Origin of the sequence: Chitinimonas sp. JJ19, from assembly GCF_036961565.1 — a bacterium.
Taxonomy (GTDB): Bacteria; Pseudomonadota; Gammaproteobacteria; order Burkholderiales; family Chitinimonadaceae; genus Chitinimonas.
In genome coordinates this window covers 57,672-114,760 of record NZ_JBAMDD010000012.1, presented here as the reverse complement: position 1 = coordinate 114,760, position 57,089 = coordinate 57,672, and the positions used below count along the sequence as shown (strand labels likewise).

Below are 57,089 nucleotides of genomic sequence, written 5' to 3'. Positions count from 1 at the left end.
GATCTGCTCGCTGGGCGCATCGTCAGGCAGGGTATTGCCGGCCTTGTCGTAATAGCGCGGTACCGGCACCTCAGTGGCGGTCAGCCCCTCCAGCGTATAGGGCCGCTTGAGGTAGTGGTAATGCAGCAGCGGCTCGTAGGTCTGGTAGGTCCAGGGGGTTTCGTTCAGGTTATAGGAGCTGACCGGGTCCAGAAACTTGGGCCGCTCCTGGAACGAGCTGAACATCACATCGCCGGTCAGGTCGGCCTGGCTATGCGGCTGGTTGGCCACTTCGCAGCCCCCCAACAGCAGCAGCGCGGGGGTCGCCACCAGCAGCAGCGAGCGCCGCAGCGCGCGTAGCGACAAGGAATAAGGCTGGAGTACAGGCATGGCACGACCCGCAGACAAAGGCGCCCCCAAGGGAGCGAAGGCCGCGATCATGCCATGCCGGCTTGCCTGACTGCCAAGCGCAGCCAGGCCACTGTGGTCTTTTCGCCAGTGCAAGAAAGTCACCCCGCGCGACAGTGCCGGGGCGACTTCAAGGCGCAATCAGGCCAGTACCAGCACCGCGTCGGCCTCGACCTGGCCACCCTTGGGCAGTGCCGCGGCCTGGATGGCGGCGCGGGCGGGGTAAGGGGCATCAAAATACTGGCCCATGATCTCGTTGAGCTTGCCGAAATTGGCCAGGTCAGTCACGAACACGCCCAGCTTGACGATGTCCTTGAGGTCGCCGCCGGCCGCCTGGGCCACCGCACGCAGGTTCTTGAACATCAGGTGGGCCTGCGCCTCAAAGCCCTCGGCCAGCTCGCCGGTCACCGGGTCGAGGCCCAACTGGCCCGACAGGTAAACAGTGTTGCCCACCTTCACAGCCTGCGAATAAGTACCGACAGCCTTGGGTGCGTGGTCGCTATGGACGATTTCTTTGCTCATGGTGTATTCCTTGGGTAAACGACGCGACGGGGAACCGGCGGGCAGCATGAACAACGCGGCCTCGTGCGACATAGTTGAATATATTGGGGAGGAAGCTGGAAGCCCTGCTCACACCCTCCTTCCAGCACGCGCCGGGACGAGGGCGGAACTAGCCCACAAGGTGAGGTGCATTGCCGCTCAGCGCCACCACCAAGGCTGCCATCTTGCCTTGCTACGGCAGACTTTCCAAGCCATACCGCTTGCGTAGCGCCCTATCCTCGGCACTACCACGAAAAGCCCTGAAGGCCGCGTCAAAGCGAGCCACCCATTCCGGGGTAACGGTCTTGCGCGAGAACATCACATAAAAGCGGATAGGCTGGTTCATCACATCGGCGGTGACCAATTGCTCACGCCAACCTTGCTTGGCGGCCAGGTGCAGCCCCACCTGCCGCTCCTCGATCACATAGTCCACCTGGCCGGCCAGTAACCGACGGAAATTGCTGAACTGATCGTAGGACACCACCGACTTGCCCTGGCTACCCAGAAATGCCTCGATCTCCGGCGAATAGCTCCAGCCATGCACCAAGCCGGCCCGCAAACCCTTGAAATCCTCTTTCTTCTGCAGTCGCAAGCCATCGCTGCGGCGGCTGAAAGCCGTCCAGCGGGTCTCGGTAAAAGGCTCGGCCGAAAAGTGTACATAGGCCTCCCGGTTGTCCACCTTGCCGCCATTGACCGCCACATCGGCCTCCCCCGCCTCCAGCATGGCCAGCAAGCGCTTCCAGGGCACGGCCCGGTCGGGGTGAACCAGCACCACCTCCATCTGCCGCAGCACGGCCTCCAACCTGGCCACGCTGTAGCCATCGGCCTTGCCCTTGTCCGCGTACTCATACGGCGGCCAGTCATCCGTCACCAGCCGCAGTTTCAGCGGCTCGGCCGCCAGTGGCAGGCAGGCAAGCAGGATCAGCAAGGCACGCAGCAGCACGGCAGGCTCCTGTCTCCCGGCTCAACGGTCGGGCAAAAAGGCTTCCATCAATCGATTCAGGTGGCGCCTACCCAGCTCGCTGGGCGCCAGCCGGGTAGGGTCGGCATCCAGCAAACCCTGCTCATGCACCCGCGCCAGGGTGCGCGCAATACCTGCCAGCGGCAGGCCGGTACGTTCACTATAGAGGGTAGCTGCCACGCCTTCGCTCAAACGCAAGGCATTGAGCATGAATTCGAACGGCAGGTCCTGGTGGTCCACCAGCTCTTCGGTCTGCACCGCATTGCCCGCCGCCACCGCCTTCAGATAAGCCGCCGGCTGCTTATAGCGCGCCTGGCGCAGGATGCGGTCATGGAAGCTGAGCTTGCCATGGGCGCCTGCCCCTATGCCCAGGTAATCGCCGAACTGCCAGTAATTAACGTTATGCCGCGCCCGGTGGCCGGGCAGCGCATAGGCACTGGTCTCATAGTGATCAAACCCCGCGCTCGCCAACCGCGCGGCGATCACATCGTGCATCTCGGCAGCCGTATCGTCATCCGGCAGGCTGGGCGGATAGCGGTAGAAATAGGTATTGGGCTCCAGCGTCAGGTGGTAGCAGCTCAGGTGGGTGGGCGAGAACGACAAGGCCGTTTCCACATCTGCCAGCGCCTGCGCCACGGTCTGGCCAGGCAGGGCAAACATCAGGTCCAGATTGAAGGTGTCAAAGGTCTCGCGCGCCAGCGCCGCTGCCCGCCTGGCCTCATCGCCATCGTGTATGCGGCCTATGGCGGTCAGATGGGTCGGATCAAAACTCTGTATGCCGATGGAGAGGCGATTGATCCCTGCCGCCCGGTAGCCCTTGAACTTGTCTGCCTCCACCGTACCGGGGTTGGCCTCCAGCGTGATCTCGGCATCAGGCAGCAGCTTGGTGCGCGCCCGTATGCCGGCCAGCAGGTTGTCCATGGCTTCGGCCGAAAACAGGCTGGGCGTGCCCCCGCCCATGAAGATGGTGTGTATGGGCCGCCCCCAGATCAGTGGCAGGCTGTGCTCCAGGTCGGTCAGCAGTGCCGCTATATAGCCCGCCTCGTCCATCCCCCCCTTGGCTTCATGCGAATTGAAGTCGCAATACGGGCACTTGCGCACACACCAGGGGAAGTGGATATACAACGACAGCGGCGGTAAAGCCTGCAAGGCCCAGCCCGCAGCCGGGGCCGCCACGGCGGCCGCCGGGCCAGGATGGGGGTGGATAGGGATGATCATGACTTGCGGTAGGGGTTGACCAGCGCATCCACCATGCGGTGCAGGGCCTCGCGCATCTGCGCTTCCGAGACCTCCATCAACAGGCCATCCTCGAACGCGTCCTGGGTCATCTGCTGTATCTCGCCCAGGTTTTCTTCCATTACCTTGACCTTCTCGAAGCAGCTCACCACCGCCCCATCATCCTTCAGCCACTTGGGCCATGGGCTCGTCATAGTGCGTCCTTTGCCAGCTTGTCCAGCAAGGCAGCCAGGGCCTGGCCGCGATGGCTGATGGGGTTCTTCTCTTCCGGCGTCAGCTCAGCCACGGTCTTGCCCAGTGCCGGCACCCAGAAATGCGGATCGTAGCCAAAGCCCCCCTCGCCGCGCGGTTCAGCCAGCAGTTCGCCATCAAACCGGCCTTCGGCAATCAGGGGTCGGGGGTCATCCACCGTGCGTACCAGCACCAGCACCGCATAGTAAAAAGCCCGGCGGTCGGCCTGGCCGGCCATATCGGCCACCAGCTTCTGGTTGTTGCGCGCATCCGATTTTGGCTCGCCGCCATAGCGGGCCGAATACACCCCAGGCGCACCGCCCAGGGCCGGCACGCAGATGCCGGAATCATCGGCCAGCGCCGGCAAGCCGGTGGCCGCCGCCGCATGGCGCGCCTTGGCCAGGGCATTTTCGACAAAGGTGGCGTGCGGCTCTTCGGCTTCGCCCACCCCCAGCTGTCCCTGCGGTATTACCTCGATGGCCAGAGCCCCCAGCAAGCGCTGGAACTCCTTCAATTTTCCGGCATTGTTGCTGGCGAGTACGAGCTTCTTCATGCGCAACCTGCTTGCAGTACGGTATTAAAGGGATTCAATGGCCAGTCGCCAGCAAGGCACGCAAAGCCTTGGCGAACTGCGCTGGCTGCGGCAAGCACAGCCAGATGGTGCGGCCATCACGGGTTTGCAGCTTTACGCCCTGATTCAGGTCGGGCGTGAAATTGCCGCCATGGCGCTCTTCCGAGCCTTCCCTGCGCACTGGCCGGGTCGGCTTGTCCGGCAGGGCCGCCACTTCCACCGCCGCAATATCAGCCAGCGCCAGACGTTGTACCGGCCCGTGGTTCAACTGCCCCCAACGCCAGCACAGCGCCTCGCCCTCACACCAGGTCTTGTAGGCCAGGTAGGGCAGCAGCAGCCAGGTCAGCACCAGCGCCAGCAGCACGTAGCCCAGCTGCACCGGGCTGGCCACGCCCATGCTGCGCAGCACCCACAGCCCCAGGGTCAGCAGCACCAGGGCCAGCAAGGCCGGCGGCCAGATCGACCATTGCTGCAAGGCCTTGTCCTGTTTCTTTGTCTTGTCCATGTAACCGTCTTCTCAGTATTTCTTCTTCAATGTCATGCGCTGGCCATCGTTCTGCATATGAAACTGCCCCAGCACACTCATACCTATCAACGCCACTTCCGGGTAGGCGCCATCGGTCACCACCGCGTCCACATTGTAGAGCTGCACCCCCTCGATACGCAGGCTGGGCACCTTGGTACGCCAGCCGTTCTGCACGCCCTGGGCCGTGCGCAGCATGATGGGCTGGTTACGCTCGAAGCGCAGCCCCATGGCCTTGGCCTGGTTGCCCGATAGCGACAACAAGGAAGCTCCGGTATCGATCAGCCCCCTGACGCCACCGCCACCCAGGCTGATCTGGGCCATGAAGTGGCCACCGCCGACATCGAACACGGTAAAGCTATTGGTCTGGGCCTGCTCCGCCTGGCTGCCGCCGGCATAGAACTCCTGGCCCAGGCGCACATTCTGGCGCTTGCCCTCCACTTCCAGCACCGCGCTGTCCTCGCCCACCGATATCAGCTTGATACCCTCGCGCTGCTGCCCCACGCTCAGGGTCAAGGGCTTGCCGCCCAAAGACAGCGACACCTTGTTGCCCATGGTAGCTAGCAGCACCGGCGATGCCGCCCAGCTGGTGCCTACCAGACACAAGGCCAGTACCAGCGGTAACAGGGTCTTCCGTAACATGCGCTGCTCCATCGCTAAGCCACCACCGGTTCCACTTCCGCCAGGGCCGCCTCAATCAACTCCGGCCCAGCCCCATTCAATACCTTGCTGTCACTGAGCATGCGCCGCCAGTTACGCGCACCGGGCCGCCCCTGGAACAAGCCCAGCACATGCCGCACGATATGCTTGGGCTGGCTGCGCCCAGCCGCCATGCGCTCGGCAATATAGGGCATCAGGGCACGGGCCACCTCGGCCCGGCTCGCCACCGCCCGCTCATCGCCGTAATAGCGGGCATCCACCTCGGCAAACTGATAGGGGTCGTGGTAAGCCATGCGGCCTATCATCACCCCATCCACATGCTGCAGCTGCTCATCCACCGCCTGCCAGTTGTCCAGGCCGCCGTTGATGATGATCTCCAACTGCGGAAAATCCCGCTTGAGCCTGTGCACATAGTCATACTTCAAGGGCGGCACCTCACGGTTCTCCTTGGGGCTCAGGCCCTTCAGTATGGCGTTGCGGGCATGCGCGATGAACACCTCACAGCCGGCCTCCGCCACCGTCCCGACAAAGTCGCGCAGATACTCGTAGTGCTCCACTTCGTTGATGCCGATACGGTGCTTGACCGTCACCGGAATACTCACCGCATCCCGCATGGCCTTGACGCAATCGGCCACCAGCTGCGGCTCCTCCATCAAGCAGGCACCAAACGCCCCAGACTGCACCCGCTCGCTGGGGCAGCCCACATTGATATTGACCTCGTCATAGCCCCACTGCTGAGCCAACCGGGCACAGGCCGCCAGATCAGCCGGCTCCGAGCCCCCCAACTGCAAGGCCACCGGGTGCTCCGCCTCGCTGAAATCCAGAAACCGCGCCTTGTCCCCATGCAAGATGGCGCCCGTGGTCACCATCTCGGTATAGAGAAAGGTGTGGCGGGTGATCTGGCGCAAGAAAAATCGATAATGCCGATCCGTCCAGTCGAGCATAGGGGCCAGACAGATGCGCCTGGCAGGGATAGGCGCCGCAACAGCGGGGGATATTACGTTAAGCATGAAGTTCAACTATCTGATTTCTATGAAAGTACTGCCCCCGTAGCCGTGAGCGCAAGCCGGCGAATGTGCTGCGCAGGCTTGCTACCCACGGAGGGCTTGGCGGCCTCCAGCCGGGCTCAACCAGCCAAGGCCGCTTTCTGGGCGGTAATCAGTTGCGCAATACCAGCGTCCGCCAGATTCACCAGCGCATTCATTTCATCGCGGCTGAAAGGCGTGCCTTCGGCAGTGCCCTGCAGTTCGACAAAACCGCCAGCCGCCGTCATCACCACATTCATGTCGGTATCGCAGTCGCTGTCTTCCAGATAGTCCAGATCCAGCACCGGCACACCCTGGTATATGCCCACCGAGACGGCTGCCACATGCTGGCGGATAGGATTGCTGCCCAGCTTGCCGGCCGCCATCAGGCTGGTGATGGCATCCTGCAGGGCCACGAAGGCACCGGTAATGCTGGCACAGCGTGTGCCGCCGTCGGCCTGTATCACGTCGCAGTCTATGCTGATCTGGCGCTCGCCCAGGACCTTCATGTCCACCACGGCCCGCAGGCTGCGGCCTATCAGGCGCTGTATTTCCTGGGTACGGCCGCTCTGCTTGCCACTGGCCGCCTCACGCTTCATGCGGCTATGGGTGGAACGGGGCAGCATGCCGTACTCGGCGGTCACCCAGCCTTCGCCCTTGCCTTTCAGAAAAGGCGGCACGCTTTCTTCTACCGACGCAGTGCAGATGACCTTGGTGCCGCCCATCTCGATCAGCACCGAACCTTCGGCATGGCGGGTGTAGTGACGGGTGATGCGGACATCGCGAAGCTGGTTGGGTTGGCGGCCAGAGGGGCGCATGTCATACCTCATTGAATATCAAGGCAGAAATTATACCCCAAGCGTCAAGCCCTCACGGTGGCAAGGCAGCGCCCTGGCGCCGTTGCCCTGTCACCTAATCAGCGCGGTGTATGGGCAGCAGTACCACCCGGATGCCGGCCAGCCTGTCATGCAGGCATTGCTGCTCGCGATCTACCAGCGCCCACAGCCAGGGCAGCGCCATCCAGACCAGGCCCGGCCATAGCAGCCACTTCATGTCCGGCACGTGCTTGGTATAGGCCCACAGCGGTATCAGCGGTGCGTAGACCAGCAGGCACAGGGCAAACCGCAGGCTGACCTGCCACAGGCTGGGTAGCTGGTTGGCGCGGTTGCGCAGTTGCAGCCGCCAGGTCTTCATGGCCAGTGTCTGGCCCGAGCGGCGCCAGCACCAGGCAAAGTAGCCGTACAGCACCAGAATCAGAAAGGCGAACTGGGCCGGCGTGCCCGCCAGCCGGCTGAACATCAACTGGAACAGCATGCCGGCGACCAGAATCACGGCCAGCAGCAGCAGGCTCTCATAGCAAAGCGAGACAAGGCGCCGCCAACGGGGGGCAAGAGGGTGTTCTACCGACATGGTGCAACCTGCATGCAAGACAAGCCCGCCAAGATACGGCGCAAGCCCAGATAAAACAAGCAGCGGCCCGGATCAGTTGGCCGCCTGCACCTGCTTGAGCTTTTCCTTTACCTGCTCGCGCTGGGGCGAGGGCAGGCGCTGCACCTTCTTGTAGTTGTCACGCGCCCGATTGCGTTCGGCCGGGCTCAGGCTGGCCCAATGGCGTATGCGGGCGTCAATGCGGCTGCGCTCGGCCGCGCTATGGTGGGGATATTGCTCGGCCAGGGCCAGCAGATGCTGCCGCTGGCCGGCGCTATAGCTACCCCACTCCGCCGCCAGCGGCGCCAGCACCGCCTGCTGGGCCGGCGCCAGGGCCGCCCAATCCGCCGGGGGCGCTGCCGCCACGGCCGTGGCGGTACAGAACAGCAGCAGGGGCAACACTAGGCGCATCATGAGGCCTCCCTGGCCAGGTGCTCCACTGAGTCGGACAACCACACTTCCATGGGCACCTCGTCGGCCAGCAGCTGGGCATCGATATCGTCGTCGATCAAACCCGCATTGCCTTGCTGCCACCAGAACAGGCCCACGCCCAGGCACAAGGCCAGCCAGGCCGCCTGGCCCAAGCGTCGGCCAGCCACCGGGTGCAGCCCCAGCCAGCGCACTAGGCCCATGCACCAGCCCGATGGGCCGGTCTGCTGCCGTGCAAGTGCTGCCTGCCGCGCCTGGGCCAGCCTGTGCTGCTGCCGCAGCGACAGCGGCTGCGCAGCCAGTTGGCTGGCGGCGGCCTTGCCGAAGGTGTCTTCCTCCCACTGCGACTTGCTCATGGCTCCACCCCTCTCTCTCGCAGCCAGTCTGCCAGGCTGTGGCATGCCCGCGAGCAATGCGTCTTGACGCTGCCTTCCGAGCAGCCCATGGCCGCCGCCGTGTCGGCCACGTCCATCTCTTCCAGATAACGCAGCAGGAAGGCCTGCCGTTGACGCAAGGGCAAATGTGCCAGACCGTCCTCCAGCAAGGCCAGCATCTGGCGACGTCCCCATTGCACATCGGGCTGCTGCAAGGCTTCGCAGCCAGGCTCCACGACCAGGGTGTCCAACGGGTCCGGCTCAGCATCGTCGTCCTCGCCCTGGCGTAGGTGCAGGGCAGACAGCAGGCCCACCCACAGGTTGCGCACCTTGCTGCGACGATAATAGTCCCGAATTGCGTTCTGCAATATCCGTTGAAACAGCAAGGGCCATTCCTCAGCCGGCTGGCCGGCATAGCGCTCCACCAGTTTGAGCATGGCATCTTGCACCAAGTCCAGCGCAGCATCCTCGTTCTGCACGGCAAACATGGCCTGCCGGAAGGCGCGGTGCTCGGCAGCAGCAAGGAAATCGGCAATGGAGGACGGAGTGGGCACAGCGCAGGGTAAACAAGAGGCGGGGGCGCGATGATAGCAGTGACGTGCGCGGAAGTCGTTTTGCAAACAGCGGTTTAGCATCGCCCATGTTGCATTGCGGCACTTGACCTGCCCCGGTCAGGTCGGCTATGGTCACACCCATCCTCTCCGCCACGGACGGTGCCGCTTGCAACTCGCTTGCCGGCACCACATCGGCAGCAAGTCTCGATGGTCACCCGCCAGCCACAAGCCAGCGCGCGGTGACAGCCCGGTTGGTTCTGGTGCGTAGCCATTACGTGCCCGTGATATACAAAAGCTTTATCGGCTTTTCTGCTGCATTGGTTGCAGATCTTGGTTGTCGTTGCAAGTTGGCTTGAGTCGGCAGATGCCGATTCGCAGTCGCCCCGGTAACGGTGCGTTGGTCTGGCGTCTTTTCCAAGGCGTCGGGTGCGCGTACCCACCCGCACAGCAGTGCGGGCCAGTCTCCGGGTAGGGCTGTCTGCCACACGTCGCCTCGGTCTGTTTTAGTGTCCCCTTTACCAAGGAAGACATCATGGAAATATCCGGTGCGGAAATCGTCATCCGTTGTTTGCAGGAAGAAGGCGTTGAATTCGTCTTCGGCTACCCGGGTGGCGCTGTCCTCGAAATCTACGACGCAATCTTCAAGCAAGACAAATTCAAGCACGTGCTGGTGCGCCACGAGCAAGGTGCCGTGCACGCCGCCGATGGCTACTCGCGCTCCTCGCACAAGGTCGGGGTCGCGCTGGTCACCTCCGGCCCCGGTGCCACCAATGCCATTACCGGCATTGCCACGGCCTACCTAGATTCCATCCCCATGGTGGTGATCTCGGGCCAAGTGCCCACGCCCGCCATTGGTCTCGACGCCTTCCAGGAAGTCGACATGGTCGGCATCACCCGGCCCTGCGTGAAGCACAACATCCTGGTCAAGGATGTGCGCGACATCGCCAGCGCCATGAAGAAGGCTTTCCATATCGCCACCACCGGCCGCCCCGGCCCTGTCGTGGTCGATATCCCCAAGGACATCACCCTGGCCCGCGCGGAGTTCCACTACCCGCAATCGGTCAGCCTGCGTTCCTACAACCCGCCTGCCAAGGGCCACCCAGGCCAGATCAAGAAGGCCGTCAATCTGTTGAGCGACGCCAAGCGGCCACTGATCTACATCGGCGGCGGTGCCGTGCTGTCCAATGCCTCCAACCAGGTCACCGAACTGGTCAAGATGCTGGGCGTGCCCGCCACCAACACCCTGATGGCCCTGGGCGCCTTCTCCGGCTCCGATCCGCAAAACCTGGGCATGCTGGGCATGCACGGCCTGTACGAAGCCAATATGGCCATGCAGCACTGCGACGTGCTGATCGCCATCGGCGCCCGCTTTGACGATCGCGTCATCTCGGTGCCCTCGCACTTCCTCAGCTCGCCCAAGAAGATCGTCCATATCGACATCGACCCCTCCTCCATCGCCAAGCGCGTGAAGGTGGACATCCCCATTGTCGGCAATGTGCGCGATGTGCTGGACGAGATGCTGGCCCTGCTGCGGCAGACCGGCGCCCGCCCCAATGCCGAGCACCTGGCCAACTGGTGGAAGCAGCTGGAGGAATGGCGCAGCCACAACTGCCTCAAGTTCGACGCCAGCAGCGACATCATCAAGCCGCAGTTCGTGGTGCAGACCCTGTACGAGATCACCGGCGGCGATGCCTTCGTCACCTCCGATGTGGGCCAGCACCAGATGTGGGCAGCGCAATACTACAAGTTCAACAAGCCGCGCCGCTGGATCAACTCCGGCGGCCTGGGCACCATGGGCTTTGGCCTGCCTGCCGCCATGGGCGTGCAGCTGGCCAATCCCGATGCCACCGTGGCCTGCATTACTGGTGAAGCCTCCATCCAGATGAACATCCAGGAGCTTTCCACCTGCAAGCAGTACCACACCCCGGTGAAGGTGATTAACCTGAACAACCGCTACCTGGGCATGGTGCGGCAATGGCAGGAGTTCTTCTACGGCAACCGCTATTCCGAATCCTATATGGATGCGCTGCCCGATTTCGTGAAGCTGGCCGAAGCCTATGGCCATGTCGGCATGAAGATCGAGCGCCCGGCCGATGTGGAACCCGCCCTGCGCGAGGCCATGAAGCTGAAGGAGCGGCTGGTGTTCATGGACTTCATCACCGACCAGACCGAGAACGTCTTCCCCATGGTGCAGAACAACCGCGGCCTGAGCCAGATGGATCTGCCGCCGCATATGCGCCACCTGCAACAAGGCACCGTCGCAAAAGAGCGCGACTACGGCAACCTGAGCTGAGGAGGAGAGACCCATGCGACATATTCTTTCCATCCTGCTGGAAAACGAAGCCGGTGCCCTGAGCCGGGTAGTGGGCCTGTTCTCGGCCCGTGGCTACAACATCGATTCGCTCACGGTATCCACCACCGAAGACGCCACCCTGTCGCGGATGACTATCGTCACCAGCGGCTCCGATGACGTCATCGAGCAGATCACCAAGCAGCTCAACAAGCTGATCGAGGTGGTCAAGGTCATCGACCTGAACGAGTCGGACCATGTCGAACGCGAGCTGATGCTGATCAAGGTCCGCTCCACCGGCAAGGACCGCGAAGAGATGAAACGGATGGCCGACATCTTCCGTGGCCGCATCCTCGACGTGACCGAAAAGACCTACACCATCGAGCTGACCGGCGAGAGCTCCAAACTGGACGCCTTTATCGAGGCGGTGGACCGCACCCTCATCCTCGAAACCGTACGGACCGGTGCCTCTGGCATAGGCCGTGGCGAACGCATACTGAAAATTTGATCGTGCGGGGCACCACACGCGGGCAGACACCCGCCGCCCCGGCACCTCTCACACCCAACAAGGAGTTACCGCAATGAAGGTTTTCTACGACAAAGACGCCGACCTCTCCCTGATCAAGGGCAAGCAAGTCACCATCGTGGGCTACGGCTCGCAAGGCCACGCCCATGCGCTGAACCTGAAGGACAGCGGTGTGAACGTGACCATAGGCCTGCGCAAGGGCGGTGCATCGTGGAGCAAGGCCGAGAATGCCGGCCTGTCGGTCAAGGAAGTCGCCGAGGCCGTGAAGGGCGCCGACGTGGTCATGATACTGCTGCCGGACGAGAGCCAGCCTGAAGTCTACAAGCGCGATATCGAACCCAACATCAAGCAAGGCGCCTCGCTGGCCTTCGCCCATGGCTTCAATATCCACTACAACCAGATCGTGCCGCGCGCCGACCTGGACGTCATCATGGTCGCCCCCAAGGGCCCAGGCCACACCGTGCGCTCCGAATACAAGCGCGGCGGCGGCGTGCCCTCGCTGATCGCCGTGTACCAGGACACCAGCGGCCGCGCCCGTGACGTGGCCCTGTCCTACGCTGCTGCCAATGGCGGCACCAAGGGCGGCGTGATCGAAACCAACTTCCGCGAAGAAACCGAGACCGACCTGTTCGGCGAGCAGGCCGTACTCTGCGGTGGTGCAGTCGAGCTGGTGAAGATGGGCTTCGAAACCCTCACCGAAGCCGGCTACGCCCCGGAAATGGCCTACTTCGAGTGCCTGCACGAACTCAAGCTCATCGTCGACCTGATGTACGAAGGCGGCATCGCCAACATGAACTACTCGATCTCCAACAATGCCGAGTACGGTGAATACGTCACCGGCACCGAGGTGATCAACGAGCAGTCACGCGCCGCCATGCGCAACGCCCTCAAGCGCATACAGACCGGCGAATACGCCAAGCGCTTCATCCTCGAAGGCAAGACCAACTACCCCGAGATGACCGCCCGCCGCCGCCTCAACGCCGCCCACCCCATCGAAGTCGTGGGCGAGCAACTGCGCGACATGATGCCGTGGATCAAGGCCAACAAGCTGGTCGACCAGAGCAAGAACTAAGCACTACCCTGGGGTGGGGTAAACCCACCCCAAGCGCAGCACCCAAGGCCGGCATTGCCGGCCTTTTGCATGGCGCGCGCCAGCGCCAAGCACACCGGCACCTATTGCGCTTACGCCCGTGGTGGCGATCTGTATGCTCTCGCCACGCCAACTGCGCCATGAGCACACAGCAAGCCATCGAATACAGCGGCTCACTGCGCTTCCGCGAACTGCCAGCTATCCGCCATCCCGGACTGGCCGCCACCTGGGAGTAGGACGGCAACAGCCATACCGCCAGGGCTTGGCAGAACTGGATCACCCCGAGACATTCGTCCACACCGAGTCCCCTACCCTGCTGGAAACCGTCAGCCTGATTTTCAACAGCTGCATATTCCTCCTGGCCGGCCGCACCTTCCAGCCTGGTGAATCGCCGTCCTGCGGAGTATTACCTGCACCATAGCCGCTGCGGACTTCAACGGCGCACCGGCTTGCAGCTTGCTGCCGCAGTAAATCATTACGCTACATGGGCCCGGCCGCCGCACACGCTCAGACCACCATGAATAGCAGGCCCTCCATCTGAACAGGCTTCTCGCTATACCGTACCGAACTCTTGCCCAAAGTACATGTAAAAAGGGGCACCCTGAGGTGCCCCTGCTTTCCTGCGTATCTATACCGTAGATCAATCCGGTATCAGTTCACGCCAGCTGGTCTTGCTCTGCAAACTCACATCGGCATTTTCCAGGCCAACGTTAGTGATACTGCCCTTCACGTCCGCAGTTTGCAGCACGATTTTACCACCCTTCAACTGTACCAAGCGCGGGCTGGCTGCGGCCCCTGTCATCAGCTCAATGTAGGCAACTCTACTGCCACCACTATTCTGCAGGAACGAACGGCCTTCTTTACCCGCAAGATAGGAACGGGCATAAACACGTGCGATGTTGCCGGGCGTGCACAGATCCTTAGTTGGGACGGTAGAAGCAAAAATCACCTGGCCCAGCGCAGCCGATGGCTGTAGCACCACGCGCTCAGCCAACCGATTCGCAGGTGAGGCCGCCTCGAAAGGCGCCAGATCCATATACCAGCCACGCTTGTCAGACGGCATCACCACTTCATCTGTGCCTGCGCGATTAACCGCTACCATTTTGTCGCGCTTCACGGGCAGCTCAGCACCTGTAAGTGGCGCCAGTGCTTTGCCATCACGGATGGCGTACATGCTCTGTACCTGGCTAGCCTGTGGCACCAGATCATCCCGATCCAACTTGCTCTGGTCCAGCCCCGTACCGATAAAGATCCAGCGAGCATCAGCAGCCGAGTCCCAAGCAATGGCCGGATTGACTGTCACCGGTTGACGCGTGGTGCCATAAACCCCCGTAGGCGCGGTATTGCGGTCCAGTTCCGCCAGTTTCACAATCTTCCAGTTGTTCATATTGTCGTCTGACACATCCATGCGCCAGACATTGCCTTGCATGTCCGCCGCATAGATGGACCACAGGCGCTCCTCATCAGCACTGGTCACAAACGTAGCGAGACTGCCTAGGTTCAATGGATTACCCGGGCCAATACCAGGCACGGCAAAGCAGGAGTTGTCGCCGCAACCAGTAGCCGAAATGGTGAACTTCTTTATTACTGCACCTGTCTTGGCATTCAGTATCCAGATTGCACCATTGCCAGTGCTGTTGTTGTAGCCTGACGGCACGATCACCACCCAGCCTTGATTCTTGAGCCAGGAGACGGTTGCCTGCCCAAAGCTGTAGCCCATATCGGCGTCACCCTTGAACTCCCACAGGAATTTGCTGGCCGCCTCTGCCTCAGTGGTCACTGCACCGCCATTGGTGACGTCCAGCGCAAAATAACCCCTGCCCCCCTTGTTCAGACCACTGATCAGGATACTGCGCCAATCCTTGGCTCCCTTGACGCCACCTGTATGACCCAGGTCCGCATCGAAGACGGTCGGTGTCGCATCATTCAGATAATGCTTACGGAAAGGTGGCGTACCGCCTTCCACATAAGCGTAGCTTTGCAAGCCGTTCTTACGACCGTCCTCATCCGTGCCGCTATGCATCAGCAAGCCAGGAATATATGCCCAGAGTTCTTTGCCTGAATCCGCAGTTGCAACCCGCGAGATACCACTGCCCGCCGAGGTAGCATCAAAGGCATGCAGCATGCCATCGTTGCTGTTCACATAAACGACAGGCTTACGATTCTTGACCAGCGCCACAAAATCATTGTAACCCTCGTGGTAGTCCTCGCTATAACGCGATGTCGCTTTACCCAACACGATAGGCCGGGAATTGATGATATCCCCCAGAATACCAATGGTCGGATCGCCGTCCAGGTCATCGCCACGTGGGCGGAACAACTTGCTGCCGGCACTACCTTCGTTACTCTTGTCGCCGCGTAGGTAATTCAGCAGCTTCTCGCCATATGCCGCATCCTTACCATCAGCCAGCACGTTTTGATGTGCAATAGGCAAACTAGCCCACCGGAAGGGAACCGCCCCACCAGCGCCATTGCCCACTGCAATACGACGTCGCGTACTCCAGCCCGTGCCGCCATCCGCCAGCACGGCAGCATCCAATATGTTGTGTGCACGCCATATCGGCGGCGTGGTAAGTAGATCACCAGTATCTGGATTAATCAGCTTAGCCTCCACGCGGCCCGTCCAACTGCCGTTCCGGTAAGAAGCGACATAGGCCACATTGTCATTGTCTGACAGTACCGGGCTAGCAAATGACGGCGCCACCGCATTGAAAACGTCCGCTTGAATGCTGTTCAGCGCGGTAGCCAGCCCCTGTGACAGCGAGGAAGGGTCCTTCGCCGAGAAAAAGGTACCGCGCCCATTCACGGCAGCGTGCCAAAGGTCGTCTACACGCTGCATACCGCCTGCGGATGGATCGGGCCAATTACAAACACTGCTTCCGGTACCACCACCTGCAGCAGAACAGGTAGCAACTCCTTGCTTGATACGGTAGAAATCATTATCGGCTGCGGTCGAGGTTTTGTAATCAGAAGTGAACGCCAGCCGTCCGGTCAACCCAAGACCGATGGTATGGGTAACCATGTTCTGGAACGGTGCTGGTTTTGTCGTGTCGAACTTCTCGTTCGACAAGTCGGGGCGTATATCCTGTGCATAGTAATGCAGGGCAATATCCGCCAGCATGCCAGACACGCTTCGGCCATCAAATACACCGTCGCTGCGTAGCCGATAAGGTGCGAAGGCAACAGGGCCTGAATTACCGTCCGCATCAAAAACGCTATCCGTATTGTTGCCTGGGGTACCGTTCAGACCCACTGCACAGTTGTTGCAATTCAACGGGTTCGGCGTGGTGTTGTTCCACTGCCCATCCGTCGACAATATCGTAAAATTCTTCTGGCAGAGGCCACCACGGTCCGACGTGTACATTGGATCAACTACCGTAGTATTGTACTTATTGCCGAAATAACGGCCCGCACCGGCCAATGCCTCACGCAGCGGCGTACTGTAGTTTTCACCCGAGGCGAACAAGGTTTCATACCAGTTGGTGCGCACCGTCCCGGAAAACTTGTCTACCGGCCGGAACATGGCATTGCCCGCAGTAGTGATCTGGTTAGGCGCCGCATTAATTGACAAAAACCCAACCCGGAACGAGTCGTCTACCGAATTGAATGCCGTACTGACGGCGGATTTCATCAACATACTACGGCGACGGTAATAGCTGAACCAATTGGCAAATCGCTGGGTGAGCACCGCATTGCTGAGCGACACTTCTACGCCTTCGCTATTTTTAACGCGCGTATTGGTACTGCCGGGAACATTTCCGGGTATTTTTACATACGTAAAATTGGTGGAGTTGCCCAGCACTTTCTTGCCAAGCACCACAGAAACCGAGGGGGCTTCCTTGCACACATCATCATCAAAGGTCAGGTCGGTGCCAGGGCCGGTGTAGGCAAAATAGTGTGCCTCGCTGGGAATCTCAGTGACCTTGTAATACGCACCCACATTCTGCGAGTTGGTGCCCGGCAAAAAGTTGGTAGTGACAGGAAACTTGATAAAACCAGTGAAGCCATTCACGAAATTGATATCGGAGATATCGTACACACCATTGTACTGATTATTCGTACTGGTAGTAATTTCGAGTTTGCGATAGCCATCAAGCATGCGGGCTCTTACCCCCGGCATCACGATATAGGCATTGAAATTAGGGCTGGCACCAAATACATAGAGCTGATCGCTTTGCGCTTCCTGAAAAAGCCAGCTCTGCGCAGGCGAAGTCGTAGTCGTCGGAACCGGAACGGTGCCCGGCACTTGGAACTCGAAATAGGGGTCAGAACCCGAGGTGGACACGGCCGTTACCCGATACAAACCAGCTACAGCCAAAGGCTGATGCACAATAACGATATCGTTGACTTGGTAACCATGCCCGGTTGTCTCAGGCAGCACCCTGACAGTCCAGTTCGGGCTGGCGATAGCCGACCGTTGTACACGAGCCTGTGAGGTATTCGTAATATTGCTTGCAACCAGGCCTATAGACGTATTGCCATTGTTCGCTGTTGAGCTGCCACTATTATTGTTACCACGCCTTACAGACACCAACGGTGAATTACTATTCACATTATTCAATGCAGACTCGACCACATCGAAACCGAAATACTCCGTCGCCAGGTTTACTACCGAGCCTGTCCCCCCATGCGGCATGGCTACCGTATTGGTGCCGCTCGACATGGTTGGGCGCAATCCCTCATAGGGGGCTGCGCCGAAATTCACCTGGGGGAAAAGCACGCCGTCCGCACGGTAAGGCGGTTGGTAATCAATCAATGGGTTAAAAGCCAATGTGTTACACATATGGTTTTTGTAGCCCACCGTACCGGGCACCACATTGGCGCTGTTTAGCGTATTGCCATCCAGCGAGCTATGATCCGGCACAAAACTCCAAGCCATACTGCCCGAAGTATCGTAGACAAACATCAAATTAGGCTCGACTGAGCTGGTCTGGTTCAATGGCGTATTGCCCAGCGGAGGCACCACCGCCTCGACGCTAACTACCTGGCACAAGGCCAGTATGGCCACCAAGGCCTTGGTGGCGTATGACTTGGAGTCTGACATGACTGTTTTCCTCTCACTAACACGTGGAGATGTGATGACGGGGTCCATCTGTATCCGGCAAAGTATGCGGTCACCTATCCGGCAAGGGGTAGATCAATATGGTTTGCAAGTAGGAGGTCGTACCCCGTGGGCCATCCACCCTCACACTCAGCCGCATACCCACCCCGTTCTGCGGCGGCGTAATGTCTCCACTATCGGTACCATCACCCGTCTGGCCTTGTTTCCATTTGCCGCTAATCTGCGCCTCGTTGAACAGCACACAGTGGTTGGCAGTCGCCTGACCGGTATTACGGCACATCCGTTCCAGCACCATTACGGCGCAATTGCCCGATTGCTCATCCCACACTGCCCGTAACGCAGAAGCACTGGCATCGCTGGCACTGCGGCATTTGCCCGCCGAGCGTAGTACATTAGGTATGCCCGAGGTTTTGATACAGTTCGCATCGTTCTTCGCACAAGGCGCCGTGGGATTCTCCTCGGTAAACAAGGTGGCGCGATACCAGTCGTTGTAATTGTTGTGGTAGCGCGTCTTGATACCATTCAGTGTGGCAAATCCACCATCGGCACTGGAATCAGCCATATGCTCAACCGCCAGGTCAGCAGTATTAATACTCGACTGCCGGAAAGTCAGGTTACCGGTGATCAGAGTTGCGGTATCAACCTGACGAACAATGGCCAATCCCGCCAAAGTCAGTGCGACAAGCGCAATCAATGAAATCAACAACACCACACCGTGCTGGTGCTGCAAGCGCGCCGATGACGACATCGAATAGAATAGCTTACGGGTCATTGTTCGATGCCTCGCGAGTTCCAGATCATATTGCGCAGCGGGACGATGCCAGTGAACACCTGGTAACGATAACAACGCCACTCGTTCGGGCCATCTGCCACATCACTGCCGCGCCGCATATCCACCGAAATGGCGGGCCCGGTTGGAAACGAAACAGCCATGACAGGCGAAGCCTGCACTTCTGGCGGTGTGGCATCACAGTTGACACCATCACGGGGGCGCTCACGAAGGTTGTTACGAGAGACAAGGGCAAAACGTAGGCCCCGTATCTGCCTGGCTTGTACCGGTGTTAGTGCCGCAGCTGCATACACACCGGTAGGTTCAACCCAATTGCTAATGTCGGTAATCCGGTCATTGTTGACCGTATCAATACCGTACTGCGCTTGCAGGTCTATCACCTGATCGGCCAGCCGCACCACTTCCGCACGTCCTGCCATCGTGGCAATGGCCGGCGGGTTGACACGCAACGCCCCTGTACCGTCATAGCTGGCACCCAGTATGCCCGTGGTCTGATTCATCGCATTGCCCGAGACGGTATAGCTCTGCACCGTCAGCCCCCCCAGATGCGCAAGCTCGGTACTGCCAGCCAGCGCAGTGGCGGAGTTGAACGAACTGCTGGCACAACTGTTGCGCGAACAGGTGGCACCACCCGGGGTAAACATCACCTGGGCCAAGTTGTCGTTGTCCGGCTCATTGGTCACTTGCGCCAGCTGACAGGTCTGATTCGCCACATTGACCTGCAAGGCCAAGTCCCCACGATGCACCATAAAAGCGATGTTGGAGCGCGCAAGGGTGACACTGAAGCTGGTAGGTACCAGAGTGGGCACCACCCCATTAAACGGTATGGCATTGCCACCATTGGCGCGCATGACGCGTATGCCGTCAGCAGCTGCACCACCGTCTGCAATCAAGGCCGGCAGAATAATGGGGGCATTCATGCCCGCAGGGCCTGCTGGCGGCACGGGGAACACCCCGGTAGGCGCCAACGCGGCGGCATAAGCCGCACCAAAATTGCAACCAATGGCCGAACGTACATTGGTCAGGCCATACCCAGCCATGCGCAAGTCCCTGTCCAGCTGATAATGGGCAAACTGCCCACTTGTCTGGGATTCACTGCTGGCACTGGTAGTGCGGCGCTGGCCTTCATAGCCACGGTAGGTTTCCATGATGGCAACCGTGGTAATCAGGGCGACAACCATGCCAACCATGATCTCAACCAGGCTGATGCCTGATTGGGATTGGCGGCGGGGAAAATCGGGCGTGGTAATCACGGCATCCTGCCTAAGTTATGGTTTTACTGCATCACTTCCGCAGTGGTGGTGTAGGTTCTGGCCTCAGTCGATGGCAACTTCCAACTCACCGTCACTGTCACCTGACGTGGACGATTCGCCGTAGGCTCCGACCAGGTAATCGTCGGCGGGTGGTCAGCCACCCCCGGCAACCTGGCGGCGACCTGCGCCGACCAGGCGTTAAAGGCGGCCGAACCGGTTTTGTAGTTGTCTTTTACCACCGCGGGATTCGTCGTCCACATGCTGCCCATCAACTGATTAGCCAGCACTGCCGCCTCGCCACGATGGCGCGAATCCAGGTCCATGGTAATGGCACGTGCCTGCAAGGCCACCAGCCCCAGCAAGCCCAGCGAGAAAATCACCAGGGCCACCAGTGCCTCCAGCAACATCACACCTGCTTGGTCGCGCAATCTGCGTGATGGATATCTATGGCGGAAAGTAGGTTTCACGTTCAGCACCTGCGTGGGTCTTTAGGGGGAAGAAGATTCTCGGCGTCGGGGTCACACATGCGCAGCTCGCCCCCCTGGCTGACAGTAATACGGAGATTGCGCGACTTTTCCACAGGCAGCACGGTGGCAGGCAGATCAACATCTACCCACCAGCCTCCCTGGATGTTGTCGACAACCCGGCCCAGTGCCGAAAACTGTATGGTATGTGGTGTATCACCGGTAGGCGCCCCCCCAGCATTGACAATGCGATTAGTAATGACCGCATTGGCCGCCACCTTGGTACTGCCCGAGGCCACCAATATCCGTCCGTCATTACACCCAACCAGTGCAGACGGCACTGCGGCTGTGTCTTGCCAGATCACCCAGTGCGGCGCGCCATTGGTCGGCACACAGGTAGTGCCGTTTGCCAGCGAAAAACGCACTGACGAATTATTCTTGATCGCCTCTATCCGTGCCTGCCGCATGCCATCCATCAAGGCATCCGTTCGGGCACGCAGGGCGCTGTTCTCTGTCCAGGCCCGATAACTGGGTATGCCCACGGCCATCAGCACCCCGATGATGACCAGCGTTACCATCATCTCTATGAGGCTGAAACCCTTGGCGCGGTGCAGGCTGGCATACTGAAAATTATCCATGGCGATGCCTTAGCAAGACCCAGTCTTGGTCGTTATCCAGCAATTCTTGGGCAAGCCGGCCGCACCAGGGAACGCCGTGGTTTGACGTGCATTCAACTCGTTCACAGTGAAGGCCATGCCATTGGCACCAACACCCGCAGCCCCTTTGGAGGTAATGGTCAGGAGATAGGTCTGCGCCTGGTTACCTGGCGCCGCACACGTCAATGTAAAGTTCTTGTCCGTCGGCATAGCGACATCGCAAACCCCCGCATCACCATACCGGCGCCTATCCTGATATGACTGCTCTAGCCGGACGCGCTGATCGGCTATCAGGCTGTGCGCAGCAGTGGCATGAGATCGCACCACATGTTCACGATAGTTAGGCACCGCAATGGCGAGCAGTATCCCCATGATGGCTACCACGATCATGATCTCAATGAGGGTGAATCCCAGTTGCTTCTTGTTCACGATGCTCTCCCATGTTCAACTTGGATTGGATTATCAGACGGGCGCCAAGACGATGTCATCTTGGTGCGACCAGCGTCATCATAGGACGGATCAATGGCACAACCTGCATGCCAGGGGCCGACATTCTCAGGGGGCTTACGGTCGGGGGTCAATGTCATTATCATGTCGGACAACCGCACTCCCCAAGCGCGGGACCGCAAGCCCTTTGTTCTCGATAAGGCGTTGCTTAAGTAGTGTGCGAGGTTTGCACACGACATTGACGCTTTCAAAATCGGCCAAGATTGATTTTGCAATTAACTTGGCGTTAAATGCCATATGAATGCGGATGGCCCAAGTTAAATTCGCCTTATCTCTGAACAACTTCCGCGCTCAAGCTCAGAAAAGGAATTAATATTTATGCGCAAATTCAGTATATGGCACGAACTGTGGCGTTTCGCCCTGGTTCTGGTAGCCATTGCCCTGGCCTCCTGCGGCGGCCCTGGCGGCAGTGACTCCGAGTCCTCCAAGACGGAATCCCTCATCCTGACCATTAGCAACTCCACGCTGTCCGCAACTCAGTCGGCCACCGTCACAGCTGTGCTCAAGGACGGTGCTGGCGTCCCCAAGGTAGGTCAGACCATTACCTTCAGCACGGATGCTCTGATTGGCGTCATGACCCCCGCCAATGGTGTCTGGATTACCGATTCGACAGGCACGGCCACGATTACCCTGGCCTCCGGCCCCAACATTGGCTCCGCGGTCATTACCGCCACCTCGGCGGGCGGAACCAAATCGAGCCTGACTTATAATAACGCCTCGGTGGGCGTGTCGGTGGCATCGGTACAGCTACTGGTCAGCAGCGGCACGCTACTGGCAGATGGCAGCTCCACCATCGACCTTACTGCCTTGGTCAAGGACGCCAACAACAATACCGTGAGTGGCCAAACTGTCTCGTTCACTGCCGATTCGGGTGCTTTGACCGTCAACAACGGTGGCGTTTCCGATGTTGCAGGCCGTGCCACCGCCGTACTCGGCAGCGGCAATGACAAGTCCACCCGCGATATCAACATCACCGCCAAGGTGGGTTCAGTCACCGCGACCACCAAAGTACGCCTGGCCGGCACCAAGATCACCATCGCTGGCGTGAACACTTTGGTCGTGGGCAACAATACCCAGCTGACCATACGCTTGCAGGATGGCGCAGGGCGTGCCATTGCGGGTCAGGCACTGGCGCTGGGCTCTACGCTGGGCAATACCTTCAGCGTGAACAACGCCAATGTGACGACAGTCTCGACCGACTCCACCGGCCAGGCCACCGTGCGTTATAACGCCACCAACCCAGGCGCCGACAGCATCACTGCGTCGGCCTTGAGTGAAGTGGGCATACTCAGCATGAGTATCAGCAATCAGAGCTTCACGGTGACCGCCGCAGAAGGCCAAGCCGGCGCATCGTTCCCGGCAGGTAGCTCGCCAGAATTCAACCTGGATACGCCTATTGTCGTCACTGCGCGTTATTTGGTAGCTGGCGTGCCCCAAGTTGGTAAGACGATCAGCTTTACGTCCACACGCGGCACGGTCACCCCCGCATCACAAGTCACTGATGCATCGGGTTCGGCCTATGTCACTGTGCAGGCCGACACGGCTGGCGCCGCTGTCATCACAGCACAATCTGGTAGCGTGTCCTCACAGTACCCCGTCGAATATGTGGCTACCGCACCGAATAAGCTCAATATCCAGGTTGAAGCATCTACTGTGGCACCGCGCGGCAAGACCGCCATCACCGCCACCGTACGTGATGCCAAGAACAACCTGGTGAAGAACAAGGTGGTTTCATTTACCTTGAGCGACACCACCGGCGGCACGCTCAGTGTTGCCCGTGGCGTGACCGACAGTGCAGGCCAGACCAGCACCACCTACACAGCCGGCAACTCCACCAGCTCCAAGGACAGCGTGGTCATTACTGCAACCGTACAGGATACAGCCGTCACCTCGACTGCACGCCTCACTGTTGCAGGTCAGGCCCTGTTTGTACGCCTGGGTACGGGCAATAGCCTTGAGGTACTCAGCGCCACCGAGTACGGCCAACCCTACACCGCCATCGTCACCGATGCTGCTGGCAACCCCGTCGTCAACGCCGAAGTGACCTTCTCCATCGTGCCGGTGAAGTATTACAAGGGCTACCACTACTGGACCGGCGTAAGCTGGTATCCAACAAGTGGTCCAGAAATCTTCACGCCCTCAGGCACCTCTTGCCCAGCAGGAACATTTTCGGCAGGCACGACCAATACCACTCCACCACAGATTCAGTGCCTTCGCCTGAAGGCTCCGACAGAGTGCGACAACGAAGATACCTTTGTTGACCCGCTCAACGGCGTGGGCGCCAATAACGGCATCATGGAACCCGGCGAGGACTTCAATGGCAACAAGGAGCTGGATCCCGGCTTCGTAGCCGCCGCAGCCCCTGCGCGAGTCCTGACGAATGCCGGCGGCAGCGCCACCATGCGGATTGGCTATACCAAGGACAGGGCTTACTGGACCAGGGTTGCCTTGACCGCCCGTGCCACCGTGCAAGGTAGTGAAGCCAGCACCACGGCCATCATCTACCTGGACGGTGTGTCTGGAGACTATGACGATCAGACTCAAGCGCCTCCCGGCAAAGTAAGCCCTTACGGCGTAGCAGAAACCTGTAGCGACCCTAACTAAGACCTGCCCCCCCGCCAGCCCTCAAGGCCGGCGGGCGCAGCAAGTAGCAACAAACAAAAAGCCCGCACTCTGCGGGCTTTTTGTTTTATACCCCGGCACACCGTGCCAGTCAGGCATCAAGCCTGCGGGTGCGCCCGCCCGGCCTCGGTCGTTAGTCGGTTCAGGGCCGAGATATAGGCCTCCGTCGAGGCCACCAGCACATCAATGTCTGCGCCCTGGCCGTTCACCACCATATCATCGAGCGACAGGCGTACCGTCACCTCGGCCTGCGAATCCGTCCCCGCCGTCACGGCATTGACCGAGTACAGCAGCAGGTCGGCGCCACTCTGCGCCACGCTCTCTATGGCCTTGAACACCGCATCGACCGGGCCAGCCCCGTGCGCCACCACCCTGTGCTCCTCACCCAGCGCCCCCATCACTAGGTTAGCCGTGGGCTGCTCGCCGGTTTCCGACACTACCTTGAGCGAGATCAGCCGGTAACGCTCGGTCGCGTCCGGGCCGCTGTCGCCCAGCAGGGCGCGCAGATCCTCGTCGAATATCTCGCGCTTCTTGTCGGCCAGTTCCTTGAAGCGGGCAAAGGCGGCATTCAGGGCCTCTTCGCCTTCGGGCAGCATGCCCAGCTCCTGCAAGCGGGTACGGAAGGCATTGCGGCCGGAGAGCTTGCCCAGGGTCAGTTTGTTCTGGCTCCAGCCCACCGATTCGGCCGACATGATTTCGTAAGTCTCGCGGTGCTTGAGCACGCCATCCTGGTGTATGCCGGATTCATGCGCAAAGGCATTGGCGCCGACCACGGCCTTGTTCGGCTGCACCGGATAGCCAGTAATCGAGGAGATCAGCTTGGAGGCCGGCACGATCTGGGTAGTATCGATGCGGGTTTCCAGGTCAAACACGTCGCAGCGGGTGCGTACCGCCATGACGATCTCTTCCAGCGCAGCATTGCCGGCACGCTCACCCAGGCCATTGATGGTGCACTCCACCTGGCGGGCGCCGCCCATCACGGCAGCCAGCGAGTTGGCCACCGCCATGCCAAGGTCGTTATGGCAGTGCGCCGACCAGATCACCTGGTCCGAATTGGGCGTACCCTCGATCAGCTTGCGGAAGAACTCGGTGGTCAGGTGCGGCACGGCATAGCCCACGGTATCGGGCACATTGATAGTGCGGGCGCCAGCCTGTATCACGGCATCAAAGATACGGCAGAGGAACTCCGGTTCGGAGCGCAAGGCATCCTCGGCCGAGAACTCCACATCGTCGGTGTATTGGCGCGCCAGCTTGACGGCGGCCACCGCGGCTTCCACCACCTGGTCGGGCTGCATGCGCAGCTTTTTCTCCATGTGGATGGGGCTGGTGGCGATAAAGGTATGGATGCGGCCACGGGCAGCCGGCTTGATAGCCTCGCCCGCGGCACGGATATCGCGCTCATTCGCTCGCGCCAGCGAGCAGATGGTGGATTCCTTGATAGCCTCGGCAATGGCGTGGATGGATTCGGCGTCGCCCGGGCTGGCAGCGGCAAAACCGGCCTCGATGATATCCACCCCCAGCTTCTCCAGCTGGCGGGCAATGCGTATCTTCTCGTCACGGGTCATGGATGCGCCCGGACTCTGCTCGCCGTCGCGCAAGGTGGTGTCGAATATGTAGAGCCGTTCGCTCATGATGCTGTCTCCAGTGACGATGTAATAACAAAAAAGCCGCCGGGCCTAAGGGCCGGGCGGCTGAGATTGATGTTGTTCTGGTCTGGCTAAGCGCGTTTATCGCGCAAGACGTAACAGCGGCCCGGAGAGGTCGTTCTCGGCTAGTAGTAGCAGAAACGGGCGGCTGTTGGTCGAAGTCATGCTGGGAGAGTAAAAGCCTGCGGCGTCAACGTCAAGCCTTGTTCGCAGGCTTGAGCCGGTTCCACAACGCCAGCACGTAGCCAGACAGCGCATAGACCACAAACAAGGCAAACAAGGCGATAGGTGGGTTGGCGGCAATCGCCACCAGTACGAACAATATCGGCAGCAGCACAAAGAAAGGCACGGTCTTGCGGACGTTGATCTCCTTGAAGCTGTAGTAGCGCACATTGCTGACCATGGTCAGCCCGGCAAAGGCCGTCACAACCAACGCGCCCCAGCGTATGGCCTCACCGGTCCAGCCGGCCTCCAGCGATATCCAGACAAAGCCGGCCACCAGGGCCGCGGCCGTGGGCGAAGGCATGCCCTGGAAGAAACGCTTGTCGGCTACCTCCAGCTGGGTATTGAAGCGCGCCAGCCGCAGGGCGGCAGCAGCACAATAGATAAAGGCGACTATCCAACCCAGCTTGCCAAAGCCGCGCAGCATCCACTCATAGGCTACCAGCGCTGGCGCCACGCCAAACGACACCATGTCTGACAGTGAATCGAACTCCGCCCCGAAAGCACTCTGGGTATTGGTCATGCGCGCCACGCGGCCATCCATGCCATCGAGCACCATGGCCACAAAAATGGCCACCGCAGCGGGCTCGAAGCGGTGGTTCATGGCCTGCACAATGGCATAGAAGCCCGCGAACAGGGCCGCCAGGGTAAAGCTGTTGGGCAACAGGTAGATGCTTTGGCGGCGCAGGTTCAAGGGGCGCTTGTCGCTCGGTTGCATAATGTGATTTCTCGTTCGGCTGCCTATGCAAATACAGTCAGCCCTATCGCAGATTCGGGCCACGATTCTAGCTGAGCCGCCCGCCCCTGTCTTTCCGGCTCATAGCCCAAGCGGATAGCGGCTCGGGCATCATCATGTCACGTTCGTCACCCGAGTGGGGTAAACCTGGCATTCTGCCGCCGGGCGAAGCAAGCATGCGTTAGAATCTCCCGCTTTCCCCTTACCCGGAATCGATTGTGCCCGATCGGCTGTTTGTTCTACTGCAGTATCTCATGCCCAAACAGGCCATGACCCGCCTGGCCGGCCACCTGGCCAGCCGCCCGGCCGGCCGCTGGATGCGCTGGGAGATGCGCCGCTTCGTGGCGCGCTACCAGGTCAATATGGCCGAAGCCGCCAATCCCGATCTCGACAGCTACAACAGCTTCAACGATTTCTTTACCCGCGCCCTCAAGGACGGTGCCAGGCCGCTGGCCCAGGCCGACCTGGTCTGCCCGGTGGATGGCGCCATCAGCCAGTTTGGCCGTATCGAGCGCGACCAGATATTCCAGGCCAAGGGCCACCAGTATTCCACCACCGCCCTGGTGGGCGGCGATGCCACGCTGGCGGCACAGTTCGAGAACGGCAGCTTTGCCACCATCTACCTCAGCCCACGCGACTACCACCGCATCCACATGCCTTGCGACGGCCGTTTGCTGCGCATGATCTACGTGCCGGGCGAGCTGTTCTCGGTCAACCCGGCCACCGCACGCGGCGTACCCGGCCTGTTCGCCCGTAACGAACGGGTGGTCTGCGTATTCGAATCCGCCAAGGGCCCTTTTGTGCTGACCCTGGTGGGCGCCACCATCGTCGGCAGCATGGCCACCGTATGGCACGGCGTGGTCAACCCGCCCCGTCGTCCTGCCATAGAAGCGTGGGACTACCGCGACCAGCAGATCGTGCTCAAGCAGGGCGAAGAGATGGGCCGCTTCCTGCTGGGCTCCACCGTGGTCATGCTGTTTCCCGGCCCGACCCTGCCCTTCGCGCCAGACTGGGCGCCTGCCAAGGGCGTACGGTTGGGCGAAAAGATGGCCGACTGGCCGCAATAGGCGCCCCGCCGCCCCCAAGCCCCTGGCGTACTCCCCTGGTGCCGAGCAATAAAAAACCCCTGGGCAGACACCCAGGGGTTTTGCTTTGGCGGCCTTGCCAGCAAGGCCAGCCGCTGCGGGATTACATGTCCATACCGCCCATGCCACCCATGCCGCCCATGCCACCACCCATCGGGGCATCTTCCTTCGGCAGCTCAGCCACCATGCAATCGGTGGTCAGCATCAGCGAGGCCACGGAAGCCGCGTGTTGCAGGGCCGAACGGGTCACCTTGGTGGGGTCCAGCACGCCCATTTCAACCATGTCGCCGTACTCGCTGGTACCGGCGTTGTAACCGAAGTTACCCTTGCCTTCCAGCACCTTGGCAACCACCACGCTGGGCTCGTCGCCAGCGTTGGCAACGATCTGGCGCAGCGGGGCTTCGATGGCACGCAGCACGATCTTGATACCGGCATCCTGATCGGCATTGATACCGCGCAGTTCGGTGATGGCCGAACGGGCACGCAGCAGGGCCACGCCGCCGCCAGGAACAATGCCTTCTTCAACGGCAGCACGGGTAGCGTGCAGCGCGTCTTCGACACGGGCCTTCTTTTCCTTCATTTCGACTTCGGTAGCAGCACCGACCTTGATCACGGCCACACCGCCGGCCAGCTTGGCCTTGCGCTCCTGCAGCTTTTCGCGGTCGTAGTCGCTGGTGGCTTCTTCGATCTGCTTGTTGATCTGGCCAACGCGTGCCTGGATCAGTTCAGCCTTGCCCACGCCGTCGATGATGGTGGTGTTTTCCTTGCCGATCTCGACGCGCTTGGCTTGGCCCAGGTCGGCCAGCGAGGCCTTTTCCAGGGTCAGGCCCACTTCTTCAGCGATCACGGTGCCGCCGGTCAGGATGGCGATGTCTTCCAGCATGGCCTTGCGACGGTCGCCAAAGCCAGGGGCCTTCACGGCAACAGTCTTCAGGATGCCACGGATGTTGTTGACCACCAGGGTAGCCAGGGCTTCGCCCTCGACATCCTCAGCGATGATCAGCAGCGGACGACCGGCCTTGGCCACTTGCTCCAGTACCGGCAGCAGGTCGCGGATGTTGCTGATCTTCTTGTCGAACAGCAGCACAAAGGGGTTGTCCAGCGAAGCAATCTGCTTCTCGGGATTGTTGATGAAGTAGGGGCTCAGGTAGCCGCGGTCGAACTGCATGCCTTCCACGGTGTCCAGCGAGTTTTCCAGGCTGGAGCCGTCTTCAACGGTGATCACGCCTTCCTTGCCGACCTTGTCCATGGCGTTGGCGATGATGTCACCAATGCTGGAATCGGAGTTGGCCGAGATCGAACCGACCTGGGCGATTTCCTTGGAGGTGGTGCAAGGCTTGGAGATGTTCTTCAGCTCGCCGACCAGGGCAGTCACAGCCTTGTCGATACCGCGCTTCAGATCCATCGGGTTCATGCCGGCGGCCACATACTTCATGCCTTCCAGCACGATGGCCTGGGCCAGCACGGTAGCGGTGGTGGTGCCGTCGCCAGCAATATCGGAGGTCTTGGAAGCCACTTCCTTGACCATTTGCGCGCCCATGTTCTCGAACTTGTCCTTCAGTTCGATTTCCTTGGCCACCGACACACCGTCCTTGGTGATGGTGGGGGCGCCGAACGAGCGCTCCAGGACCACGTTACGGCCCTTGGGGCCCAGGGTCACCTTGACAGCGTCAGCCAGGATGTTGACGCCGACTACCATTTTTGCACGGGCGCTATCGCCGAACTTCACTTCTTTTGCAGCCATTATCTTGCTCTCCGAATTCGTTGAGGGGACTAGCGGTGTGGGGCGATCAAGCCTCGACAACACCCATGATGTCTTCTTCACGCATGACCAGCAGTTCGCTGCCATCGACCTTGACGGTCTGGCCGCTGTACTTGCCGAAGATCACCTTGTCGCCAGCCTTGACCTGCAGGGCACGGACCGAGCCGTTTTCCAGGATCTTGCCGGTACCAACCGACACCACTTCGCCCATATCGGGCTTCTCGGCCGCATTGCCTGGCAGAACGATGCCCGAGGCGGTTTTTTCTTCGGCTTCGACGCGCTTGATCACAACGCGATCGTGCAGGGGACGAATCTTCATGGTTTTCTCCTGTAGGAATACGATTTGCTGAATGCCGTGACAGGCAAAAATCAACAGTTTGATGTTCGCTGCTAGCACTCTGGGCTAACGAGTGCTAATGATATGGGCAGTGTTAGCCCATTTCAAGGGCGAGGCTTGCAGATAATTGGTCCGTGACCGCAGATAAGACCGCGCTAATGACGAAGGACAAGGCCAGGATGTGAAACTGCGCCCCACCCGCCCAGCACGACATTAGATGGAAAGCGCTTTACAGGCACATGACGGCCACCTACCAGAATGCCTCGCCATCATTGCCGTGCATGGTCCTATGCCGATAAGCTGCGCACGCCAAGCGTGGGCCGAGCCAGAAGCCCGGCCCGCCGGGCAGCCAAACACCGGCAGATGCGCCAACAGTGCACCGGACAGGAGACAAGCATGACCACCCCCAATCAAGACTGGCTGGCCCGTAGCCGCCAGGCCGTATGGCATCCGTGCACCCAGATGAAACGCCATGAAGCCCTGCCCATCGTGCCCGTGGCCCGGGGCGACGGCGCCTGGCTGGTGGATTTCGAGGGACGTCGCTTCCTCGATGGCGTCAGCAGCTGGTGGGTCAACCTGTTCGGCCACGCCAACCCCCGCATGAATGCCGCCATCCTGGACCAGATGAACACGCTGGAACACGTGATACTGGCTGGCTTCACCCAGAAGCCGGTAGTGGAACTATCTGAGCAACTGGGCCAGCTGACCGGCCTGGGCCATGCCTTCTATGGTTCCGATGGCGCCAGCGCCACCGAAATCGCGCTGAAGATGAGCTACCACTACTGGCGCAACCTGGGCCAGGAGCGCAAGACCGGCTTTGTCAGCCTGCGCAACAGCTACCACGGTGAGACCCTGGGCGCGCTCAGCGTGACCGATGTCCCGCTGTTCAGCGCCACCTACGCGCCCCTGCTGCGCCAGACCCACCGGGTCATGTCGCCAGACTGGCGCCTGGCCGAGGCCGGTGAAACCGCCGAAGCCTACGCTCTGCGGGCGGCGGCAGACCTGGAGCAGCTGTTCCGGCACCAGGCGGGCGAATTGGCGGCCTTTATTGTCGAACCCCTATGCCAGGGTGCCGCCGGCATGGCCATGTACCATCCGGCCTATCTGCAGCGGGCACGCGCGCTGTGCGACCAGTATGGCGTCCACCTGATCGCCGACGAGATCGCCATGGGCTTTGGCCGCACCGGCACCTTGTTTGCCTGCGAGCAAGCGGGCATACGGCCTGATTTCATCTGCCTGTCCAAGGGCATTACTGGCGGCTACCTGCCACTGTCGGCGGTACTGACGACCGATGCCATCTATGCCGCCTTCTATCATGACGATGTCAGCCGGGGTTTCCTGCACAGCCACAGCTATACCGGCAACGCCCTGGCCTGCCGCGCCGCGCTGGAGGTGCTGGCCATCTTCCGGGACGATGCCGTACTGGACAGCAACCGCGCCAAGGCCGCCGCTGTCGCAGCCGATTTCGCCCGCCTGGCTAGCCACCCACGGGTAAGCCATGGCCGCCACCTGGGCATGATCTGGGCCTTTGAAGTCAACGATGCCCGCCCCGGCTTTGCCAGCCGCTTCTTCGAGGCCGCACTGGCGCGGGGGCTGCTGGTCAGGCCAGTGAATAATTCCGTCTACCTGATGCCGCCCTACGTAGTTACTATCATGGAATTACAGGCCGCGTTTGCGACACTGCAGGCCTTGCTGGACGAAGGCCTGGACTGAACAGGCAGGCGTAGCGAAATAACAGGTCGGGGAGCGGCGAGTTCGCATGCTAAGCGAATATCGCCTATATAAAACAACAGCAACTGTTCGTGGAAACACATGTCGCTCGCTCTCAACGTACCGGAACCGATTACCGGTTACTCCATCAGCGTCGAGACCAATCCCAAGGCCGTCAAAGCCTGGCTGGTCTCGCTGCCGCCTGCCAACCTGATGGAGACCACCCGGGCCATCTTTGATGCCTTGACCACGCTCAACCGCATCAAGCTGGACGACGACACCCGCCTCAAGTTGATGGAGCACTACCAGCTGGCGTCTGACCTGCTGGATGCACCGCTAGAGGATGCCTACACCTCGGCCACCGTGCCCGCCAAGGAAAAATTCAAGCAAACCGCTGCACTGGCGCGCAACCTGCAGCTGGAGCTGGCCAACGGCTACAAGATCATCCTGCTGGGCCGGCTTGGTGCCCGGTTCAGCCTGGGCCAGAAGCACATCCCCGATGTGATACGCAAGCTGCTGATCACCTACTACAAGCTGATGTGGGTCTGCTGCAAGAGCTATAGCCCTATTCCTGCCGGCGTCTGGCAGGAAGTGCATAGCCTGTTCCGCCACGCCATACAGCACAAGCTGATAGACCAGCCGGAAGGTGCCGAGCACCCGACCAAGACCATAGGTGGCTATTACAAGCAGATCCTGTTGCTGGCCCTGTCCGACCCCTACCGTTACCATCCGGTGGAGCACGACAAGATACAGGAGCTGATCAAGAGCTACGGCGCAGCCGCCCAGTTCCAGCCACTGGGCAACACCCCCAATCCGGCCGGGTTCTTCCTGGTACGCATGGATGTGGACCAGCCCCCGGCTTTCCTTGGGCAGCGCCCTATGGATGTGGAGGCCAGCAATGCCATCCTGCTCGACACCATGGAAATGGCCAAATTGCTGCACAAGGCCCTACATGCAGTGGAGCAGAAACTGCCCGGCGCCAGCGACCGGCCCAAGGCCCAGGCCTGGATAGACCTGCTGCGGCGTGTCACCCGGCAATGGAGCATCGCCCCCAAGCGAGTGTTCCAGCGCATACGCGCCAATAGCCGCGTCAATATGGTGGGCGGCCTGCGCATGACGGCCTTCTACCTCAATGGTGGCCAGCCGTTGCTGCAGCCAGTGGTGCTGGACGACAGCATAGTGGACGAGCAGGGACCGGTCAGCGTCTCCGGCGCCAACTATGGCCCGGCCGACAGCTGGCTGGTCATCAACGAAAGTCCCGGCGGCTACGCCCTCAAGCTGCAGCCCGCCCCGCAGAACTGCACCTACCGGGTGGGCGATATCGTCGGCCTTCGCGGCGCCCCCGGCGATGACTGGATGCTGGGTTGCGTGCGCTGGCTGCAGACGGTGGAGGAAGGCGAATCGCTGGAGGTCGGCATACAGGTGCTGGCCCCCAAGGGCGAGCCGGCCATGCAGCGCCCCAGCATCACCCATGCCGGCGCCACCTTTCAGCCCTGCGTCCTGCTGCCCGAAGTGCCCGCACTCAAACAGCCGCCACTGGTCATCGCCCCGCGTGGCACCTTCTCGCCCATGCGGGAGCTGGTGATCTACACCGATGAAGGCGAGCAACTGATACGTGCCGTACGGCTCAACGAGCAGGCGGTGGGCTACGAGTTGTTTGAGTACGCCCCCAGCCCAGGGGCGGCACACTAGCCCAAGCCCATTACAGATTGCCTGTGTGGCAGCCCGAAGAGGCCAAACGCTAGTCTTCCGGCGCGGCCTCCCGCCGCAGCTGCCGCGCCATCTCGGCCAGCGAGATATCCAGCGAGGCATCGACCCGGCCAAATCGCTCGGCCAGCATGTCATGCAGGCCATCCACCGCGCGGGGCGGCGCCACCGGCCGGGTTACCAGCAGGTGGTAGAGCGCCTGCAGGTTGATGCGTTCCAACGCCACCGCCAGCAGCCAGCCGCCGCTGCGGGTAGCCTGGGTCCAACCTTTCTCGGCCAACCGTTCCAGCAATTCATGCAGCTCATCCTGGCCTAGCGAGAGCGAGCGGCGGAGCTGGCCCAGTTGCAGGGTCACGCCTTCGCGCCGGGCATCATCCAGCTTCAGCAGCAGGCGCACCGCATCATAGAGGCGCTGGCCCGGATGCGCCCGCCGACGCCAGGCTTCGCCATGCCAGTAGGACAGACAGGCGCTCAATACGGCCCCCGCCAGCACGATGACCCAGACCAGATACAGCCACAGCAAAAAGATAGGCAGGCTGGCAAAGGCGCCGTACACCAGCTTGTAGGAGGCGAAATTGCGCACATACAGCCCGAACAGCCCCTTCATCAGCCCCAGCGCCACCGTGGTGAACAGGGCGGCTATCCAGGCATGGCTGGGTGGCACCGGGCAATTGGGCACCACCCGGTAGAGCAAGCCAAAGCCGGCCAGCGCCATCAGAAAACCGCTGCCGTTCAATATGGCGGTCAGCGCGCCGCTGCCGGCCTTGTCGGCCACCCAATCGGTCATGGTCAGGCCTATGCCCAGCAGCAAGGGGCCTAGCGTCAGCACCCCCCAATAGGTCAGGGTCTTGACCATCCAGGGGCGCGAGCGGCGTATCCGCCAGATACGGTTGAAGGTGCGATCCATGGTGGCCATCATGGCCAGCGCCGTCAGCGCCAGGGTGGCCATACCCACCAAGGTGAGCTTGCCGGTGTTTTCGGTGAACTGCCGCATATAGACCGAGATCACCTTGCCGGCCGAATCCGGTACCAGGTTCTTGATCAGGAACAGCTTGACCTCCTGAGTCAGGCTGTCTGCCATGGGAAAGGCCGACACTACCATCAGGGCTATGGTCAGGAAGGGCACCAAGGCCAGCATGGTGGTAAAGGTAAGGCTACCGGCCGCCTCCAGGCAGCGGTCGTCGCGCAGGCGGCGGAATACGAACAGCGCAAAATCCAGCGGCGCAGGCAGCTTGCTGATGACATTACGGCGATAGTCGGACAGTCTCAACATCGGTCAGTGAGGCTTTACAGGGAATGCCGCGACTATCCACGAAATACGCGGCGCGGCAAAGGCCTATAATCCCGCTTTTGCTGACTTCCACCCTTGCGTACATGGCCGACATCCTGGTTCTCTATTACTCGCGCCACGGCGCTACCCGGCAACTGGCGCAGCTGATCGCCCGCGGCATCGAGTCGGTACCTGGCTGCCATGCCAGGCTACGTACCGTGCCCGCCGTCTCCAGCGTGGCCGAGGCCACCGCCCCCGCCATCCCCGACAGTGGCGCACCCTATGTGGAGCTGAGCGACCTGAAGGAATGCCAGGGCTTGGCGCTGGGCAGCCCCACCCGCTTTGGCAATATGGCCGCACCGCTCAAGTATTTTCTCGATGGCACCAGTGCCGACTGGCTGGCCGGTACGTTGGCCGGCAAGCCTGCCTGTGTGTTCACCTCCACCAGCAGCCCCCACGGCGGCAACGAGGCCACCTTGCTGACCATGATGCTGCCCTTGCTGCACCATGGCATGACGGTGCTGGGCCTGCCTTACAGCGAACCGGGCCTGACCCTGACCCAGGGCGGCGGCACGCCCTACGGTGCCAGCCATGTGGCCGGCCACGACGGCCGCCGCGCGGTAGATGAACACGAGAAGGCCCTGGCCATGGCCCTGGGTAAACGCTTGGCCGAGGCCAGCCTCAAACTGGCGAGACCGCTATGAATCCCTGGATACGCCTGAGCCGTAACGGCACCCTGGCCGGCATGCTGGCCCTGTTCATCCTGTGCATTGTGTGGGAGGCCTGGCTGGCGCCGTTACGCCCCGGCTCGCTGCTGTGGATCAAGGCCCTGCCCCTGCTGCTCCCCCTGCCGGGCGTGCTGCGCGGCAAGCGCTACACCTACCAGTGGCTGAGCATGTATGTCCTGGCCTGGTTTATCGAAGGGGTGATGCGCAGCTGGGGTGACCGCGGCACCATGCAATACCTGGCCCTGGTTGAGACCTTTCTCAGTGTCTGGGTATTCTGTTGTACCGTGGTATATGCCCGACTGACCCGCCCCACACCGCAATGAACCCCTACCCGCTGCTACGCCTGCTGTCCGCCGATCAGTTCCGCCCCGGCCCCGAGTTGGCCGAGGCACTGGGCGTCTCGCGCGCCAGCATTTCACTGGCGCTGAAATCGGTGGCCGACCTGGGTGTCACCGTGCATACGGCCAAAAGCCGTGGCTACCGGCTGGACAAGCCCATAGACTGGCTGGATGAACGCAAGGTGGCCGAGCATCTGGGCACACAGGCGCGCTATTTCGATCTGCGCCTGTTTGATGAGATCGACTCCACCAACACCGCCCTGATGCAGCAGGCTGGCCAAGGTGCGCCGGCCGGCCTGGTATTTGCCGCCGAGCACCAGACAGCCGGGCGCGGGCGGCGTGGTCGACGCTGGCAAGGCGAGCTCGGCGACGCCCTGATGTTCTCGCTGCTTTGGCGCTTCAACCTGGGTGTGGCCGACCTATCCGGCCTCAGCCTGGCAGTCGGCCTGGCCGTTGCCCGCGCGCTGGAAGGGCTGGGCCTCAGCGCCGCACGCCTCAAGTGGCCCAACGATATCGTGACCGAGCAAGGCGCCAAGCTGGGAGGCATCCTGATTGAACTGGCCGGGGAGGCGCACGGCCCATCCACCGTCGTGATAGGCATAGGGCTCAACCTGCGCCTGTCCGATACGGTAAGGGGCAGTGTCGAACAGGCCGCCGAATCGCTGGCCATGCTGGGCTATGGCGGCGACCGCAACCGCCTGCTGGCCGCCCTGCTGGCCGAACTGGCTGTGCTGCTGCCCCAGTTCGAACACGGTGGTTTTCTGCCCTTGTTGCCGCAATGGGAAGCCCGCCACGCCATGCAGGGGGCGCCGGCCCGCCTGCTGCTGCCCAATGGCGACAGCGTCGCTGGCACCGCGCTGGGCGTGGCGCCCGACGGCGCCCTGCGCTTTGCCACAGCCGAAGGCGAGCGGCGCGTCCATGCCGGCGAAATCAGCCTGCGGGGGGCGGCATGAGCGGCCCAACACTGTTGCTGGACGCCGGCAACAGCCGGCTGAAATGGGCGCTGCTGGCGCCCCACTCCCCCTTGAACTACCTGGCCGAGGGCAGCCTGGCCTACGATCAGTTGGCCCAACTGCCGCAGGCCTTGGCCCAACACCCTGCGGCCAGCCACATACTGGGCTGCAATGTGGCCGGGCCAGCCATCGCCGGGCAACTGGCCGCCTGCCTGGCATTACCCATAGACTGGCTGAAACCTACCGCCAGCCAGGCCGGCCTCAGCAATGGCTACCGCGAACCGGCCCAACTGGGAGCGGATCGCTGGGCAGCCATGCTGGGCGCCCGCAGCCTGGGCGCCAGCGATGCCATCGTGGTCATGGCAGGCACCGCCATGACCGTGGACGCACTGACGGCGGAAGGGGTATTCCTGGGCGGACTGATCGTGCCCGGCTACCGGCTGATGCGCCAGTCCCTGGCACAGGGCACAGCCGACCTGGGCCTGCCCGATGGCGCCACGGTGGATTTTCCCCAAGCCACCGGCGAAGCCATCGTCAATGGCGTGCTGCTGGCCCTGACCGGCGCCATCATGCAGATGCACGGCCGGCTGGAACAGCACACCGGCCATGGCGCCCAGGTGTGGCTTTCGGGGGGCGATGCCAGCCTGTTGGCGCCCTTGTTGACGCCAATACTGGCAACCCGCCTGTCCGCCGTTGATAATCTGGTCCTGCGCGGCCTGGCCAAGTTGGCCAGCGATGCCTCGCCCAACTGGAATCCTGTCCCATGAAATGGCTGTTCTTCCTGTTACTGCTCGCCAATCTGCTGTTCTTCGGCTACACCCGGCTGGCTGAGCCGCAGCCGCCGCTCGACTGGCGTAACCGCGAAGTCAATGCCGCCAAGCTGCGCATCGCCGAAGTCCTGCCCGCCAGCCCCAGCGCAACCCCACCGGTTGACGCTGCGGCCGGGCCGGCAGCCGACAGCCCGGTGGCGGCCTCCGATGCCCTCGAGGCGCAGGCGCCCGTGGTCGCCGAAGTCGCGGCTGCAGGCAAGGCCTGCTTTGCCTGGCGTGGCATACTCACCGAAGACCTGCCCAATGTCAGAAAGCGCGTGGCCGAACTCAAGCTGGGCGGTGAGATCAAATTGGAAAGCAGTGGCGGCGAAGGCCCTGTGCGTTACTGGGTACTGATACCGCCACGGGGCACCACGGCCGACGCGCAAAAGAAAGCCGACGAACTGAAGACGCTGGGCGTGACCGATTTCTTCATCATCAACGACGACAAGCGTTACCTGAACGCCGTCTCGCTAGGCCTGTTCTCGACCAAGGAAGCCGCCGAACGCCGGCTGGACAGCCTGCGCCAGCAAGGGGTGCGCACCGCCATGCTGCGCGAACGCCGAGAAGGCACCCCTGTCAGCAACACGCTTCTGCTCAAGCAGGTTCCCAGCTCGGCCAAGAAGCAGTTGAATCAGGCAGCGACCGCCTTCCGCGGCAGCACCATCACCAGCATAGGTTGCTGATTCCCCTGCAGGCTGGCGCCGTCGGCACCGGCCTGCATCACTGCAGCTCCAGCCGCAGCACCTCGCCATCCGCGGCATCGGTCAGCAGGTAGACCCAGCCATCCGGGCCCTGTCTCACGTCCCGCACCCGCCGCCCCAGATCAGTCAGTAGCTTCTCCTCGGCCACCACCCGCTCGCCATCCAGGCTGAGCCGCGCCACATGCTGGCCGCGCAAGGCGCCCACCAGCAAGCTGCCACGCCAGCCTGGGTAACGGTTGCCGGTATAAAAAGCCATGCCGGAAGGCGCGATGGAAGGATCCCAGTAATGGCGCGGCTGCTCCATGCCGTCCTTGGCCGTCCCCTCGCCTATCTTGCCGCCGCCGTAGTTGCGGCCATAGGTAATGACGGGCCAACCGTAGTTGCGGCCCGCCTTGGGTGTATTGATCTCATCGCCCCCCTGGGCGCCGTGCTCGGCCGTCCATAACTGGCCGCTTTGCGGGTGGATGGCCGCTCCCTGCACATTGCGGTGGCCCAGCGACCATATCTCCGGCTGGTAGCCCGGCTGGCCGACAAAGGGGTTATCCAGCGGCACGCGGCCGTCGTCCTGCAACCGTACCACCTTGCCCAGATGCTCCATGGGGTTCTGGGCGCGATCACGCTGAAAGCGCTCGCCCATGGCCAGGAAGAAACGCCCGTCCGGCGCAAAGGCCAGGCGTGCGCCAAAATGATTGCCGCCAGCCACCTTGGGCTGCTGGCGAAACAGCACCTGTACGCCCTGCAGTTGCTCCCCCACCAGCTTGCCGCGCGCCACCGCAGTGCCGGCCAGGCTGGCCTGCAGGGGGTCGGGCTCGGCGTAGACAAGGTAAACCCATTGATTGGTGGCAAAGGCGGGATGCAGCACCACATCGAGCAGACCGCCCTGGCCCCTGGCAAACACGGCTGGCACGCCTTTCAGCGGTGCCGATACGGCGCCATCCCTGGCCACCAAGCGCAACCTGCCCGGCCGCTCGCTCACCAGCATGCGGCCATCGGGCAAGAAGGCCAAGCCCCAGGGATGCTCCAGCCCACGCGCTACCGTCACCGCCTGTAGTTTTGGGGCGCCCGGCACAGGGGCGGCCCGCATGGGCGCGGCCTCCACAGGCACAGCCGCCGTGGGCACCTCCGCACCATGGCAGGCCACCAGGGACAGCAGGCTGGTGATGATCAAGCTATTTCTGGCAGACAAGCTTGCGTCCTCCCTCAATAAGGCACCACGCCATCCCCACCCGCCAGGGTAAGCTAGCGCTTCACGAACATCAGATCCCACACCCCATGGCCCAGGTTCAGGCCACGCTGCTCGAACTTGGTCAGCGGACGCCATTCCGGCCTTGGCGCATAGCCCTCTGCCGTATTGCGCAAGGCCGGATGGGCACTCAGCACGTCCAGCATCTGCACGGCGTAGTCCTCCCAGTCCGTCGCCATATGCACATAGGCGCCCGGCTTGAGCCGGCTGACGATGCGATCCAGAAACTCGGGCTGCACCAGCCGGCGCTTCTGTTGCCGCTTCTTGGGCCAGGGGTCGGGAAAATACAGATGGAAGCCGTCCAGGCTCTCCAGAGGCAGCATGTGCTCCACCACCTCAACAGCATCATGCCGCACCACGCGGATATTGCTCAGCTGCTTTTCGCTGATCAGCTTGAGCATATTGCCCACGCCGGGGCCATGCACCTCGATGCCCAGAAAATCGGTATCGGGCCGGGTCTGGGCGATTTCCGCCGTTGCGCCGCCCATGCCAAAACCGATTTCCAGCACCTTGGGGGCCTCCCTGCCAAAGGTCTGGGTCAGATCCAGCAGTTCATGCCGGTACTCCACCCCCCATTGCGGCATGCCCTCTTCCATGGCGCGAGTCTGCGCCTCGGAGAAATGCCCCTGGCGCAGCACGAAACTGCGGATATGGCGATGATGCGGATTGTCCAAGATGGGGCCTTTCTACTGCGAAATCGGGTTGGAACGTGTGTTCTGGGACTGGCCAAGCTTAGTGCGCCGGGCCTTCAAGTGCTTGAGGTCAGCAATGACAATAAAGCTCAGTATCACCAGCAGACCCCAGGAACTGATTTTACCCCAGTGCACCAATGTCCAGCCGGCGGCTTGCTCCGGATACTGCCAGGCGCGAAAAAACGTGGCGATGTTCTCGGCCAGCCAGACAAAGAAACCGATCAGCACAAAGGCTATCGGCATGGGCATCCAGCGCGGCGTTGCCAGCGGATGGAAGTACACCCGGGTGCGCGCAAAGACCAGCACGGCGGCGGCAATCAGGAGCCAGCGCAGATCAGGCAGGAAGTGATGGGTGAAGAAGTTTAGATAGATGGCGGCACACAGGGGCAGGCTAAGCCAGTAACTGGGGTAGCCCGTCAGCCGCAAGTCCATGATGCGCCAGGCCTGCGCCATATAGCTGGCCACGGCGGCATACATAAAGCCACTGTAGAGCGGCACCCCCAGCACCTTGCTATAGGCGAACTCCGGGTAATGCCACGAGCCTATGGCCGGATGCGTCTTGAACACCTCAAGCGCAAAACCCAGCAGATGGAACAGGCTGATGGTCTTGACCTCGTCCCAGCTCTCCAGCCGGGTGGCGATCAGCAAGCCCTGGATCAGCAATGCCGCCAGCAGGATGAAATCGTAACGCGGCAATGGCCCCAGCGGCAGCTTGGTGGACAGGGCCAGCACCACGAAGAACGAACCGGCAAATATGCAGGCGCGCGCCTCTTTCAGGCCAAACCACCAGAACTCGTGGCAAAACCGGGCGAAACCGCCCGGTGCCGGTAATACAGCAGCCTGGTTCAAGCTCGCCTCAACCTATCATGCCGGTAGTGGGCGAGCTGGGGCTGGCCGAGTACAGCTTGCGCGGCATGCGCCCCGCCAAAAAGGCCTCGCGGCCGGCTTCCACGCCCTTGCGCATGGCGCTGGCCATCAGCACCGGGTGCTGTGCCGCAGCAATGGCGGTGTTCATCAGTACGCCGTCGCAACCCAGCTCCATGGCGATGGCGGCATCCGATGCCGTGCCCACACCGGCATCGACGATGACCGGCACACGCGCCTGCTCGATGATGAGCCTGAGGTTCCAGGGGTTCAATATGCCCATGCCCGAGCCTATCAGGCTGGCCAGCGGCATAATGGCGCAACAGCCTATTTCCTCCAGCTGCTTGGCGATGATGGGGTCGTCCGAGGTGTAGACCATCACATCGAAGCCATCCTTCACCAGGGTTTCGGCCGCACGCAAGGTCTCCACCACATTGGGGTAGAGGCTGTGGGCATCACCCAGCACTTCCAGCTTCACCAACTTATGGCCATCCAGCAGCTCGCGCGCCAACCGCAGGGTACGTACCGCATCGTCGGCGCTGTAGCAGCCGGCCGTATTGGGCAGGTAGGTGAACTGGCTGGGCGGCAGGTAATCGAGCAGGCTGGGCGCCTGGGCATCCTGGCCGATATTCACGCGACGGATGGCGACAGTCACGATCTCCGCACCCGAGGCATCAATGGCCGCGCGGGTCTCGGTGAAATCCTTGTACTTGCCGGTCCCCACCAGCAGGCGGGAGCCATAGACGCGGTCGGCAATCTGGAAGGGAGCATCTTGCATGGGCTTGGTTATCCGTCAGTGTAGGGTAGCCGGGAGCAGGCGCTCCATCAGGCGCACCCTGGGGTCTTTGCCAGACTGGGCGCAGAGGGCCCAGCCATGCTTGTGATAAAAGGCAATTGCTCGCGCATTGCCGGGGGCCACACTCAGCTGTAGCCGAGCCACACCCAGTGGTTCGAACACCTTGATAAGGTAGTCGATCAGCCATGCCGCCGCGCCGGTGCCCCGATAGGCCGGCACCAGGTAGACCAGGTGGATCGTGGCGATGTCCGAGCCTGGCCGTAGACGGCCTTCCAGCTGGCCGATGATGCGATCACCGTCCCAGACATGTACGCAAGCCTGCGGCAGCGCTGCAATGCGTGCCGCCAGCCAAGCCGGATAGTCACTCTCAGAGCCATATTCGGCCGCCCAACCGGCCTCGCTGCCAAAGCTGGCGATATAGGTATCGCGCCGGGCTGCCAGGCAGTCGGCCAGGTGGCGCTCCAGGTCTATGGTGGCAAACCGCAGTGGCCGCTGCACTCAGCCGCCCCCTACTGCCACCACAATCTCCAGCCTGTCGCCGGCCAGCAGCAGCGTCTCGCCGTGCAGGCCCTTGGGCACGATTTCGCCGTTACGCTCTATGGCAATACGGCGCCCGGTATGGCCCAGCCTCTCCACCAACTGGGCCAGATTGAGATCGGGGTCGAATTGGCGGGTTTCGCCGTTAAGGGTGATGGTAATCACGGTAAGGGGTGCGCAGAGCCGGTCAAGGCCTTGATTCTAGCATTGCCCGGCCCATCGCCAGGATGGCTAAGAGCCTGTTCACAGGCTCTAGGACTTCAGCCTGTGTATCCGCACCACGCTCTCCAGCTGGCGCAGGGTCTGCATCACTCTGGCCAGGTGCTGGCGGTTTTCCACCTGTACGGTAAAGCTGATCTCGGTGTAACGATCGCCCTCGTGATCGCTGTCCATGCGCACATTCTCGATATTGGCTGCCGCCTCCGAGATGGCGGCGGCAATCTGCGCCAGCACGCCACGCTCGTGCATGGCCAGTATCTTGATCTGCACATCAAACAGCTTGCCGGCCGGGACATCCCACTCCACCTCCAGCATCTTCTCCGGGTCCACCTTGCCATGCCTGCCCACGACCTGTGGGCAGTCATGGGTATGGATGACCAGCCCCTGCCCCTGCTTGATCAGGCCGATGATGGGGTCACCCGGTATGGGATTGCAGCAGCGAGAGAACTGTACTGCCACCCCCTCGGTACCGCGTATCAGGATAGGCCCGCTCTTGGCCTCGCCTTCGGTCAGCAGCCCGGCCAGCGTCAAGAGGCGCTGCGCCACCACCACGCCTATACGCTTGCCCAGGCCGATGTCGGACAGTATCTCGTCACGACGCGACGGGGCGTTTTCCTTGAGGTAGCGCTCCCAGGATTCAGGCGGCAACTCCACACTCTGGTTCATCAAAGCCCGTGCGGCCTGACTCAGCATGCGCTCACCCAGCTGTACCGATTCCTCATAGCGCATGGTCTTGAGGAAATGCCGGATATGCGAGCGGGCCTTGCCCGTCACCACAAAGTTCAGCCAGTTGGGATTGGGCCGGGCCGTGGTGGCCGTAATGATCTCGACCTGGTCGCCGGTCTTGATGGCAGTCCGCAGGGGCATCAGGTCGTAGTTGATGCGGGCAGCAATGCAGCGATTGCCGATATCGGAGTGCACCGCATAGGCAAAATCCACCGCAGTGGAGCCTTGCGGCAGGGTCAATATCTTGCCCTTGGGGGTAAAGACATAGACCTCGCCAGGGAACAGGTCGACCTTGATATGTTCGAGGAATTCAACCGAATCCCCCGACATGGATTGGATCTCCAGCAGGCTTTGCAGCCATTGGTGGGTTTTCTGCTGCACATCGCTGACGCCATCGTCGCCGGATTTGTACATCCAGTGCGATGCCACGCCGGCCTGCGCCACCTTGTGCATATCGTGGGTGCGTATCTGCACCTCGATGGGCGTGCCATAGGGGCCGGACAGCGCCGTATGCAGGCTCTGGTAGCCATTGGGCTTGGGGATGGCGATATAGTCCTTGAACGTACCAGGGCGGGGCTTGTAGAGGCCGTGCAGCGCCCCCAGCACCAGGTAGCAGGTCGATACATCGCGGACAATGACGCGGAAGCCGTAGATATCCAGCACCTCGGAAAAGCTCAGGTGCTTCTCCTGCATCTTGCGATAGATGCTGGCCAGGTGCTTTTCGCGGCCATACACGGTGGCCTCTATCCTGGCGTCTTCCAGCTTTTGCTTGATGGCGTCCTGTATCTTGTTCACCACCTCGCGCCGGTTGCCCCGCGCCGCCTTCAGTGCCTTGCCCAGCACCTCGTAGCGCATGGGGTGCAGGTAGCGGAAGCTCCAGTCCTCCAGCTCCTGATAGATGGCATGCAGACCGATGCGGTTGGCGATAGGCGCATAGATTTCCAGCGTCTCGGCGGCAATCCGCTTCTGCTTGTCCTCGCGCATGGCATCCAGCGTGCGCATATTGTGCAAGCGGTCAGCCAGCTTCACCAGAATGACCCGCACATCGCGGGCCATGGCCATCAGCATCTTGCGGAAGTTCTCCGCCTGCGCCTCTTCCTTGCTCTGGAACTCCAGCTTCTCCAGCTTGGACAGGCCATCCACCAGCTCGGCAATAGGCTTGCCGAAGCGATCGGTCAGCTCCAGCTTGGTGACCCCGGTATCCTCCATGGTGTCATGCAGGAAGGCGGCCATCAGCGCCTGGGCATCCAGGTGATGGTCGGCCAGGATATCAGCCACCGCCAGCGGGTGGGTGATGTAGGGCTCGCCGCTCTTGCGGAACTGGGTCTTGTGGCACTCGGCGCTGAACAGGAAAGCCGTGCGCAGCAACGGCAGATCCTCGGGCTTCAGATAGCCCGATACCTTGGCGAACAGAACGTTCGCATCCCTCGCCACCAGTGCGGCGTATTCCTCGGGGACGGGAATGTCTTCGGCTATCAGCATGATGTAGGGTAGCTAGAGGGACAAAAAGCGGGCATAGCCCGCTTTTGCCCTGCCCTGCAACGCTTAGCTACGCGCCCGGTGCAGTATCTCGATGCCGATCTTGCCCGCAGCCAGCTCACGCAGGGCCAGCACGGTGGGTTTGTCGCGGCCCACCTGATCGACCAGCGGCGTGGAGCCATTGGCCAACTGGCGAGCGCGGTAGGCGGCCGTCAGGGTCAGGTCGAAACGATTGGGGATACGGTCGAGGCAGTCTTCTACGGTAATACGGGCCATGGTCATTTACTCCGGTAAAACGGCCGGCATGGCGGCCGGCACGGGTTCTGTGATGCTCAGCCCTGCAGGCTGGCAATAAGGGTCTGGTGCCGCTCGCTCTGGGCTGCCACCTTGCAGCGCTCAGCGCGGACGATACCGATGATGTCACGCACAGCCTGATCGATATGCTCGTTGACGATCACATAATCAAACTCGGCCAGGCGGGCAATCTCCTCGCGGGCATTGGCCAGGCGGCGAACAATGGCGTCTTCGCTATCGGTACCCCGATTGCGCAAACGCTGCTCCAGGACCTCGGCGCTGGGCGGCAGGATAAAGATGCCTATCTCGTCGCCAAAAATCTTGCGCACCTGCTGGGCGCCCTGCACGTCTATCTCCAGCAGGATGTCCTGGCCCGCCGCCATCGCGTCGGTAATCCACTTCTGCGATGTGCCGTAGAGATTGCCATGGACCTCGGCATGCTCCAGAAACTCGCCACGGCTTACCATGGCGAGGAACTCCTCGCGGCTGACGAAATGATAGTCGCGACCATTCTGCTCACCATCGCGCGGCGCGCGGCTGGTAAAGGAAACAGACAGTTGTACCCTGGCATCTGCGGCTAACAGCCCCCGCACCAGGGTGGCCTTGCCGGCACCCGAAGGCCCAGCCACGACGAAAAGCTTGCCTTTGCTCATAGCACTATCTCATTGATTCAAACGGCTTCACGCCAGCGTAACACAAACCACCCCTCGCCCGCATGCACAGTGGGCAGTATAGCCCCCAAGCGCCCTACGTCACGCCCAGGCTCTACCTAGGCAAAATGCCAGGTTCACGCTTCTCCTCATGCTGCGGAGGGGGCGGGTGAAATGGGCTAGATCAGGGGAATAATGATGATGGCCCAGCCCTTGCCACCTACAGCTAAAGCCTGGGCGCTGCCCAGGCCGGCCACGGTCGCCTCCACACCCCCCATTCAAACCCACTGACGCCCACGAGCACCAGCGAGGCTCCCCCTGCGGCGGCAGGAGGCGGGGGGATGGGCTAGATCAGCGGAACATTGATGATGGCCCAACCGTTGCCACATTCGGTCAAAGCCTGGGCTTTGCCCAGGCCGGTCACGATCGCCATCACCCACCCCGTCCAACCCGCTAACGCCCACGAGCGCCAGCGAGGCTCCCCTGCGGCGGCTGGGGGCGGGGGGGATGGGCTAGATCAGGGGAATATTGATGATGGCCCAGCCGCAGCCACCTACGGTCAAAGCCTCGGCGCCGCCCAAGCCGGTCACGGTCGCCTCCACCCCCCCATTCAACGCACTGACGCCCACGAGCGCCAGCGAGGCTCCCCCTGCGGCGGCAGGGGGCGGGGGGGGGGAGTGGGCTAGATCAGGGGAATAGTGATGATGGCCCAACCGTTGCCACCTACGGTCAAAGCCTGGGCTCAGCCCAGGCCGGCAACGATCGCCATCACCCAAACCCCCTGGCCATCATTCAATATTCTGCACCTGCTCCCGCATCTGCTCGATCAGCACCTTCAACTCCAGCGAGGCCTGCGAGGTCTCGACCGCCACCGACTTGGAGCCCAGGGTATTGGCCTCGCGATGCAGCTCCTGCATCAGGAAGTCCAGGCGTTTGCCAACCGCCCCGCCGGTCTTGAGGATGCGGCGCAGCTCAACGATATGGGTGCTGAGGCGGGTCAGCTCTTCCGCCACGTCGATCTTCTGGGCGAACAAAGCCACTTCCTGGCGTACCCGGTCATCGTCGGCACTACCCAGTGCCTCGACCAGCCGCAACTTCAGCTTCTCGTCATAGGCGGCCACGATGGTGGGTAGGCGTGGCTGTACCTCGTTGACGATGGCTTCGATCTTGGCGATGCGCTCGAGCATGGAATCCGCCAGCTTGGCGCCTTCGCGGCCACGGGTGGCGGCAAAATCGGCCAGCGCGATATCCAGCAGTTCCAGCGCGGTCTGCTGCATGGCCTCTGGCGTCACCGAATCGGTGGCCAGCACACCGGGCCAACGCAGCAGCTCACCCATCTTCAGGTCGCCTGCCTGGGAGGCGATATCACGCGCCTGTTGCGATAGCGCCACCAATTGCGCCAGCAGGCCGGTATTCAGCTGCAGCCGCGGCTGGGTCTCGGCGCGGGCCGAGAAACCCACGCGGCAATCGAGCTTGCCACGCGACACCTTGCCAGCCAGCTTCTCCCGCAACTGATTCTCGATCAGCCGCAGCTCTTCAGGCAGGCGCAGGTTGAGATCGAGAAAACGGTGGTTCACCGCCCGCAATTCCACGCTCAACAGGCCACCGGCCAACTCTCGGGTAGCGACGGCGTAGCCAGTCATGCTCAGTATCATGGGGTCTCCGGAATGCTATGGATAAGACGGTTTGATGCGGGGCAAAGCAGGCTAAGCTGCAATGCGCTTTGACATTGTGACGGCCCAAAACCACAATTGACACAACAACTCACATGTCATTTCATTGCCGTACTGGCAATATGGCGGGCAGCGGTCCCAAAACAGGCCGCCAATCTTACCACACGCGCCAAGACGCCTATCGATGCCACCACCCAGTAACTTCCCGCTAGCGCGCGGCTACCAGCTGCTCAATTACACCATCGTCAAGCAATTGTCGGCTGGCGGGTTCTCTATCGTCTATCTCGCGCACGACGATACCGACCAGCCGGTGGCCATCAAGGAATACCTGCCCAATGCGCTCGCCCTGCGCAGCGAGGGGGAGCGGGTGATGGCCACCTCGGCCGACAACCTGGCGCTGTTCCGCCACGGCATGAAGTGCTTTTTCGAGGAAGGCAAGACCCTGGCGCAGATACGCCACCCCAATATCGTCAAGGTGGTGAATTTCTTCCGCGCCAATGAGACCGTGTACATGGTCATGGAATACGAGCGGGGCAGGACGTTGCAGAAGGAAATCCAGCTGACCGAAGGCGGCGTGAAGGAGAACATGATCCTCTACGTCTTCGCCCACCTGCTCAACGGCTTGCGCGAAGTGCACCTGCACAAGATGCTGCACCTCGATATCAAGCCGGCGAACATCTATATACGGCGCGACGGCAGCCCGGTGCTGCTGGACTTCGGCTCTGCCCGCGAGGCGCTGAACCAGTCGGCGCTGAGCAAGTTCACACCCATGTATACCCCTGGTTTTGCCTCGCCCGAGCAATATGCCGACCGTGAGAAGCTAGGGCCTTGGAGTGACATTTATAGCGTAGGGGCCAGCATATTTGCCTGCATGAGCGGACTGGCGCCGCAGGCGGCCGACCAGCGCGCCAAGGAAGACAAATACCAGTCGGTCAAGAAAATGTGGGCTGGCCGTTATTCGGCCAGCTTGTTGGAACTGGTTGACTGGTGCCTGGAACTGGACCCGTTGGCCCGTCCGCAAAGCGTACGCGACGTACAAAAAGCCTTGGTTGAAACGGCCAGTGAGCCGCAACCAAAACCAGGCAAGGGCCTGCTGGCCGGCCTGAAAGGCAACCTGGCGCGGTTAACCCGCCTGGGCAGCAGCAAAGGAGAACAAAAATGAAATTCACGATATTCCAGGAAACCCGCCGGGGGGCGCGCCAGTACAACCAGGACCGCATGTGCTACTCCTACAGCCGCGACTCGCTGCTGATGGTGGTAGCCGACGGCATGGGCGGTCATTTGCATGGCGAAGTAGCAGCGCAGATCACGGTAGAACTGATGGCCGAGCTGTTCCAGAAAAAAGCCAAGCCCACCATCCAGAACCCGCACCAGTTCATTGCAGATGGCTGCATGAAGTGCCATGACGCCATCTTCAACTATGCTGCCAACCACAGCCTGCTGGAGACACCCCGCACCACCGTGGTGGCCGCCATCATCCAGGATGGCATGCTGTACTGGGCCCATGTGGGCGACTCCCGGCTCTACCTGATACGCAACAGCCAGGTTGCCGCCCGCACGCGCGATCACTCCAAGGTGCAGCAGATGGTGGACATGGGCCGTATCACGGCCGAGGAAGCCGAACGCCACCCGGAGAAGAACAAGATCTACAACTGCCTGGGCTCGATGTTCCCGCCCGAGGTGGAAATCGGCGGCAAGGTACCGCTGGTCGATGGCGACACCGTGCTGCTATGCACCGACGGCCTGTGGGGCTGCGTCACCCAGGGTGAGCTGGAACAGATGATGACCGGCTACCCGGTGCTGTACGCCCTGCCCCAGCTGCTGGACCGGGCCGAGGCCCGTGGCGGCATACATGGTGACAATCTGACCGGCGTTGCCATCAACTGGCACGAAGAGGACGACCACGCCACGGCTGACAGCCTGTCGACCAAGAAGCTGTCCGATGGCGAAGTGACCACCCGGCTCAATACCCTGGCATCCGACAAGGCCTTGAAGGAAAATAAGGAAGTCACCGAGGCCGATATCGAAGCCGCCATCAACGAGATACAGGCCGCCATCAACAAGTACTCTCGCTAGGGCACAGCCAGGCGCCCGCGCAGTGCCTACGGCTAGCGCCAGAGAAACCTCTGGTGCTAGTCCGTAACCCTCATCTCCGAACCAAGAGCCCGTTCAAAGCACTTGCCGGGCTCTCAGCTTTCGCGCCGGCGCCACCACCAACCCATGCCCAGCCCCAGCGCCGCCAGCAGCAGTGCCGCCGTATTGCCCCAGAGCAGGTACGGGGTGTTGCCCTGCATGCCCTGCACCATGGCGTAGAGCGTGCCCTCGATCCGCTCGGGCAACCGCGCCTGGTAGTGGCCGTCTGGGGTAATGGCCGCCGTGGTGCCGCTATTGGTGGCCCGCAACATCGGCCGCCCTGTCTCCAGCGCCCGCGCCTGCGATATCTGCCCATGCTGGGCCAGCGCCACCGAGCCATCGAACCAGGCCAGATTGGAGAGATTCAGCAGGATGGTGGCCTGGCGGGCATTGGGCAGCAATTCCTCGCCAAATACGTCTTCGTAGCAGATATGCGCGGCAATCCGCTGGTCGCGCACCTTGAGCGGCGTCTGCTGCGGGCCGCCCGAGCTGAAATCAGCCAGCGGCATGTTCAGCAGATTGTCGTAGACCCAGGCCAGCAGCGGCCGCATGGGTACATATTCGCCAAACGGCACCAGGTGGGCCTTGTAGTTGGCCGGCCGCTTCGGGTCGCTCAGCAAGACTGCACCGTTGTAGTAGCGCTGGCTGCGCACGTCCAGCCGCGGCACGCCGCCTATCAGGGCCGCCTGCTGAGCCGCCACATGGGCCAGCATGCCATCCAGCACCTCCGGAAAATAGCCGTCCATATCGTGCAGAAAGATGGGGAAGGCGGTTTCCGGCATCACGATCAGATCGGCCTTGGCCTTGCCGACCAACTGGTAATAGGTGTCGAGGTTGTAGGCCAGGTCCTCGGCGCCCCATTTGCGGTTCTGCGGGATGGCACCCTGCAGCAGCGCCACCTTCAGCGGCTTGCCGCTGGGCTCGGTCCAGGCCACCTGCTTGAGGCCATAGCCCAGGCCGCCCAGCAGCAGCACACCGGCCAGCGCCAGGCCATCGACCCGATCAAAGCGCCTACCCATCAACCAGGCGGCAATGCCACCCACCAGGGCAATCAGGCCGCTGACACCATAGATACCGACCAAGGGGGCGTAGCCTGCCAACGGGCCATCGGGTATCTGGCTGTAACCCACGGCCGCCCAGGGAAAGCCGGTGAACACCCAGCCGCGCAGCCATTCGGCCAGCAACCACAGGGCCGGCAGCAGGCACAGCAGCAGGGCGGCGCGGGACTGCCCGGCCAGCCGCTTGCCAGCCCAGGCCGTCAGGGCCGGGTACAGGGCCAGGAAGGCTGCCAGCAGCAAGACCGCCAGTGCCGCCAGCGGCGCAGGCATGCCGCCATAGGTATGCAGGCTGATGAATATCCAATGTATGGTGCCGGTGAAATACCCCAGGCCCCAGGCCCAGCCTATATAGGCCGCTCGCCTGGGTGTGGGCGCAACGTCGATCAGGCCAAACAGCAAGGCCAGCGACAAGGGCAGCAAGGGCCAGAACGAGAACGGCGCAAAGCCGAACACGGCAATGCCGCCTATCAGGGCAGGCGGCAGCGCCCGGCCAAGCAGCCGGGCGGCGGTGGTGAGGCGGCTCACGTCTCGTCCGAGGCGGCTTCGCGCTCGACCAGCAAGGAATACACGCGGCGGCTGTCGGCACGTATCACACGGAAGTGATAGCCCTCGATACTGATGGCGTCGCCCCGCTTGGGCACCCGGCCAAACTCGGTCACCACCAGGCCACCGACGGTGTCGATGCCATCAGGCTGGTAAGCACTGCCCAGGGCTATATTGAGATCACCCACCAGGGTAGTGGCCTTGACCCGCCAACGTCCCTGCTTGTCGGGGCGGATATTGTCCTCGGTCTCATCGAAATCGTACTCGTCTTCGATATCACCAACGATCTGCTCGACCACGTCCTCTATGGTGACCAGGCCCGCCACGCCACCATACTCGTCCACCACAATGGCCATGTGGTTGCGGTTGGCGCGGAACTCCTTGAGCAGCACATTGAGACGCTTGGATTCAGGTATGAACACGGCCGGCCGCAGCATGGGCCGCAGGGCAAACTGTTGGCTCACGTAGTAGCGCAGCAGATCCTTGGCCAGCAGTATGCCGACGATATTGTCCTTGCTACCCTCGTACACCGGGAAGCGCGAGTGGGCCGTATCGATGACGTAGGGTATGAAATCCTCGGGCGGGGTGGCGATATCGATCGCATCCATCTGCGAGCGGGGCACCATCACATCGCGCACCTGCAGGTCACCCACCTGCAGCACACCCTCTATCATTTCGAGTGCGTCGGCATCGAGTAGATGGCGTTCGAACGCCGAATGCAGCAGCTCCACCAGTTCCTGCCGGTCTTCCGGCTCACGCAGGAGGAAGGCGGTCAGGCGCTCCAGCCAGTTGGGTTTATGGTCGTTATTCGGCTTGGGCGATCGACTAGAGGGTAAGTCCATGAGGCAATAGGAAAAATGACAATGGGGGGATTATAGCCGGCTCTGCCGGCTGCGTTCTTACATTACGGTTTCGTAAAATTCGATAGGCAAGCCGTCGGGATCACGGCAAAAGGTGTAGCGGGCACCCGTGTATTCGTCCACCCGCAGCGGCTCGCAGGCTATTCCGTACTGTGCCAGCCGTTGCAGCAGGGGCGCCATTGCCGTCACCCGCAATGCCAGGTGGCGCAAGCCTTGCGCCTCGGGCTGGCTGGCGCGGGGTGGGGCCGCCGGAAAAGTGAACAACTCCAGCTGACCGCCATCGGGCAGCTGCACATCCACTTTCCAGGAGTCACGCGCGGCACGGTAATGCGCCGCCACCTCCTGGCCACCCAGCACCTCGCAATAGAAGCGCCGCGCTGCGGCCAGATCGGTCACGATAATGGCAACATGGTGCAGGCCGGCAATCATGCAGCCAGACCTTCGGGCAGCGTCATGCATACCAACTCAACCGCGCCATGAAGTCGGAAGGCACGCACCAAGTCCAGCACATCGTTTTCGTCCTCACCTGGGTGGCTGGTGGTGAGTGCGAACAATTCAACATCACGGCCTGTCTCTATCATTACCCAGTCCAGCGCCGCTTCCCAGGCGGCACAATCAACGCCATGGAAGCAGCACAAGGCGGGTAGTCGATCGGCCAACTGGCGCAAGGCAGGTTCGTACGCAACCGCATACGGGCAAAGCGTCCGGATCACGACGGCAAGCGAGGCCACCTCTGCCCGGCCCTCACGCCTCGTCCGGCGCACCCTTCTCGCTCAGATAGGGGTCGGGATAGCCCAGGCTTTGCAGGATGGCGGTTTCCAGGGCTTCCATGGCCTCGGCTTCCACCTCATCCATATGGTCGTAGCCCTGCAGATGCAGCACGCCATGGACCACCAGGTGAGCCCAGTGCGCCTCCAGGGTCTTGCCCTGCTCCAGCGCCTCGCGCTCGACCACTGGTGCGCACAGCACCAGGTCGCCCATCAGGATGTCGTCCATGCCCGGCATGGCTTCGCCCTCATTGAAGGCAAAGCTCAGCACATTGGTCGCATAGTCCTTGCTGCGATAGTCGCGGTTCAGCGCACGGCCTTCGGCCTCGTCCACCACCCGCAGGGTCAGCGAGGCATCAAGCCCCGCCTCCAGCGCGGCGGCAGCCCACAGGCGCAGCAGCTTCTTGCCGGGCGTGCCCTTGGGGCGCACACCATACTGCACCGCCAAGTCCAAGGAGCCTTCGCGGTCCGCACCCAGCACCGAAAGATCAACCGGGTCGCGCTCCACTTCGATACGCACGGCATTGGCGGCACCCGGGCGCAGCAACAGCCGCGCCGGAGCATGATCCCCGGCCGGCGTGCCGATCAGCAGACCATCCTGCTCATCAAGCAGTACCTGCAGCTCGCTGCCGTCGGCCAGCACGATGCGCAAGGCCTCAGCCTTGACCCGCTTTTGCTTGCCATCGGCATCAACGGCATAGACTTCTGGCTTACTCATCGTTCTTTTCCTTGGCGCGATCGCGCTTTTCATAGGCATCGACTATCTTTTGCACCAACGGGTGCCGCACCACGTCATCACTCTTGAAATAGTGCAAGGCTATGCCGCGCACATTCTGCAGCACATGCTGGGCGTCGATCAGGCCGGACTTCTGGTGGCGCTGCAAGTCGATCTGGGTGACATCGCCGGTTACCACGGCCTTGGAACCAAAGCCGATGCGGGTCAGAAACATCTTCATCTGCTCGGGCGTGGTGTTCTGCGCTTCGTCCAGAATGATAAAGGCGTGATTGAGGGTACGGCCACGCATAAAGGCCAGCGGCGCCACCTCGATGATGCCCCGCTCGAACAGCTTGGTGACCTTGTCAAACCCCATCAGGTCGTAGAGGGCGTCGTAGAGCGGGCGCAGATAGGGGTCCACCTTCTGCACCAGGTCGCCCGGCAGGAACCCCAGCCGCTCGCCAGCCTCCACCGCCGGCCGCACCAGCACCAGCCGCTTGACCAGGTCGCGCTCCAGCGCATCGACCGCGCTGGCAACGGCCAGATAGGTCTTGCCGGTACCGGCAGGGCCGATACCGAAAGTGATATCGTGCTCCTGTATGGCCTTGAGGTAGTGATTCTGCCTGGGCGTACGGCCACGCAGATCGGCGCGCTTGGTCAGCAGCACCGGCATGCCGTCTTCGCCAGCCACCATGGCGTCTGTCGGATGCGCCACCTCAATCAAGCCCAGCTGTATCTCCTCGACATCGATGGGCCGCCGCGATATGGCATAGAAGCGCTCCAGCAACTCAGTGGCCAGCTTAGTCTGCACCACCCGGCCAGAGATGCTGAAATGCTCGCCACGGCGGGCAATATCGACTTCCAGGCCGTTTTCTATCTGGCGCAGATTTTCATCAAGGGCGCCGCACAGATTGGCCAGTCGGCCGTTGTCTACAGGTTCAAAGCTGATTTCACGGGTAGCGTGACGGATGCTCATGGCGTGAGGCGTTTCTCGTGGCTGCGTTGCGGGTGACCAATGATACGGCGATAACCCATGCTTTCGTAGAAATGCATGGCCGGCTCGGCATTGGTATACAGCACCAGGCGCTTGAAGTGCTGCCGGGCGTGTTGCTCGATGGCGCCGATCAGGGCATGGCCCACGCCGTGGCTGCGGGCCTCGGGATGCACATACACCCGCCGCACCCGCCCCAGCGTATCGTCATCACAGTCGCGATTGATCCCCGCCACCCCCACCAGCCGGTCCGCCATCCAGACGGCCAGAAAGGCTTCGCCTTCCTGGTCGAAACGGTTATCGCCGCAGCGCCAGTCATCGATCAGGCGGCGCAGAAAGCGGAATCCCTCTGCCTCGCCCAACACACAGAGGGCCTCTACGCCCTCGGGTAGATCGGCCACCGGCACGATCTGCACCGGCGCCTCGTTACCGATCGCTACGGTAGACATCATGCGCTGACGGTCTCGCGCGTCACGATCTCGCCACGCAGGCTGTGCGGCATGGCCTCGGTGATCAGCACCTCGGTGAACTGATTGATCAGGCGGGCATGGCCGGCGAAGTTGACGATGCGGTTGTTGTCGGTGCGGCCCGCCAGCTCACTGGCATCCTTGCGGGCGTGGCCTTCCACCAGCACGCGTTGCACCGTGCCCACCATGCGGCGGTTTTCTTCCTGGGCGAACGCCTCGATACGGGCCTGCAGCCGCATCAGGCGCTTGACCTTGTCCTCATGGCTTACGTCATCGGGCAGATCAGCAGCCGGCGTACCGGGGCGGCGGCTGTAGATAAAGCTGAAACTGGCGTCAAAACGCACATCTTCAATCAGCTTCATGGTGCGCTCGAAGTCCTCATCCGTTTCGCCGGGGAAGCCGACGATAAAGTCGGACGACAGGCAGATATCGGGACGCGCCTCGCGCAGCTTGCGCACGATGGCCTTGAATTCCAGGGTGGTATAGCCGCGCTTCATGTTCACCAGCACCCGATCAGAACCTGCCTGCACCGGCAGGTGCAGGTGCGATACCAGCTTGGGCAGATTGCGGTAGCAATCGATCAGCCGCTGTGTCATTTCCTTGGGGTGGCTGGTGGTATAGCGAATGCGCTCGATACCGGGTATCTCGTGGACATATTCCAGCAGCAGTGCAAAGTCGGCGATCTCGCCGTCTTCCATCTTGCCCAGGTAGGCATTGACGTTCTGCCCCAACAGGGTGACTTCCTTGACGCCCTGCTGCGCCAGGCCCGCCACTTCGACCAGCACGTCCTCGAACGGCCGGCTGACTTCCTGACCACGGGTGTAAGGCACCACGCAGAAGGAACAGAACTTGGAGCAGCCTTCCATGATGGAGACAAAGGCGGTGCCGCCTTCAACCCGCGCAGGCGGCAGATGGTCGAATTTCTCAATCTCCGGGAAGGAGATATCCACCTGGGAAGCGCCGCTGGCACGCCGCTGGGCAATCAACTCAGGCAGGCGGTGCAGGGTCTGGGGGCCGAATACCAGGTCCACGAAGGGCGCCCGCTTGACGATGGCCTCCCCCTCCTGCGAGGCGACACAGCCACCCACGCCTATCAGCAGATTGGGGTTCTGCAGCTTGAGTTCGCGCACCCTGCCCAGGTCGGAAAACACCTTCTCCTGCGCCTTTTCGCGCACCGAGCAGGTGTTGAACAGGATGACATCAGCCTCCTCGGGATTATCGGTCTTGGTCAGGCCCTCCGACGCGTTGAGCACATCCACCATCTTGTCCGAGTCGTACTCGTTCATCTGGCAGCCGAAGGTTTTGATGAAGACTTTCTTGCTCACGATAATCCGCCTTGAAATCAAGCCCTTAGTTTACGCCAATCACCACGGCGCGCGCATAAGGCAAAAGCCCGCTGCCTTACGGCAACGGGCTTTAAAAACCTGGTGGCTATGACTGGACTTGAACCAGTGACCCCAGCATTATGAGTGCTGTGCTCTAACCAGCTGAGCTACATAGCCAACGAAGAGGGCGTGATTATCCGCAGCGCCCCGCTATTCGTCAAGCGCCACGCGCAAATCTTTTCAGACAGCTATAAACCGCCCGAGCGGTCATCCCGGCCAAACCCCGCCAGCAAGCCCGGCAGCGCCAGGTTGCGCGAGAAGGCAATGACCTTGAACAACTCGCCCATCTCGGCCGGCCCCACCAGCTTCTGCGCCGCTGCGGCCGCCCTGAAGTAGTCCTGGCTCTGGCTGTCCATCCCGGCCATGCATTCCAGCAGGCCCGCATCCAGCAGGAAGGCACCCTGGGCCGTATAGCCCTCCAGTTGCCAGCCTGCCGCCTCCCCCGCACGCCAGATGGCCGAGAAATCCACATGCGTGGTGATGTCCTCCAGGCCCGGCAGATGAAACGGATCGTCGTGGCTATGGTGGCGGTAGTGGCACATCAGGGTGCCCTTGTGTCGCTGCGGGTGGTAGTACTCGCTGGCCACAAAGCCATAGTCCGGCAAGATCAAGACGCCCTGCCTGGTGGCCTCTGCCAGGCTGGCCACAAAGCCACACGCCTCGGGCTGTATCTCGGTCAGATAGCCATCCGGCAGACCGTCAGTAGCGATATGCGCCACCACGGCAATATCCACCAGCGGTTTATCCTCCCAGGCCAGACCTTCGCGCCAGCACACGCCACGCTCCCACCACGCACCACCCTGCCAACAGA

At 61.6% G+C, this 57,089-nt stretch carries 58 protein-coding genes and 1 tRNA gene (2 of these 59 cut by a window edge); 14 read left to right on the top strand and 45 right to left on the bottom strand.

The window, feature by feature from the left end; translation table 11 throughout:
• From V7714_RS15275 to V7714_RS15210, 14 genes are all read right to left on the bottom strand, one after another.
• Positions 1-420, bottom strand: the beginning of a protein-coding gene (locus V7714_RS15275) for an ABC transporter substrate-binding protein (RefSeq protein ID WP_335710475.1). The gene continues 1,929 nt to the left of window position 1, outside the view; only the first 420 of its 2,349 coding nucleotides appear in the window; the start codon lies at positions 418-420; its stop codon lies off the left edge, out of view.
• Between the two features lie 108 nt (positions 421-528).
• Positions 529-909: a Rid family detoxifying hydrolase gene (locus tag V7714_RS15270; RefSeq protein ID WP_284197021.1), complete on the bottom strand. Its 381-nt coding sequence runs from the start codon at positions 907-909 to the stop codon at positions 529-531.
• Positions 910-1,120: 211 nt separating this feature from the next.
• Positions 1,121-1,870, bottom strand: a complete 750-nt coding sequence (locus V7714_RS15265) for a substrate-binding periplasmic protein (protein ID WP_335710474.1) — start codon at positions 1,868-1,870, stop codon at positions 1,121-1,123.
• 21 nt (positions 1,871-1,891) lie between these two features.
• Positions 1,892-3,106: a radical SAM family heme chaperone HemW gene (gene hemW / locus V7714_RS15260; RefSeq protein WP_335710473.1), complete on the bottom strand. Its 1,215-nt coding sequence runs from the start codon at positions 3,104-3,106 to the stop codon at positions 1,892-1,894.
• Positions 3,103-3,318 carry a hypothetical protein gene (locus V7714_RS15255; protein ID WP_335710472.1) on the bottom strand — a complete coding sequence of 72 codons (216 nt, stop codon included), beginning with the start codon at positions 3,316-3,318 and terminating at the stop codon, positions 3,103-3,105. The genes hemW and V7714_RS15255 overlap by 4 nt, the downstream gene beginning before the upstream one ends.
• Positions 3,315-3,908 carry an RdgB/HAM1 family non-canonical purine NTP pyrophosphatase gene (rdgB, locus tag V7714_RS15250; protein ID WP_335710471.1) on the bottom strand — a complete coding sequence of 198 codons (594 nt, stop codon included), beginning with the start codon at positions 3,906-3,908 and terminating at the stop codon, positions 3,315-3,317. Before rdgB ends, V7714_RS15255 begins: the two co-directional genes overlap by 4 nt.
• Positions 3,909-3,942: 34 nt before the next feature.
• Positions 3,943-4,431: a hypothetical protein gene (locus V7714_RS15245; protein ID WP_335710470.1), complete on the bottom strand. Its 489-nt coding sequence runs from the start codon at positions 4,429-4,431 to the stop codon at positions 3,943-3,945.
• Between the two features lie 12 nt (positions 4,432-4,443).
• Positions 4,444-5,091 (bottom strand): retropepsin-like aspartic protease family protein, encoded by a 648-nt coding sequence (locus V7714_RS15240; protein WP_335710469.1) that lies wholly within the window; start codon positions 5,089-5,091, stop codon positions 4,444-4,446.
• Between the two features lie 14 nt (positions 5,092-5,105).
• Entirely contained in the window at positions 5,106-6,119 is a 1,014-nt protein-coding gene (dusA, locus tag V7714_RS15235; RefSeq protein WP_335710468.1) for a tRNA dihydrouridine(20/20a) synthase DusA, read from the bottom strand.
• A 116-nt stretch (positions 6,120-6,235) separates the two neighbouring features.
• A complete protein-coding gene (rph, locus tag V7714_RS15230) occupies positions 6,236-6,952 on the bottom strand; it encodes a ribonuclease PH (RefSeq protein WP_335710467.1) in 717 nt (238 codons plus the stop codon).
• A 94-nt stretch (positions 6,953-7,046) separates the two neighbouring features.
• Entirely contained in the window at positions 7,047-7,544 is a 498-nt protein-coding gene (locus V7714_RS15225) for an RDD family protein (protein ID WP_335710466.1), read from the bottom strand.
• Positions 7,545-7,616: 72 nt separating this feature from the next.
• Complete coding sequence (locus V7714_RS15220; protein WP_335710465.1) at positions 7,617-7,976, bottom strand: DUF3106 domain-containing protein; 360 nt, start codon at positions 7,974-7,976, stop codon at positions 7,617-7,619.
• Entirely contained in the window at positions 7,973-8,347 is a 375-nt protein-coding gene (locus tag V7714_RS15215; RefSeq protein ID WP_335710464.1) for a DUF3619 family protein, read from the bottom strand. Before V7714_RS15215 ends, V7714_RS15220 begins: the two co-directional genes overlap by 4 nt.
• Positions 8,344-8,919, bottom strand: coding sequence for an RNA polymerase sigma factor (locus tag V7714_RS15210; protein ID WP_335710463.1), 576 nt, complete (start codon positions 8,917-8,919; stop codon positions 8,344-8,346). The genes V7714_RS15215 and V7714_RS15210 overlap by 4 nt, the downstream gene beginning before the upstream one ends.
• 532 nt (positions 8,920-9,451) lie before the next feature.
• Between V7714_RS15210 and V7714_RS15205 the strand changes: the two genes are divergently transcribed.
• The 3 genes from V7714_RS15205 (at position 9,452) to ilvC (ending at position 12,807) form a co-directional block, all read left to right on the top strand.
• Positions 9,452-11,212 carry an acetolactate synthase 3 catalytic subunit gene (locus tag V7714_RS15205; RefSeq protein ID WP_335710462.1) on the top strand — a complete coding sequence of 587 codons (1,761 nt, stop codon included), beginning with the start codon at positions 9,452-9,454 and terminating at the stop codon, positions 11,210-11,212.
• Between the two features lie 13 nt (positions 11,213-11,225).
• Positions 11,226-11,717, top strand: coding sequence for an acetolactate synthase small subunit (gene ilvN, locus V7714_RS15200; protein ID WP_284197008.1), 492 nt, complete (start codon positions 11,226-11,228; stop codon positions 11,715-11,717).
• A 73-nt stretch (positions 11,718-11,790) separates the two neighbouring features.
• Entirely contained in the window at positions 11,791-12,807 is a 1,017-nt protein-coding gene (gene ilvC, locus V7714_RS15195) for a ketol-acid reductoisomerase (RefSeq protein ID WP_284197007.1), read from the top strand.
• Between the two features lie 658 nt (positions 12,808-13,465).
• Here the strand turns inward: ilvC and V7714_RS15190 are convergent.
• The 6 genes from V7714_RS15190 to V7714_RS15165 all read right to left on the bottom strand — a co-directional run bounded on the left by V7714_RS15190 (position 13,466) and on the right by V7714_RS15165 (position 21,479).
• On the bottom strand, positions 13,466-17,869 hold the full coding sequence (locus V7714_RS15190; RefSeq protein ID WP_335710461.1) for a pilus assembly protein: 4,404 nt from the start codon (positions 17,867-17,869) through the stop codon (positions 13,466-13,468).
• 70 nt (positions 17,870-17,939) lie between these two features.
• Positions 17,940-18,659: a pilus assembly PilX family protein gene (locus V7714_RS15185; RefSeq protein ID WP_335710460.1), complete on the bottom strand. Its 720-nt coding sequence runs from the start codon at positions 18,657-18,659 to the stop codon at positions 17,940-17,942.
• On the bottom strand, positions 18,656-19,930 hold the full coding sequence (locus tag V7714_RS15180; RefSeq protein ID WP_335710459.1) for a PilW family protein: 1,275 nt from the start codon (positions 19,928-19,930) through the stop codon (positions 18,656-18,658). The genes V7714_RS15185 and V7714_RS15180 overlap by 4 nt, the downstream gene beginning before the upstream one ends.
• Before the next feature lie 23 nt (positions 19,931-19,953).
• Positions 19,954-20,397, bottom strand: coding sequence for a hypothetical protein (locus tag V7714_RS15175; protein ID WP_335710458.1), 444 nt, complete (start codon positions 20,395-20,397; stop codon positions 19,954-19,956).
• Positions 20,398-20,399: 2 nt separating this feature from the next.
• Positions 20,400-21,032: a GspH/FimT family pseudopilin gene (locus tag V7714_RS15170; RefSeq protein ID WP_335710457.1), complete on the bottom strand. Its 633-nt coding sequence runs from the start codon at positions 21,030-21,032 to the stop codon at positions 20,400-20,402.
• Positions 21,033-21,041: 9 nt separating this feature from the next.
• Positions 21,042-21,479: a type IV pilin protein gene (locus tag V7714_RS15165; protein WP_335710456.1), complete on the bottom strand. Its 438-nt coding sequence runs from the start codon at positions 21,477-21,479 to the stop codon at positions 21,042-21,044.
• 396 nt (positions 21,480-21,875) lie between these two features.
• Between V7714_RS15165 and V7714_RS15160 the strand changes: the two genes are divergently transcribed.
• A complete protein-coding gene (locus V7714_RS15160; RefSeq protein WP_335710455.1) occupies positions 21,876-24,161 on the top strand; it encodes a beta strand repeat-containing protein in 2,286 nt (761 codons plus the stop codon).
• Between the two features lie 116 nt (positions 24,162-24,277).
• On the opposite strand, the gene V7714_RS15155 is transcribed toward V7714_RS15160, so the two are convergent.
• Positions 24,278-25,810, bottom strand: coding sequence for a 2-isopropylmalate synthase (locus tag V7714_RS15155; protein ID WP_335710454.1), 1,533 nt, complete (start codon positions 25,808-25,810; stop codon positions 24,278-24,280).
• A 211-nt stretch (positions 25,811-26,021) separates the two neighbouring features.
• Entirely contained in the window at positions 26,022-26,765 is a 744-nt protein-coding gene (gene pssA, locus V7714_RS15150) for a CDP-diacylglycerol--serine O-phosphatidyltransferase (RefSeq protein WP_335710453.1), read from the bottom strand.
• Between the two features lie 272 nt (positions 26,766-27,037).
• Here pssA and asd point away from each other — a divergent pair, with 272 nt between their 5' ends.
• Positions 27,038-27,850: an archaetidylserine decarboxylase gene (gene asd, locus V7714_RS15145; RefSeq protein ID WP_335710452.1), complete on the top strand. Its 813-nt coding sequence runs from the start codon at positions 27,038-27,040 to the stop codon at positions 27,848-27,850.
• A gap of 121 nt (positions 27,851-27,971) precedes the next feature.
• On the opposite strand, the gene groL is transcribed toward asd, so the two are convergent.
• Positions 27,972-29,612 (bottom strand): chaperonin GroEL, encoded by a 1,641-nt coding sequence (gene groL / locus V7714_RS15140; protein ID WP_284196996.1) that lies wholly within the window; start codon positions 29,610-29,612, stop codon positions 27,972-27,974.
• Between the two features lie 46 nt (positions 29,613-29,658).
• Positions 29,659-29,949: a co-chaperone GroES gene (gene groES, locus V7714_RS15135; RefSeq protein ID WP_284196995.1), complete on the bottom strand. Its 291-nt coding sequence runs from the start codon at positions 29,947-29,949 to the stop codon at positions 29,659-29,661.
• A 414-nt stretch (positions 29,950-30,363) separates the two neighbouring features.
• On the opposite strand from groES, the gene bioA reads away from it, so the two are divergent.
• Positions 30,364-31,680 carry an adenosylmethionine--8-amino-7-oxononanoate transaminase gene (gene bioA, locus V7714_RS15130; protein ID WP_335710451.1) on the top strand — a complete coding sequence of 439 codons (1,317 nt, stop codon included), beginning with the start codon at positions 30,364-30,366 and terminating at the stop codon, positions 31,678-31,680.
• 99 nt (positions 31,681-31,779) lie between these two features.
• Positions 31,780-33,369 (top strand): hypothetical protein, encoded by a 1,590-nt coding sequence (locus V7714_RS15125; RefSeq protein ID WP_335710450.1) that lies wholly within the window; start codon positions 31,780-31,782, stop codon positions 33,367-33,369.
• Positions 33,370-33,418: 49 nt separating this feature from the next.
• On the opposite strand, the gene V7714_RS15120 is transcribed toward V7714_RS15125, so the two are convergent.
• Positions 33,419-34,657 (bottom strand): YihY family inner membrane protein, encoded by a 1,239-nt coding sequence (locus tag V7714_RS15120; RefSeq protein WP_335710449.1) that lies wholly within the window; start codon positions 34,655-34,657, stop codon positions 33,419-33,421.
• A gap of 101 nt (positions 34,658-34,758) precedes the next feature.
• On the opposite strand from V7714_RS15120, the gene wrbA reads away from it, so the two are divergent.
• The 5 genes from wrbA to V7714_RS15095 are packed head-to-tail and all read left to right on the top strand — an operon-like array spanning position 34,759 to position 38,168.
• Complete coding sequence (wrbA, locus tag V7714_RS15115; protein ID WP_335710448.1) at positions 34,759-35,358, top strand: NAD(P)H:quinone oxidoreductase; 600 nt, start codon at positions 34,759-34,761, stop codon at positions 35,356-35,358.
• The gene (locus V7714_RS15110; protein ID WP_290331412.1) at positions 35,355-35,705 is read left to right on the top strand and encodes a DUF2069 domain-containing protein; all 351 of its coding nucleotides are present in this window, start codon (positions 35,355-35,357) and stop codon (positions 35,703-35,705) included. Before wrbA ends, V7714_RS15110 begins: the two co-directional genes overlap by 4 nt.
• Complete coding sequence (locus tag V7714_RS15105) at positions 35,702-36,673, top strand: biotin--[acetyl-CoA-carboxylase] ligase (protein WP_335710447.1); 972 nt, start codon at positions 35,702-35,704, stop codon at positions 36,671-36,673. Before V7714_RS15110 ends, V7714_RS15105 begins: the two co-directional genes overlap by 4 nt.
• Positions 36,670-37,440, top strand: a complete 771-nt coding sequence (locus V7714_RS15100; RefSeq protein WP_335710446.1) for a type III pantothenate kinase — start codon at positions 36,670-36,672, stop codon at positions 37,438-37,440. Before V7714_RS15105 ends, V7714_RS15100 begins: the two co-directional genes overlap by 4 nt.
• Positions 37,437-38,168: an SPOR domain-containing protein gene (locus V7714_RS15095; RefSeq protein ID WP_335710445.1), complete on the top strand. Its 732-nt coding sequence runs from the start codon at positions 37,437-37,439 to the stop codon at positions 38,166-38,168. Before V7714_RS15100 ends, V7714_RS15095 begins: the two co-directional genes overlap by 4 nt.
• Positions 38,169-38,205: 37 nt before the next feature.
• Here the strand turns inward: V7714_RS15095 and V7714_RS15090 are convergent, their stop codons facing one another.
• From V7714_RS15090 to V7714_RS15045, 10 genes are all read right to left on the bottom strand, one after another.
• Positions 38,206-39,372 (bottom strand): PQQ-dependent sugar dehydrogenase, encoded by a 1,167-nt coding sequence (locus V7714_RS15090; RefSeq protein ID WP_335710444.1) that lies wholly within the window; start codon positions 39,370-39,372, stop codon positions 38,206-38,208.
• A gap of 53 nt (positions 39,373-39,425) precedes the next feature.
• Positions 39,426-40,103 carry a tRNA (guanosine(46)-N7)-methyltransferase TrmB gene (trmB, locus tag V7714_RS15085; protein ID WP_284196986.1) on the bottom strand — a complete coding sequence of 226 codons (678 nt, stop codon included), beginning with the start codon at positions 40,101-40,103 and terminating at the stop codon, positions 39,426-39,428.
• A 12-nt stretch (positions 40,104-40,115) separates the two neighbouring features.
• Positions 40,116-40,970 carry a DUF817 domain-containing protein gene (locus V7714_RS15080; protein ID WP_335710443.1) on the bottom strand — a complete coding sequence of 285 codons (855 nt, stop codon included), beginning with the start codon at positions 40,968-40,970 and terminating at the stop codon, positions 40,116-40,118.
• A 7-nt stretch (positions 40,971-40,977) separates the two neighbouring features.
• Positions 40,978-41,763 carry a thiazole synthase gene (locus V7714_RS15075; RefSeq protein WP_335710442.1) on the bottom strand — a complete coding sequence of 262 codons (786 nt, stop codon included), beginning with the start codon at positions 41,761-41,763 and terminating at the stop codon, positions 40,978-40,980.
• A 15-nt stretch (positions 41,764-41,778) separates the two neighbouring features.
• Positions 41,779-42,279, bottom strand: coding sequence for a GNAT family N-acetyltransferase (locus tag V7714_RS15070; RefSeq protein ID WP_335710441.1), 501 nt, complete (start codon positions 42,277-42,279; stop codon positions 41,779-41,781).
• The gene (gene thiS / locus V7714_RS15065) at positions 42,280-42,483 is read right to left on the bottom strand and encodes a sulfur carrier protein ThiS (RefSeq protein WP_335710440.1); all 204 of its coding nucleotides are present in this window, start codon (positions 42,481-42,483) and stop codon (positions 42,280-42,282) included. It lies immediately after the preceding gene.
• An 87-nt stretch (positions 42,484-42,570) separates the two neighbouring features.
• Positions 42,571-44,745: a RelA/SpoT family protein gene (locus V7714_RS15060; protein ID WP_284196983.1), complete on the bottom strand. Its 2,175-nt coding sequence runs from the start codon at positions 44,743-44,745 to the stop codon at positions 42,571-42,573.
• A 63-nt stretch (positions 44,746-44,808) separates the two neighbouring features.
• Positions 44,809-45,018: a DNA-directed RNA polymerase subunit omega gene (rpoZ, locus tag V7714_RS15055; protein WP_284196982.1), complete on the bottom strand. Its 210-nt coding sequence runs from the start codon at positions 45,016-45,018 to the stop codon at positions 44,809-44,811.
• Positions 45,019-45,074: 56 nt separating this feature from the next.
• Complete coding sequence (gene gmk, locus V7714_RS15050) at positions 45,075-45,689, bottom strand: guanylate kinase (RefSeq protein ID WP_335710439.1); 615 nt, start codon at positions 45,687-45,689, stop codon at positions 45,075-45,077.
• Positions 45,690-46,474: 785 nt separating this feature from the next.
• Positions 46,475-47,341 carry a YicC/YloC family endoribonuclease gene (locus V7714_RS15045; protein ID WP_335710438.1) on the bottom strand — a complete coding sequence of 289 codons (867 nt, stop codon included), beginning with the start codon at positions 47,339-47,341 and terminating at the stop codon, positions 46,475-46,477.
• A 202-nt stretch (positions 47,342-47,543) separates the two neighbouring features.
• On the opposite strand from V7714_RS15045, the gene V7714_RS15040 reads away from it, so the two are divergent.
• Positions 47,544-48,521: a serine/threonine protein kinase gene (locus tag V7714_RS15040; protein ID WP_284196979.1), complete on the top strand. Its 978-nt coding sequence runs from the start codon at positions 47,544-47,546 to the stop codon at positions 48,519-48,521.
• On the top strand, positions 48,518-49,435 hold the full coding sequence (locus tag V7714_RS15035) for a PP2C family protein-serine/threonine phosphatase (RefSeq protein WP_284196978.1): 918 nt from the start codon (positions 48,518-48,520) through the stop codon (positions 49,433-49,435). Before V7714_RS15040 ends, V7714_RS15035 begins: the two co-directional genes overlap by 4 nt.
• Positions 49,436-49,548: 113 nt before the next feature.
• Here V7714_RS15035 and lnt read toward each other — a convergent pair whose 3' ends face one another.
• The 10 genes from lnt to V7714_RS14985 all read right to left on the bottom strand — a co-directional run.
• On the bottom strand, positions 49,549-51,075 hold the full coding sequence (lnt, locus tag V7714_RS15030; protein ID WP_335710437.1) for an apolipoprotein N-acyltransferase: 1,527 nt from the start codon (positions 51,073-51,075) through the stop codon (positions 49,549-49,551).
• Positions 51,072-51,935, bottom strand: coding sequence for an HlyC/CorC family transporter (locus V7714_RS15025; RefSeq protein WP_284196976.1), 864 nt, complete (start codon positions 51,933-51,935; stop codon positions 51,072-51,074). The genes lnt and V7714_RS15025 overlap by 4 nt, the downstream gene beginning before the upstream one ends.
• Before the next feature lie 57 nt (positions 51,936-51,992).
• Positions 51,993-52,382, bottom strand: coding sequence for an SMU1112c/YaeR family gloxylase I-like metalloprotein (gene gloA2, locus V7714_RS15020; protein ID WP_335710436.1), 390 nt, complete (start codon positions 52,380-52,382; stop codon positions 51,993-51,995).
• Positions 52,379-52,621, bottom strand: a complete 243-nt coding sequence (locus V7714_RS15015) for a hypothetical protein (protein ID WP_335710435.1) — start codon at positions 52,619-52,621, stop codon at positions 52,379-52,381. The genes gloA2 and V7714_RS15015 overlap by 4 nt, the downstream gene beginning before the upstream one ends.
• A 76-nt stretch (positions 52,622-52,697) precedes the next feature.
• Positions 52,698-53,438 carry an rRNA maturation RNase YbeY gene (gene ybeY / locus V7714_RS15010; RefSeq protein ID WP_335710434.1) on the bottom strand — a complete coding sequence of 247 codons (741 nt, stop codon included), beginning with the start codon at positions 53,436-53,438 and terminating at the stop codon, positions 52,698-52,700.
• Positions 53,431-54,411 (bottom strand): PhoH family protein, encoded by a 981-nt coding sequence (locus V7714_RS15005; protein WP_335710433.1) that lies wholly within the window; start codon positions 54,409-54,411, stop codon positions 53,431-53,433. The genes ybeY and V7714_RS15005 overlap by 8 nt, the downstream gene beginning before the upstream one ends.
• Positions 54,408-54,878, bottom strand: a complete 471-nt coding sequence (locus V7714_RS15000; protein ID WP_335710432.1) for a GNAT family N-acetyltransferase — start codon at positions 54,876-54,878, stop codon at positions 54,408-54,410. Before V7714_RS15000 ends, V7714_RS15005 begins: the two co-directional genes overlap by 4 nt.
• A complete protein-coding gene (miaB, locus tag V7714_RS14995) occupies positions 54,875-56,218 on the bottom strand; it encodes a tRNA (N6-isopentenyl adenosine(37)-C2)-methylthiotransferase MiaB (protein ID WP_335710431.1) in 1,344 nt (447 codons plus the stop codon). The genes V7714_RS15000 and miaB overlap by 4 nt, the downstream gene beginning before the upstream one ends.
• A gap of 100 nt (positions 56,219-56,318) precedes the next feature.
• Positions 56,319-56,395, bottom strand: a tRNA-Met gene (locus V7714_RS14990).
• Positions 56,396-56,466: 71 nt separating this feature from the next.
• Positions 56,467-57,089 carry the 3' portion of a class I SAM-dependent methyltransferase gene (locus V7714_RS14985; protein WP_335710430.1) on the bottom strand. It continues 526 nt past the right edge of the window, so the window shows 623 of its 1,149 coding nt (coding positions 527-1,149); its start codon lies off the right edge, out of view — the gene reads right to left on this strand; the stop codon is at positions 56,467-56,469.

Bases quoted from the DNA above. Each gene is read 5' to 3' on its own strand.
- V7714_RS15100 (WP_335710446.1), top strand. From the start codon at position 36,670: ATGAGCGGCCCAACACTGTTGCTGGACGCCGGCAACAGCCGGCTGAAA.
- wrbA (WP_335710448.1), top strand. From the start codon at position 34,759: ATGGCCGACATCCTGGTTCTCTATTACTCGCGCCACGGCGCTACCCGG.
- V7714_RS15110 (WP_290331412.1), top strand. From the start codon at position 35,355: ATGAATCCCTGGATACGCCTGAGCCGTAACGGCACCCTGGCCGGCATG.
- V7714_RS15245 (WP_335710470.1), bottom strand. From the start codon at position 4,431: ATGGACAAGACAAAGAAACAGGACAAGGCCTTGCAGCAATGGTCGATC.
- V7714_RS15255 (WP_335710472.1), bottom strand. From the start codon at position 3,318: ATGACGAGCCCATGGCCCAAGTGGCTGAAGGATGATGGGGCGGTGGTG.
- ilvC (WP_284197007.1), top strand. From the start codon at position 11,791: ATGAAGGTTTTCTACGACAAAGACGCCGACCTCTCCCTGATCAAGGGC.
- V7714_RS15185 (WP_335710460.1), bottom strand. From the start codon at position 18,659: ATGACCCGTAAGCTATTCTATTCGATGTCGTCATCGGCGCGCTTGCAG.
- V7714_RS15125 (WP_335710450.1), top strand. From the start codon at position 31,780: ATGTCGCTCGCTCTCAACGTACCGGAACCGATTACCGGTTACTCCATC.
- gloA2 (WP_335710436.1), bottom strand. From the start codon at position 52,382: ATGATTGCCGGCCTGCACCATGTTGCCATTATCGTGACCGATCTGGCC.
- hemW (WP_335710473.1), bottom strand. From the start codon at position 3,106: ATGATCATCCCTATCCACCCCCATCCTGGCCCGGCGGCCGCCGTGGCG.
- V7714_RS15075 (WP_335710442.1), bottom strand. From the start codon at position 41,763: ATGCAAGATGCTCCCTTCCAGATTGCCGACCGCGTCTATGGCTCCCGC.
- V7714_RS15005 (WP_335710433.1), bottom strand. From the start codon at position 54,411: ATGAGCATCCGTCACGCTACCCGTGAAATCAGCTTTGAACCTGTAGAC.
- V7714_RS15225 (WP_335710466.1), bottom strand. From the start codon at position 7,544: ATGTCGGTAGAACACCCTCTTGCCCCCCGTTGGCGGCGCCTTGTCTCG.
- V7714_RS15035 (WP_284196978.1), top strand. From the start codon at position 48,518: ATGAAATTCACGATATTCCAGGAAACCCGCCGGGGGGCGCGCCAGTAC.
- pssA (WP_335710453.1), bottom strand. From the start codon at position 26,765: ATGCAACCGAGCGACAAGCGCCCCTTGAACCTGCGCCGCCAAAGCATC.
- asd (WP_335710452.1), top strand. From the start codon at position 27,038: ATGCCCAAACAGGCCATGACCCGCCTGGCCGGCCACCTGGCCAGCCGC.
- bioA (WP_335710451.1), top strand. From the start codon at position 30,364: ATGACCACCCCCAATCAAGACTGGCTGGCCCGTAGCCGCCAGGCCGTA.
- V7714_RS15060 (WP_284196983.1), bottom strand. From the start codon at position 44,745: ATGCTGATAGCCGAAGACATTCCCGTCCCCGAGGAATACGCCGCACTG.
- dusA (WP_335710468.1), bottom strand. From the start codon at position 6,119: ATGCTTAACGTAATATCCCCCGCTGTTGCGGCGCCTATCCCTGCCAGG.
- V7714_RS15160 (WP_335710455.1), top strand. From the start codon at position 21,876: ATGCGCAAATTCAGTATATGGCACGAACTGTGGCGTTTCGCCCTGGTT.
- V7714_RS15155 (WP_335710454.1), bottom strand. From the start codon at position 25,810: ATGAGCGAACGGCTCTACATATTCGACACCACCTTGCGCGACGGCGAG.
- V7714_RS15240 (WP_335710469.1), bottom strand. From the start codon at position 5,091: ATGTTACGGAAGACCCTGTTACCGCTGGTACTGGCCTTGTGTCTGGTA.
- V7714_RS15205 (WP_335710462.1), top strand. From the start codon at position 9,452: ATGGAAATATCCGGTGCGGAAATCGTCATCCGTTGTTTGCAGGAAGAA.
- groL (WP_284196996.1), bottom strand. From the start codon at position 29,612: ATGGCTGCAAAAGAAGTGAAGTTCGGCGATAGCGCCCGTGCAAAAATG.
- V7714_RS15215 (WP_335710464.1), bottom strand. From the start codon at position 8,347: ATGAGCAAGTCGCAGTGGGAGGAAGACACCTTCGGCAAGGCCGCCGCC.
- ybeY (WP_335710434.1), bottom strand. From the start codon at position 53,438: ATGAGTAAGCCAGAAGTCTATGCCGTTGATGCCGATGGCAAGCAAAAG.
- V7714_RS15040 (WP_284196979.1), top strand. From the start codon at position 47,544: ATGCCACCACCCAGTAACTTCCCGCTAGCGCGCGGCTACCAGCTGCTC.
- V7714_RS15120 (WP_335710449.1), bottom strand. From the start codon at position 34,657: ATGTTGAGACTGTCCGACTATCGCCGTAATGTCATCAGCAAGCTGCCT.
- V7714_RS15025 (WP_284196976.1), bottom strand. From the start codon at position 51,935: ATGGACTTACCCTCTAGTCGATCGCCCAAGCCGAATAACGACCATAAA.
- V7714_RS15105 (WP_335710447.1), top strand. From the start codon at position 35,702: ATGAACCCCTACCCGCTGCTACGCCTGCTGTCCGCCGATCAGTTCCGC.
- V7714_RS15270 (WP_284197021.1), bottom strand. From the start codon at position 909: ATGAGCAAAGAAATCGTCCATAGCGACCACGCACCCAAGGCTGTCGGT.
- gmk (WP_335710439.1), bottom strand. From the start codon at position 45,689: ATGAGCAAAGGCAAGCTTTTCGTCGTGGCTGGGCCTTCGGGTGCCGGC.
- rph (WP_335710467.1), bottom strand. From the start codon at position 6,952: ATGCGCCCCTCTGGCCGCCAACCCAACCAGCTTCGCGATGTCCGCATC.
- V7714_RS15095 (WP_335710445.1), top strand. From the start codon at position 37,437: ATGAAATGGCTGTTCTTCCTGTTACTGCTCGCCAATCTGCTGTTCTTC.
- ilvN (WP_284197008.1), top strand. From the start codon at position 11,226: ATGCGACATATTCTTTCCATCCTGCTGGAAAACGAAGCCGGTGCCCTG.
- V7714_RS15170 (WP_335710457.1), bottom strand. From the start codon at position 21,032: ATGGATAATTTTCAGTATGCCAGCCTGCACCGCGCCAAGGGTTTCAGC.
- V7714_RS15220 (WP_335710465.1), bottom strand. From the start codon at position 7,976: ATGATGCGCCTAGTGTTGCCCCTGCTGCTGTTCTGTACCGCCACGGCC.
- V7714_RS15190 (WP_335710461.1), bottom strand. From the start codon at position 17,869: ATGTCAGACTCCAAGTCATACGCCACCAAGGCCTTGGTGGCCATACTG.
- rpoZ (WP_284196982.1), bottom strand. From the start codon at position 45,018: ATGGCCCGTATTACCGTAGAAGACTGCCTCGACCGTATCCCCAATCGT.
- groES (WP_284196995.1), bottom strand. From the start codon at position 29,949: ATGAAGATTCGTCCCCTGCACGATCGCGTTGTGATCAAGCGCGTCGAA.
- rdgB (WP_335710471.1), bottom strand. From the start codon at position 3,908: ATGAAGAAGCTCGTACTCGCCAGCAACAATGCCGGAAAATTGAAGGAG.
- V7714_RS15000 (WP_335710432.1), bottom strand. From the start codon at position 54,878: ATGATGTCTACCGTAGCGATCGGTAACGAGGCGCCGGTGCAGATCGTG.
- V7714_RS15045 (WP_335710438.1), bottom strand. From the start codon at position 47,341: ATGATACTGAGCATGACTGGCTACGCCGTCGCTACCCGAGAGTTGGCC.